49 protein-coding genes and 1 tRNA gene (2 of these 50 only partly in view) are annotated in these 57,671 nt (G+C 34.5%); 10 read left to right on the top strand and 40 right to left on the bottom strand.

Annotated elements, in window-relative coordinates; all coding sequences use genetic code 11:
- The 12 genes from BP17_RS04785 to BP17_RS04730 form a co-directional block, all read right to left on the bottom strand.
- On the bottom strand, positions 1-772 hold the 5' portion of the coding sequence (locus tag BP17_RS04785; RefSeq protein ID WP_035052191.1) for a TolB family protein. The gene continues 476 nt to the left of window position 1, outside the view; the window shows 772 of its 1,248 coding nt (coding positions 1-772); it begins with the start codon at positions 770-772; its stop codon lies beyond the left edge, outside the window.
- A gap of 27 nt (positions 773-799) precedes the next feature.
- A complete protein-coding gene (locus BP17_RS04780) occupies positions 800-1,624 on the bottom strand; it encodes a glycosyltransferase (protein WP_035052189.1) in 825 nt (274 codons plus the stop codon).
- A gap of 35 nt (positions 1,625-1,659) precedes the next feature.
- Positions 1,660-2,775, bottom strand: a complete 1,116-nt coding sequence (locus BP17_RS04775; RefSeq protein ID WP_035052187.1) for a hypothetical protein — start codon at positions 2,773-2,775, stop codon at positions 1,660-1,662.
- A gap of 15 nt (positions 2,776-2,790) precedes the next feature.
- Positions 2,791-3,786: a glycosyltransferase family 2 protein gene (locus BP17_RS04770; protein ID WP_051910452.1), complete on the bottom strand. Its 996-nt coding sequence runs from the start codon at positions 3,784-3,786 to the stop codon at positions 2,791-2,793.
- Between the two features lie 21 nt (positions 3,787-3,807).
- Positions 3,808-4,800: a glycosyltransferase family 2 protein gene (locus tag BP17_RS04765; RefSeq protein ID WP_084676278.1), complete on the bottom strand. Its 993-nt coding sequence runs from the start codon at positions 4,798-4,800 to the stop codon at positions 3,808-3,810.
- A gap of 263 nt (positions 4,801-5,063) precedes the next feature.
- Positions 5,064-6,905 carry an LTA synthase family protein gene (locus BP17_RS04760; RefSeq protein ID WP_051910451.1) on the bottom strand — a complete coding sequence of 614 codons (1,842 nt, stop codon included), beginning with the start codon at positions 6,903-6,905 and terminating at the stop codon, positions 5,064-5,066.
- A 357-nt stretch (positions 6,906-7,262) separates the two neighbouring features.
- On the bottom strand, positions 7,263-8,648 hold the full coding sequence (locus tag BP17_RS04755; protein WP_035052181.1) for a sugar transferase: 1,386 nt from the start codon (positions 8,646-8,648) through the stop codon (positions 7,263-7,265).
- A gap of 132 nt (positions 8,649-8,780) precedes the next feature.
- On the bottom strand, positions 8,781-10,025 hold the full coding sequence (locus BP17_RS04750) for a hypothetical protein (RefSeq protein ID WP_198022509.1): 1,245 nt from the start codon (positions 10,023-10,025) through the stop codon (positions 8,781-8,783).
- Between the two features lie 3 nt (positions 10,026-10,028).
- On the bottom strand, positions 10,029-11,207 hold the full coding sequence (gene wecB, locus BP17_RS04745) for a non-hydrolyzing UDP-N-acetylglucosamine 2-epimerase (RefSeq protein ID WP_035052179.1): 1,179 nt from the start codon (positions 11,205-11,207) through the stop codon (positions 10,029-10,031).
- Positions 11,208-11,240: 33 nt separating this feature from the next.
- A complete protein-coding gene (locus BP17_RS04740) occupies positions 11,241-12,173 on the bottom strand; it encodes a glycosyltransferase (RefSeq protein ID WP_035052177.1) in 933 nt (310 codons plus the stop codon).
- 29 nt (positions 12,174-12,202) lie between these two features.
- Positions 12,203-13,624: a lipopolysaccharide biosynthesis protein gene (locus BP17_RS04735; protein WP_232219599.1), complete on the bottom strand. Its 1,422-nt coding sequence runs from the start codon at positions 13,622-13,624 to the stop codon at positions 12,203-12,205.
- A gap of 35 nt (positions 13,625-13,659) precedes the next feature.
- The gene (locus BP17_RS04730; RefSeq protein WP_035052173.1) at positions 13,660-14,718 is read right to left on the bottom strand and encodes a glycosyltransferase; all 1,059 of its coding nucleotides are present in this window, start codon (positions 14,716-14,718) and stop codon (positions 13,660-13,662) included.
- Positions 14,719-14,938: 220 nt separating this feature from the next.
- Between BP17_RS04730 and galE the strand changes: the two genes are divergently transcribed.
- Positions 14,939-15,949 (top strand): UDP-glucose 4-epimerase GalE, encoded by a 1,011-nt coding sequence (galE, locus tag BP17_RS04725; protein WP_035052171.1) that lies wholly within the window; start codon positions 14,939-14,941, stop codon positions 15,947-15,949.
- 743 nt (positions 15,950-16,692) lie between these two features.
- Here galE and BP17_RS04720 read toward each other — a convergent pair.
- The 4 genes from BP17_RS04720 to map form a co-directional block, all read right to left on the bottom strand.
- On the bottom strand, positions 16,693-17,622 hold the full coding sequence (locus BP17_RS04720) for a YihY/virulence factor BrkB family protein (protein ID WP_035052170.1): 930 nt from the start codon (positions 17,620-17,622) through the stop codon (positions 16,693-16,695).
- 84 nt (positions 17,623-17,706) lie between these two features.
- Positions 17,707-18,750: an acyltransferase gene (locus tag BP17_RS04715; protein WP_035052169.1), complete on the bottom strand. Its 1,044-nt coding sequence runs from the start codon at positions 18,748-18,750 to the stop codon at positions 17,707-17,709.
- Positions 18,751-18,939: 189 nt separating this feature from the next.
- The gene (locus BP17_RS04710; protein WP_035052167.1) at positions 18,940-19,893 is read right to left on the bottom strand and encodes a serine hydrolase; all 954 of its coding nucleotides are present in this window, start codon (positions 19,891-19,893) and stop codon (positions 18,940-18,942) included.
- A gap of 291 nt (positions 19,894-20,184) precedes the next feature.
- On the bottom strand, positions 20,185-20,940 hold the full coding sequence (map, locus tag BP17_RS04705) for a type I methionyl aminopeptidase (RefSeq protein ID WP_035052166.1): 756 nt from the start codon (positions 20,938-20,940) through the stop codon (positions 20,185-20,187).
- Positions 20,941-21,213: 273 nt separating this feature from the next.
- Between map and BP17_RS04700 the strand changes: the two genes are divergently transcribed.
- The 4 genes from BP17_RS04700 to BP17_RS04685 all read left to right on the top strand — a co-directional run bounded on the left by BP17_RS04700 (position 21,214) and on the right by BP17_RS04685 (position 24,726).
- Positions 21,214-22,122 carry an RluA family pseudouridine synthase gene (locus BP17_RS04700; RefSeq protein WP_035052164.1) on the top strand — a complete coding sequence of 303 codons (909 nt, stop codon included), beginning with the start codon at positions 21,214-21,216 and terminating at the stop codon, positions 22,120-22,122.
- A 130-nt stretch (positions 22,123-22,252) separates the two neighbouring features.
- Positions 22,253-22,993, top strand: a complete 741-nt coding sequence (locus BP17_RS04695; protein ID WP_035052162.1) for a WecB/TagA/CpsF family glycosyltransferase — start codon at positions 22,253-22,255, stop codon at positions 22,991-22,993.
- An 84-nt stretch (positions 22,994-23,077) separates the two neighbouring features.
- Positions 23,078-24,166, top strand: coding sequence for a glycosyltransferase family 4 protein (locus BP17_RS04690; protein ID WP_035052159.1), 1,089 nt, complete (start codon positions 23,078-23,080; stop codon positions 24,164-24,166).
- A gap of 104 nt (positions 24,167-24,270) precedes the next feature.
- The gene (locus BP17_RS04685; protein ID WP_035052157.1) at positions 24,271-24,726 is read left to right on the top strand and encodes a flavodoxin; all 456 of its coding nucleotides are present in this window, start codon (positions 24,271-24,273) and stop codon (positions 24,724-24,726) included.
- Between the two features lie 53 nt (positions 24,727-24,779).
- On the opposite strand, the gene BP17_RS04680 is transcribed toward BP17_RS04685, so the two are convergent.
- The gene (locus BP17_RS04680) at positions 24,780-25,337 is read right to left on the bottom strand and encodes a TetR/AcrR family transcriptional regulator (RefSeq protein ID WP_035052154.1); all 558 of its coding nucleotides are present in this window, start codon (positions 25,335-25,337) and stop codon (positions 24,780-24,782) included.
- 534 nt (positions 25,338-25,871) lie between these two features.
- Here BP17_RS04680 and BP17_RS04675 point away from each other — a divergent pair.
- Positions 25,872-27,110 carry an aminopeptidase gene (locus BP17_RS04675; protein WP_035052152.1) on the top strand — a complete coding sequence of 413 codons (1,239 nt, stop codon included), beginning with the start codon at positions 25,872-25,874 and terminating at the stop codon, positions 27,108-27,110.
- Positions 27,111-27,174: 64 nt separating this feature from the next.
- On the opposite strand, the gene BP17_RS04670 is transcribed toward BP17_RS04675, so the two are convergent.
- Positions 27,175-28,062, bottom strand: coding sequence for a hypothetical protein (locus BP17_RS04670; protein WP_051910450.1), 888 nt, complete (start codon positions 28,060-28,062; stop codon positions 27,175-27,177).
- Positions 28,063-28,380: 318 nt separating this feature from the next.
- On the opposite strand from BP17_RS04670, the gene BP17_RS04665 reads away from it, so the two are divergent.
- Together BP17_RS04665 and BP17_RS04660 are read left to right on the top strand one after the other, a co-directional pair.
- The gene (locus BP17_RS04665; RefSeq protein WP_035052150.1) at positions 28,381-29,004 is read left to right on the top strand and encodes a TetR/AcrR family transcriptional regulator; all 624 of its coding nucleotides are present in this window, start codon (positions 28,381-28,383) and stop codon (positions 29,002-29,004) included.
- A gap of 89 nt (positions 29,005-29,093) precedes the next feature.
- Positions 29,094-29,167, top strand: a tRNA-Arg gene (locus BP17_RS04660).
- A gap of 77 nt (positions 29,168-29,244) precedes the next feature.
- On the opposite strand, the gene BP17_RS04655 is transcribed toward BP17_RS04660, so the two are convergent.
- From BP17_RS04655 to BP17_RS13520, 7 genes are all read right to left on the bottom strand, one after another.
- Positions 29,245-30,498 (bottom strand): hypothetical protein, encoded by a 1,254-nt coding sequence (locus tag BP17_RS04655; RefSeq protein WP_035052149.1) that lies wholly within the window; start codon positions 30,496-30,498, stop codon positions 29,245-29,247.
- A 15-nt stretch (positions 30,499-30,513) separates the two neighbouring features.
- Complete coding sequence (locus BP17_RS04650) at positions 30,514-31,347, bottom strand: hypothetical protein (protein WP_035052147.1); 834 nt, start codon at positions 31,345-31,347, stop codon at positions 30,514-30,516.
- Entirely contained in the window at positions 31,344-32,033 is a 690-nt protein-coding gene (locus BP17_RS04645; protein WP_035052145.1) for an ABC transporter ATP-binding protein, read from the bottom strand. Before BP17_RS04645 ends, BP17_RS04650 begins: the two co-directional genes overlap by 4 nt.
- Position 32,034: 1 nt before the next feature.
- Positions 32,035-32,421: a GntR family transcriptional regulator gene (locus tag BP17_RS04640; RefSeq protein WP_035052142.1), complete on the bottom strand. Its 387-nt coding sequence runs from the start codon at positions 32,419-32,421 to the stop codon at positions 32,035-32,037.
- Positions 32,422-32,847: 426 nt separating this feature from the next.
- Positions 32,848-33,351 carry a hypothetical protein gene (locus tag BP17_RS04635; protein ID WP_051910449.1) on the bottom strand — a complete coding sequence of 168 codons (504 nt, stop codon included), beginning with the start codon at positions 33,349-33,351 and terminating at the stop codon, positions 32,848-32,850.
- A 76-nt stretch (positions 33,352-33,427) separates the two neighbouring features.
- Positions 33,428-33,922, bottom strand: coding sequence for a hypothetical protein (locus tag BP17_RS04630; RefSeq protein ID WP_035052139.1), 495 nt, complete (start codon positions 33,920-33,922; stop codon positions 33,428-33,430).
- 1,026 nt (positions 33,923-34,948) lie between these two features.
- The gene (locus tag BP17_RS13520; protein WP_198022508.1) at positions 34,949-35,110 is read right to left on the bottom strand and encodes a hypothetical protein; all 162 of its coding nucleotides are present in this window, start codon (positions 35,108-35,110) and stop codon (positions 34,949-34,951) included.
- A gap of 293 nt (positions 35,111-35,403) precedes the next feature.
- On the opposite strand from BP17_RS13520, the gene BP17_RS04625 reads away from it, so the two are divergent.
- Entirely contained in the window at positions 35,404-35,997 is a 594-nt protein-coding gene (locus BP17_RS04625; protein ID WP_035052137.1) for a hypothetical protein, read from the top strand.
- A gap of 202 nt (positions 35,998-36,199) precedes the next feature.
- Here the strand turns inward: BP17_RS04625 and BP17_RS04620 are convergent, their stop codons facing one another.
- The 14 genes from BP17_RS04620 to BP17_RS04555 all read right to left on the bottom strand — a co-directional run bounded on the left by BP17_RS04620 (position 36,200) and on the right by BP17_RS04555 (position 55,113).
- Positions 36,200-37,510, bottom strand: a complete 1,311-nt coding sequence (locus BP17_RS04620; RefSeq protein WP_035052134.1) for a DEAD/DEAH box helicase — start codon at positions 37,508-37,510, stop codon at positions 36,200-36,202.
- Positions 37,511-37,662: 152 nt separating this feature from the next.
- The gene (locus tag BP17_RS04615) at positions 37,663-38,667 is read right to left on the bottom strand and encodes a Gfo/Idh/MocA family protein (RefSeq protein WP_035052132.1); all 1,005 of its coding nucleotides are present in this window, start codon (positions 38,665-38,667) and stop codon (positions 37,663-37,665) included.
- Between the two features lie 75 nt (positions 38,668-38,742).
- Entirely contained in the window at positions 38,743-40,236 is a 1,494-nt protein-coding gene (locus BP17_RS04610) for a helix-turn-helix domain-containing protein (RefSeq protein ID WP_035052130.1), read from the bottom strand.
- A gap of 695 nt (positions 40,237-40,931) precedes the next feature.
- Positions 40,932-41,822, bottom strand: coding sequence for an aldo/keto reductase (locus BP17_RS04605; RefSeq protein ID WP_035052127.1), 891 nt, complete (start codon positions 41,820-41,822; stop codon positions 40,932-40,934).
- 150 nt (positions 41,823-41,972) lie between these two features.
- A complete protein-coding gene (locus BP17_RS04600) occupies positions 41,973-42,818 on the bottom strand; it encodes a metallophosphoesterase (protein WP_035052125.1) in 846 nt (281 codons plus the stop codon).
- A 175-nt stretch (positions 42,819-42,993) separates the two neighbouring features.
- On the bottom strand, positions 42,994-43,671 hold the full coding sequence (locus tag BP17_RS04595; RefSeq protein WP_035052124.1) for a hypothetical protein: 678 nt from the start codon (positions 43,669-43,671) through the stop codon (positions 42,994-42,996).
- A gap of 261 nt (positions 43,672-43,932) precedes the next feature.
- On the bottom strand, positions 43,933-45,705 hold the full coding sequence (locus BP17_RS04590; RefSeq protein ID WP_035052122.1) for a hypothetical protein: 1,773 nt from the start codon (positions 45,703-45,705) through the stop codon (positions 43,933-43,935).
- Between the two features lie 108 nt (positions 45,706-45,813).
- Entirely contained in the window at positions 45,814-46,452 is a 639-nt protein-coding gene (locus BP17_RS04585; RefSeq protein ID WP_035052120.1) for a hypothetical protein, read from the bottom strand.
- A gap of 595 nt (positions 46,453-47,047) precedes the next feature.
- A complete protein-coding gene (locus BP17_RS04580; protein WP_035052118.1) occupies positions 47,048-47,554 on the bottom strand; it encodes a signal peptidase I in 507 nt (168 codons plus the stop codon).
- Positions 47,555-47,652: 98 nt separating this feature from the next.
- A complete protein-coding gene (locus BP17_RS04575) occupies positions 47,653-48,777 on the bottom strand; it encodes a carbohydrate kinase (protein WP_035052116.1) in 1,125 nt (374 codons plus the stop codon).
- 55 nt (positions 48,778-48,832) lie between these two features.
- Positions 48,833-50,302: a UDP-N-acetylmuramoyl-L-alanyl-D-glutamate--2,6-diaminopimelate ligase gene (locus BP17_RS04570; protein WP_035052114.1), complete on the bottom strand. Its 1,470-nt coding sequence runs from the start codon at positions 50,300-50,302 to the stop codon at positions 48,833-48,835.
- Positions 50,303-50,621: 319 nt separating this feature from the next.
- Entirely contained in the window at positions 50,622-51,290 is a 669-nt protein-coding gene (locus BP17_RS04565) for a P-II family nitrogen regulator (RefSeq protein WP_035052112.1), read from the bottom strand.
- Positions 51,283-52,773, bottom strand: a complete 1,491-nt coding sequence (locus BP17_RS04560; protein WP_035052109.1) for a DUF1538 domain-containing protein — start codon at positions 52,771-52,773, stop codon at positions 51,283-51,285. Before BP17_RS04560 ends, BP17_RS04565 begins: the two co-directional genes overlap by 8 nt.
- 1,074 nt (positions 52,774-53,847) lie before the next feature.
- Complete coding sequence (locus BP17_RS04555; RefSeq protein ID WP_051910448.1) at positions 53,848-55,113, bottom strand: mechanosensitive ion channel; 1,266 nt, start codon at positions 55,111-55,113, stop codon at positions 53,848-53,850.
- A gap of 223 nt (positions 55,114-55,336) precedes the next feature.
- Between BP17_RS04555 and BP17_RS04550 the strand changes: the two genes are divergently transcribed.
- Complete coding sequence (locus BP17_RS04550) at positions 55,337-56,686, top strand: MATE family efflux transporter (protein WP_198022551.1); 1,350 nt, start codon at positions 55,337-55,339, stop codon at positions 56,684-56,686.
- 204 nt (positions 56,687-56,890) lie between these two features.
- Here the strand turns inward: BP17_RS04550 and BP17_RS04545 are convergent, their stop codons facing one another.
- Positions 56,891-57,671: the 3' portion of a DegV family protein gene (locus BP17_RS04545; RefSeq protein ID WP_035052105.1), read on the bottom strand. Its footprint extends 89 nt past the window's final position; the window shows 781 of its 870 coding nt (coding positions 90-870); its start codon lies beyond the right edge, outside the window — the gene reads right to left on this strand; the stop codon is at positions 56,891-56,893.

The raw sequence follows: 57,671 nt of genomic DNA, 5'->3' as shown, positions 1-57,671 counted from the left end.
TTATCCATCTATGCAATACCATAAATCTTGTACCGGAAGGGTTGATCATAATATGATTAACTTTATGCTCTGCATCTTTCATAGAATTAGAAGTCTGAAAATCATAAAAATCAGTGTAAGTTATTAAGGGATAAATATCATTTTTTAATAAGTCAATTTTCCAAATAGCAGCAGAATTAGGAACTTTCTCATTTTTCAATGAGTCTTCTTTATTAGAATAACCATATCCTTCTCTAAGACGATGAAGTCTGGAAAAGTCTAAAGTAAGTGCCCACCTGCCATCACTTGAAACGCTATAAACTGGTTTTTCGATAATTCTCTGTTCATTAGTTTTAATATTTAGTATTACAGAACAATAATCACCATTTTGAAAATCATTATAAATGATTTCTTCATCAAAATTTGGTCCTAACCACTGAACCATAGCACCTTGTTGTACATTCCATGAATTCGTGCTAGCTAATTTTTTTATTTCATTATTATTTTTTGTGTCAATAAGTATAATATCAGCAATTGTCTTTGGAGCTGTACTTTTTGATGTATCTTCAACTTTTAAACATAACATGTATCTATCGCTGCTATCCCATGGAGATTTATCATAATACCCAAAAAAATACTCATATTCATCATTAGGAGAAACTCTTTTTATTTCACCTATTTTTTTTTGCTTTGGTGAAACACTATAAAAGAAAAGTTGGTATGCTCTTTTTACAGTTTTTTTAATAAATGGGAATTGTGAAAGGACATGATTAACTTTTTTTTCTAAAGACATATCTTCACCACTTTCTTTAATTTTAAATTATTTTCTTAAAAAATGCTTATTAATAAGATCAAACATGCTAAGTGGAGTTAAAAAAATAATCAAAAACCCTCCAGTTGTAATTAAAAAGTCGTATACTGAAGAATAACCTTTTCTTAAAAAATTATATCTCATGTATATATCACTTTTAGTTTTAGTCCAACTCTTTCGTCTGCTTAAATTTCCAGTATCCGCTCTAAACAATAATAGTGATTCTTGAATATTATAGCCTTTGTAACCTTTGTTTAACATCCTAACGAACAAATCGTAATCTTGATTTCTTCTGAAATCTTTATACCCTCCACAAAATAATACGTCTGTTTTTTTATACATGACGGTTGGATGATTGAATGGGCTCCTTCTTCTTGAAAATTTCAAAATATCTTTATTTTTTTCTGGGACAACTCTTCTGCTTATAACATTAGCAGGATCTGAAATAAATTCATCAGTATTTGTTCCTACAATACTTAACTGTGGATTATTCTCAAATTCTTGGAGTTGTTTTTCAAAGCGTTGCTTTTTAGCTATATCATCAGTATCCATTCTTGCTACAAGTTCAAAAGAACATGCTTTTAGTCCTTCATTTAATGCTAGGCCTAAACCGATATTCTTTCCCAACTTTACAAGTTTAATTAGTTTGGGATATTGTTTTACAAAAGTATTAATTAAACTATCAAGTTCCTCACCTAGAGGGCCATCCTCTACAATTACTATTTCATTTGGAACAACAGATTGATTCAAAATACTTTTAATACTACTTAACAAATAATCTTTTTTTTCTTTGCGATAAACTGATAATAAAACAGAAAACTTTGAATTGCTCATTATTTATTCCTCCGAATAACCATTTCTATTAGGGATTAATCTATTTCAACAATTGTTGATTTATCACTATAATTTCTAGCAAGTTTTAATTGTTGCTTGTACCAATTTTTATTGGTTTTATTTAAAGCCGTAATAATATATATTTTTTGAATATCGTTATCAGATGGGATATTTAAAATATTAGAGCTAACAGTAACTTTTTCATCAGCATTATTCAAATTATTCATATACTCAGCCGGAATTTCTTCACTTGCAACAATCAATGTACCTTTTGAAGACCCTCTTACTACATGGTTAATTATACTTGTTTTTGTATCTTTATTATCAGCTATCAATTGATTTATTTTTACTAATTCTTCTTCATTTATTAATTGGTAGTTATATAAATAAGATATTTCTTTTTTTAAATAATTTTGGAAAAAACTAATAATAATGCCTATTATAACTGCCATTACAATTGCCAAAACAAATAATACTACATTCATTCCTTGGTTTTGTTGCTCTACGGTTATTTCTGGAACAATAGTTTCTTCAGCTTCTTGATCTTCAAATTTAATTGGTGCTGCATCTATTAAATGAACTCTTTTATTCTCAAAGAAGGGCAAACTTTCTTCTTCAAACATATTGTAATATTCTTGTGCTAATGTTTGATTACCAGTTTCATCTCCTATACCTACTAAAAATGTATGAATATAATTATCAGCGTCATAGTCTAAACGAATTGCTCTTTTTGAATCAGGTAAAAATTCTACTGACGTTTGGTCTTCAATTTGTTGAACAATGTTATCTGTTGTGAGAATTTCTTTTATAGTTCTAAAAGAAGTATACGGTACCGCTTCTTCATTCTCTATATAATATCTAAATAAATAAGCATCTTGATTTAAATACTGTATAAGTTCAGCCTGTTGGTTTTCATTTAAAGATTCATAATCTGAATTCAAATATTTTATCCCTTGTTCTTCATCTATAAGGGGTTCTTCATTCTCTTGTTCTTGCACAGTCTGGTCTACTTGAGTTTCATCAGTGAAAAAAATTCTAAAGGTTATAAAACCTATAAATAGTACTGCAGTAATTAAGATAGTTGAAATTATTGTTTTCTTATAACTTTTAATAAACGCCCAGTATTCTTTTAGTGTAAAAGGTTGGTCCATTTGAAAAGCCTCCAATTATTTCTTTATTTTTTTATACATTTTTAATGGCTCGGATAGAAGTTTAACATCTATTATTAACAAACCTGCCATTAGCTTTCTGCTCAAAGGAATTGGCGATTTAAGAAGGAAAGTATATTTCTTTCTTAAATTTTTCTTGAGCGATTTGATTACTTCCTTTTGGTCTAATGTATCATCTTCAAAACCGTACATTGCAATTTTAGCCAACAACGAAAAGTAGGACCTTGCTTCTTTAACACGAGCTAAATAATAGATTTCCTTATTTTTTTCGTTTTTTGCTAGTTCTATTAATTGGTCACTAGCATCTAATAAATCAAAATCTCTTTTCCTTAATCCATTTCTGGTTGTACTTTTATTTCCCTGATAGTAGTAATACCCAATTTTAGAAGTATGAACTAAAGAATTAGCCTTTGATAATACTTTAAAGTTAAAAACTATATCTTCATTAATTTTACCTTCATCAAACTTTATTTTTTTTATTATTTCTTTTTTATAGATCTTACGCCACACTGTAAATGGGGCGCGGTCTGTTTGGCCTCTATAAAGATAATCTCTTAATAAATCATCATTAGATACAGACTCCAATTGGAAATTTGAATCAGTATCAATTTCTATATTTCCATTAGTTTCGATACAATTAAAACTAACAATATCTGGTTTGCTTTTTTTTATGATATCTACACAATGTGTATAAATGTCATTTACTAGCCAATCATCACTATCCACAAATGTAATATAATCACCGATACATAAACTTAATCCTACGTTTCTTGCACTTCCCTGCCCACCGTTTTTCTTTGAGATGAACGTTACTCTCTTATCTTTTTGAACATATGATTTACAAATTTCTGGACTTTTATCTGTTGATCCATCATCAATTAGAATAATTTCTAGCTGTTTATAGGTTTGATTAATTACCGAATCAATACATCTTGGTAAATATTCCGCTATGTTAAAAACTGGAATAATTACACTAATAAGTGGAGTTTCCATTTATTTATTCTCCTTACGTATTCACTTTTTTTTATTTTGATAGTTTTGATAAAATTTACTTAAAAAGATAAATTCCATATTTATTTTTAATGTGGTATTCCAATACTTTTTTCTATATATATTTGGGTATAAAGAATTCCTATTTATTTTTTTTAAATCCTTTTTTAAACTTTTAAAAACAAAACTTCGTTCTTTTCCACTTTTTATTTGTGGTATTTTTGATAGTTGGTATGAATAATACAAAAATTTTATATTTGCAAATAATGATTGATCAAATTGATTTTTATCTTTATAAAAGGATTCGACATCGCGTATACTTTCTTTTATTTCTAATATTGATTTAGTATAGGTATTACTGATACTACCTAATCTAAACCTATAATAATAAACTACTTCATCAATAATTGAAACTTTATTAGCACACAATAATGCTTTTAAATAGAAATTCAAATCTTGTGCTATCTTAACACTAGCAAACTTAATTTGATTATCCTTTATTATAGACATTTTATACATTTTATTTCCAGGAAAAGGAGGCAAAAACACTAACTCTTTAAGATTTTTTTTCGTTGTAAGTATATTTGGCTTACTATAACCAAAATCTTGTATATGGTTTAAATTACCATTTTCATCCATATTTTGGTATTGTCCAATTACAATATCAGCACCTGTTATTGAAAGCGAAATTAACATTAAAGAAACTGCTCGATGACTTAATCTATCATCTGAATCAATAAAATATAAGAAATCGCCTTGTGAATGTTTCAGTCCATTATTTCTAGCTGCTGGTGCTCCTTGATTATCTTGTCGAATATACTTAACTCTATTATCATTTCCTGCTATTTCTTTGATAATATTCATGGAGTTATCCGTAGACCCATCATCTACCATTATGGCTTCTAAATTTTTGTGATCTTGATTTAAGATTGATAAAAGGTTCTCAGCTATAAATTCTTCTGAATTATAAACTGGAACTATTATTGAAACCAAACTATTCGTATAGATATTCTTCACATCCTTATTTTTTTAAATAATACATTACTTTATATTTCATTTAAAATTCCAATTATTTTTTCAAATAAACAACGAAAATTCAAACTAGATTCCTTGCAAATGGAACTATTGATTAGACTGGTACTAAAGAGCTTAACCTTGTTTAAGTGTTTACTATATTTCATAATCAGACAGTTAAATTGTACCACAGTTCAAACTATAATAGATTTTCTTGTAGACTCAATCTACTTTTTATTTAAACATTCAGATGCAAAGAATCTTTGTCAATAAAACTTTAAGTCTTTACTATAATTTTTCCCAGTTGTAATATCATATAGAATCAAATCATATTCTTTCAATAATAATTGAGTAGAAGGTTTTAGTTTTTCGCGAGAGTTTTTTACTCCAGTTTCTCTTTCTAAATAGAAATTTTTTTCAAAGGCGGGTAGAGCTTGCTTCATCTTTTCTAACAATGCTACAAATGGGCTAACCTTTGCATTTGCAATTTCTAATATATAGTTTGTAAAGTAAATTGGACTAATAGTCCCAATATCTTTTTTCTCGTCTATAAAATTCGTATAAAACATTAAGGGAGTCTCATGCATTTTTTGATAACCATTCAATTCTACAAGTTCTTTTCCATAAAAAGATGGCAAATGATCTCCCCAAAAAACAACCATTACCTTTTCATCATAAGAATCTAACTCTTTTAAATATTCTTTTAATGCGATATCACTATATTGGATTCCTTTTAAATAATTTTCAGCTTCTGCGGTTTCTGGAACCCCTTTTACTTTAAATTCTATATCATCATATTTCCCACTATACCGCATATGATTCTGCATGGTGACTAGATGAATGAAATCTTTCTCATCAGTATTATCCATAACATCCATTACTTCTTTATAAGAAGCTTCGTCTGATATATACGGACTTTGATCAATTACATCTGTATATTTCATATCATCTTTAAATCGCATTTGATCAAAACCAAACGTTTTATAATTATCAATTCGTTTGTACATAGTTGAATTATGTGGATGAATTGCTGTTAAATTATGATTTGATGCCTTTACATAATCAGTGATTGTCGGTAGCAAATTCAATTTGTCACTAAGATGAATGTATGGTATTGAAATATTCCCTGAAAGAGGTTCTAATGAAATTCCTGTTAAAGCTTCAAACTCTATATTTGCTGTTCCTCCTCCGTATGCTTGAGACAAAACTTGACCGTACATCTGTTCCTGTGAAAATTCTCTGTAATTTTCAAGAGAGTCTCCTCCGTTTATTGTAAAGCCATCTAATCGATGCGCATCTGAAAAAGTTTCATTCATAATGTAAATGATGTTGATATCATCAATTTCACCATTTCTATTATTATTGATACCTTCGGCTTCTTTTGAATACTTTTTAACTATCTCTTCTATTCTTTCTTGACTATAATCTTTTGGACGGTCTATTGCTGGGGACTTCAAATTGTACAACAAACCTGATACAACGCCATTTCTTGTATAATTTTTCTCTTGACTGTAAGAAATCCAATTAACATATTCATTAAAAGCAGCTTTCACTTTATTACCTGGAGAATTAAATTGATATATATATATTAGCATTAAACTTACTATAATCAGACCAATCACTCTAAATCCTATTGTGAATTTTGAAATATTTTTTTTTGTTCTAAATTTAAAAAATAATATAAAAATGGTAAGGACGAGAACAATTCCAAAAATTATTAATAATATGGCTTTAAAATTTACTATCTCTATAAAAAAAGATATATCTTTTAAAAATGCCACATCCGAAGGATAAACTGGTTCTCCGCGAAATTCAATTTTAAAGTGAGACACTATTCCTATAATAATTGCAAACACTGAAAGAATTAAAAAAGAAAGGAACTTCGAATATAGAATAAAATTAGCAAATAGAAAAAACAAAAAAATAACTATTATCTGCAGAATACTTAGCTTTGTGTAAACAGTAAAAAAGTTTATTACCGCTTCAAAATTCATCGAAAGATGAAAGTATTCTAATATCAAAAATGCGAAAAATGAACTTGATAATCCTATAAAGGTAGTTATGAAGAGTTTTAGAAAAGCTATTCTAAATACTTTCTTATTTTCCATTTAATATTTACTTCCTTCCAGTAAAAAAAACATTAAATATAAAAATCGAATCAAAATAAATTTATATTTTTTGAAGTTAATCGATTACGTTCATACTTTTGTTAGCTACTGTCAAAAAAATGCATCAGATTAATGTCAAAATCTTCATTTCATATCGAACTAAGATTGTTATTAGATACTTCTAAATCAATTTTTTTGATGAAGTAAACAAAAAACATCCAAACAGTAGCTGTTAATAGGTAATAACTATAAAGTTGGTTATTATAAATTAAAAAAAATTCTTCCATAAAAAATTGCATTAAAAAATCAATACAATTTAATACAATATAGAAGAACCCTTATTTTTTAATGGATCCATCAATCTAAATAAGTTATGTTATTAGGAATACTTTTATTTTTTTCTTGTTCTTCCTCATCCAAACCTTTTGACGAAACTTTATCAAAAAGAATTTTTATTGTTTGTAACATAATTTTTATATCAAGTAGCAGAGAGTACTTTTTTATATATAATAAATCAAAATTTAATTTACTATTAAAATCCGATGCATATTTCCCGTAAACTTGTGCATATCCGGTTATACCTGCTCTAACATTATGCCGTAAATAATAATGTGGATTTTCTTTTTTAAATTGATCCACAAAAAATGGTCTTTCAGGTCTTGGGCCTACTACAGACATATCTCCTACTAACACATTAAACAATTGTGGAAGCTCATCCACTCTTAAGGAACGGATATATTTACCAACAAATGTAACCCTAGCATCATTAGATGATGCTAGTACTGGACCAGAATCTTTTTCAGCAGTAGCACTCATGCTTCTAAATTTTAAAACATTAAAATCTTTGCCATCTTTAGTAATTCTAACTTGTTTATACAAAACAGGCCCTTCTGACGTCAATTTAATAAGCAATGCTGTTATTAACATTATTGGTGAAGCTACAACTATAAGAACCAGCGAAAATATAATATCGATTAATCTTTTAACTAGATTATCTTCCGATGAAATTTCAAAATTTGAAACTTCAATAATACTTTCATCCTCAATATTCATAATATTAGGTTTAACAAGTAATAAATTTTCAAAACTAGTTGTTAAAAACAATTTTTTTCTTTTAGATACTAATAAATTATAAATTTTCAATTTTTCCTCTTCACAAATATCACTTGCTATATATACAATATCAATTTTGTTTAGATTTTTTTCTACATTATAATAGTAATTTGATACAATAGCGTATTTCACTATGTGTCGCTTACTTTTTGCATTTCCAATATTAAAAATTGCATTCTTTATGTCTAATTCATTTCCCACAATCATCACTTTTTTACTTCCACTAAATCGTTCATAAATTTTATATACGACAACACGCCAAACAAATAAAATAATGGTACTAACAATTAAACTAATAAATAGCACTGATCTTGGAAAGGTAAACCATCTACCAAAAAAAGTTAGGGCCATTATAGACACTGTCATGATTATTTGTATTATTAAGGTAAGATAAAAGAAATCTGTTATAGACTTGTTATACAGTATATAAACTCCAAAAAGTAGATTTAATAATATAAATAGTATGAAAATGTAAATACTAGAGTTTACATAAGCTTTATAATTATACATGGGTATATTACCCTCATATCTAATATAAAAAGAAAGGAGAAGAGAAAAATGGTACAATACTACTTCTATGAATACAATCCCAATCTTCTTTGTTTTTGTGAATTTTTCTTCTTGAGACATAATAACTTTCCTCCGTTCAATCCCTGTTTTTAAAACACTCGTAGTCTATAATACCATATCAATATTACAAAGCCTATTCCTAAATTATACATTATTTTCAATATTTTTTTACTATGTGAATCTCACGAACAATCAATTTTGACTTTGAATATCCCTATTTGAATTAATTGCTTTTGAATTCAAACTATAACCTAATTGATTTTTTTCTTTCATATAAATAAAAATCAATAACAATAAAATTGAAAAAGCGGGACTTAAGTATCCACCTTTTTGAAAATTTAATACAACAAAAATCATTCCTAGTCTAAAATTCACTAAAAGAAGATATAAGCTAAATAAACAACTTAAAATGAAAGCTATCAAACCTAAATCAGATAAGATATAAGCATATATATTCCAAACGTTAGGTGTATGTTCTATTCCATTTCCAAGAAAAATATGTTCTGAATTTATATGGCTCCAGCTGCTTATAATCCTGTTATAAGCTGAGATATCTTCTCCACTCAAAATAGATGTTGTCCTTTTTATGAGTGTTTCGTCAATAAAATTCCACGAAAAAATTATGATACCTACTATCAAAAGGATGTATATTGTTATTTTTTTAGTCCATATGAACTTTTTTAATCTAATTTTATAAACTAAGTTGGAAAATTGAATGATTAACATGATTCCAATTGCACTATAAGAAAAAGTTAAAAGTAATGTTAATGAAATAATTACAGAGAAACCTTTATTAATTTTTACATCAACTTTATTAAAGTAATTCATTGTCAAAATAATATTTAAAAAATAACCAAGATAGGCTGGTTCAGAAAATATGCTTCTGGTTCTAATAAGGGCAATATTTTCTTTGAAGACATAACTTGCTAAGTCAGTTCTAGTAAATCTCCAAAAAAATTCATATGGAAGTTGGCCCTCTGAATACAATGCAATAGTGATATAAATTCCGACAAAACAAATTATTACAGCTACTATGTTAATCATTTTCAAAAACTGAGCTTCTAATTTCTGATCCTTGACATAATTATATACCCCAATAACTAAAGCTACATAATAAGAGACTCTAATGAATGCCGCCATTCCAGTTTTTAGAACAAATGCTTCATTACTGTAAACATTCATTACTATATTAGCTGCAATAACACCCAACAACAAAAGTATCCATAATATTTGTTTTCTTTTTATCATATAATTCCCACTAATAAACAAACTTATTCCTACTAAAGCGAAAATATAGTCACTTAACGTAAAAATACCAATCATCCAATCAGTTACAACAAATGATACACTCATCAGAAACAAAATAACATTGGACCAAACTTGACTATTCTTTTTATTAAACTCTAGCCACTTGGTTAATACAGAGACCTCTTTCAATTTTCAAACCCTACTTTCTTCTGCTTTAATTACAGTTTCATTAACAAAATCTTGTGGTTTCTCATTTTCAAGATTCAACACATATGCGATAGAGTTTAAAATTCTTTTGCTAGCTGCTCCATCACCGTAAGGATTAGCAGCTTTAGCCATTTTTTCATGTGCTTCTTTATTTACTAATAAAGTAGTCATTTCTTTAATAATTATTTCCGTTTCGGTACCAACTAACTTAAGGGTGCCAGCCGCTACTCCTTCTGGTCTTTCAGTTGTATCCCGAAGTACTAACACAGGTACTCCTAAGGAAGGAGCTTCTTCTTGAACACCACCAGAATCGGTCATGATCATATAGCTTTTAGCCGCTAAATTATGGAAATCCATTACTTCAAGCGGGGCAATCAAGTGGATTCTCGGGTGTTTGCCTAAAACTTTTTCAGCCATCTGTTGAACAACTGGATTTAAGTGAACCGGATAAATGATTTCAACATCAAGTTGTTGATCAACGACTTGGCGTATTGCTTTAAATACTCGTTCCATTGGCTCGCCTTGATTTTCGCGGCGATGCATCGTGACTAAGACAAGTTTACTATCAGGATTAACATTTTCAAGAACAGTATGATGATAATCTTTTTTGATTGTTTCTTTAAGAGCATCAATGGCTGTATTTCCGGTAATGAAAATCTTTTCTTCAGGGTGATTTTCTTTCAATAAATTCAATTTACTTTCACTTGTCGGTGCAAAATATATATCTGCAATGACATCAGTTAATTGGCGATTCACTTCTTCAGGGAAAGGAGAATATTTATCCCACGTGCGAAGCCCTGCTTCCACATGACCTACTTTAATTTGATTATAATAAGCAGAAATACTTGCCGCAAAAGTAGTCGTCGTATCGCCATGAACCAATACTATATCTGGTTTAGCTTCTTTCATAATTTTATCCAATCCTGTTAAAACATTTGAAGTGATTTCAGATAATGTTTGATTTTTTTTCATAATATCTAAATCATAGTTAGGAATAATATTAAATGTCTGTAAAACTTGATCTAACATTTCACGATGTTGAGCGGTCACCGCTACTATAGATTCAAAGCGCTCAGATTGTTTATTGAGTTCTTTTACTAGGGGTGCCATTTTTATAGCTTCTGGCCGCGTACCAAAAATAGTCAGTACTTTTATTTTTTTCATAATCTTAACCTCCAAAACAACTAATCATATTTTTTAAACAAATGATTTACTAATGATTCTTTTTATAGAAAGATAAGCTTTATCTATTATAGTAATGCCTTTTAATTCTTTTATCCTGTTTTCTTTTTCGATTTTATTGAAGTTACTATTGTTCAATCCTGAATAAATCGATAGCATTTGCCTTTTGATTAATTTTTTTTGTTCTTTAGAATACGATTTATTCAAATACATTTTCTCTAGTTCTTTAAAAATAACAAGATAAGAATCAACTGTTCGTCTGATTCTTTCTTGACTTTGATCCGTCATAATCGAATTTTCACGGTATCTTCTATTGTAGTAAAAAGAATTTACATAAATCATTGACTGACTAGTTAAAAAAACCTGAGTTGTGAACAGCTCATCCTCGTGCAGGATGCCTTCATAAAAAGACAACTGATTTTGTTCAATGACCTCTCGTTTTACCATGTACAAGTATACCGGTGAAGCGAATGTCCGTCGATTCATTTCAAAACGGTCAGCTGTATAGATTATTCCTTCTTGCAGCCGATGACTAAAATCATAATTATTTTGGTTGATTGGCTCATTTAATCCATCTAAAAAGGCTTTGCCATTAAAGCGAATAAGGTCTGCTTGATTCTTTTCTAGTCCATCAACTAGCTCTTCAATAGCCTCTAAGACTAAATAATCGTCAGAGTCTACAAATAGTACATACTTCCCATTTGCGGCTTCCAGCCCAGTGTTTCGCGCTCCTGAGAGACCAATATTGGCTTGTTTAATCAGTTGAACCCTTAAATCAGATAAATAAGGTCTTACTTTTTTATTGCTTTCATCAGTACTTCCATCATCAACTACAATAATCTGAAGGTTTTGGTAGGTCTGATTTACAATCGAATCTAGACACTCTTCGATATACATCTCCACATTGTAAACCGGTACGATTACTGAAACTAAAGAGTCTTGCTGCATCTTGTTCTTCCTCCCCAAACGAGTACTCGCTATTTTTTCTTAATAACTTCAGTTAACAGTTTCATTTGTCCTGTAAGAATCAGCCCTATTACAAATAAAATGACAAAGATAATTCCATTGATCATCAGGTTCACAAAACTTGAAAAAGGAAAACGGGGGATAAGCAAAAAAAATACTATTTGAATCAAGGCCATAATAACGGGTTTGCTTAAGGCTTTGCCAATCTCACTAAAGTTTGATTTAAATAACTTGTACATCAATAAGTAATTTGTCTGTATAAAGTTTATCGTAAAAGCTATGATAACCATCCAGGCTACAGATTCAATCCTGCCCGCTATGATCCCAATCACAATAGCCGTAACGGTAACCACTGCGGATAACACGCCCGAAAGTAATAATAAATCTGTCCGATTAGCAGATTGAAAGATAGCTCCCGTACTGCTTAATATCATTTGGATCCAAACCGATAAAGCTAAAATTTGGAACGTTACGACACTTCCGCCCCATTGATCCCCAAACAAAAATAAAATGATATCATTGGAATGAAAGACTAAAAAGACCGATAATGGCAAGCCAATCGTGGCCAATATGGTTGTGATTTTTAAATAAACCGATTTTATTTTTGCAAGATTTGTTTCATAGTTGGACATGATCGGTTGGATCACAGGTGAAATGACATTTGTTAGAATTTGATTGGGATATAACGATACTTGATAAGCTTTATCATAAAAAGCTAAAGAACTCGTTGAAAGATACCTTCCAATCAATATGCTATCTAAGTTCCTCGAGAAATAATTGATAAAGTTGAATAAAAATTGGTTTTTTGAGAAACTAAAAATTTTTTTCAATGGTTCACGGTCTATTTTTAAATCAGGTGTTAAATTTGTCTTAATATAGAAAATAACAAATAATAAAGCTGCTTTGACTGTGTTACTGATGATTAATGCATAATAACTAAAGCCGTTTAGGGCCAGTACAATCGCCACGATTCCTGCTGCAACATTTGCCAGTACCGTTATCATATTCACTATACTGAATTTTTTATCTCTTAATAACATCGATTGAGGCACTACTAAAATACCATAGAAAAACACACAAAAAGCTAAAACGATACTGATTGGTTTATAAACTTCGTTATTATAAAATGCACTGATTGGGTACCCTAGAAACACAAACACGATTGCTAAAAATAAAGCTAAGTAAAGCGAGAACCCAAAAATAGTGTTGATTTCCTTTTTTGACAAAGTTTTGTTTTGAATGATTGCCGGGCCAATCCCAAAATCAGCTAACATTTGGAAAAAAATCAAAAAAACATTTACTACTGCAACTATTCCATACTCTTCTGGAGTTAATATTCTGGAAAGCACTGCAGTGACCATTAACTGGATCACAACATTGGAATATTTTCCTAGGGCACTGTAAAAAATGCCCTTTTTAAATTCCTCAGCCATCCCCATGCTCCATCAACTCCTTCGTCATTAATTGATTATCCAAATTTCTTTTTAATTGCTTTGAAACTCTTTTGGAATTTCTTTCCGACCGTCACTCTCAGCTGCATCACTTTTATGGCGGCTGAATACTTTCCATATCTTAAGAGTAGGATCAAAATTTTTACAAATGTATTCTTTTCTTTTTCAGTCTCTATTTCAGAAATAGCTTGTTTGATTTTAGGATTTTCCATCAACTCTTCAATGTGTTCCTCTTTTTCAGAATTCGCTAGCGGACAATCTTCCCAAGACAAGTTACTCAATTCTAAGTACAATGCACCCCAATAGTGCTGATTCACTAAATCGTGGTATGCTTCGTCTTTCTTCCAGTAAACCATCCACTCTTCAAACTGACTGGCAATGTTGTATTCATAAAAAAAGCGTTCTTTACGGTAGCGATTAACCGCCGACCCTTCACGAAAGACATAATGGTAATAAGCTTGTTGATCAAAATAAACCGTTGCTACATCAAATCCTGTTCGTTGATTGAATAAAGCATCCTGCCCCACTTTTTGATTGGTAAATCGACAGTTGTGTTTTTTCAAAAAAGCATGGTTGAATAGTTTGTTCCATAAAGCATATGGAGATAAGGCGTAATAATCCCTAAAATTGTCTCTGAACGCTTCTTGATCAAAGCGTCCATTTAACTTAGGCAGTTTTTCAGTTGTTGTGACTTTTCCTTCTTTATCTACGACCTCATCGAAGTACCCGAACACCACTATATCAGCAGTTGCTTCTGTTGCTTTCGCAACTGATGCTGCAATTAGAGTTGATTCAAAGTAATCATCTGGATCAGCAAAATAGATATACTCGCCAGTTGCTTGATCTAATCCTGCATTTCTGGCAAAACCTGAACCGGCATTTTCTTGGTGGATGACAATAATACGCGTATCTTTTAAACGATATTGGTCACATATGGCTCCTGATCCATCCGTTGAACCATCATCCACTAAAATAATTTCGATATTTTTATAGGTTTGTTTTATCGCACACTGAATCGCTTTCTCTAGCTGCTCAGCAACATTATAAATAGGCATAATAATTGATACCTTACTCATCGTTATACCCCTTTCACTTTTAGTAATGCAAGACTTGCTTATTATAGCATAATCAGTTGACTGAAACATTACAGTTTCCTAAAGACTATTCGCTGTTTCAAGCCTAAACCTTTATCCATTTCAAATGGGTTTGCGTTGACTTCTTTTCATTCAATGAGTAGACTTAACCATGTTAGATATATCAATTGAAATTAAAAATTCGAAAAAATGAGGGATAGAAATGGCTATTTTAGTAACAGGTGGTGCCGGATACATTGGCAGCCATACAACCGTAGAATTGTTGAACGCCGGTCATGATGTTGTCATCGTAGATAATTTTTCTAACAGCAAACCGGAAGTATTGAATCGAATCAAAGAACTTTCCGGAAAAACGTTCTCTTTTTATGAAGTAGACGTCCTAAATAAAACAGATTTAGAAGCCGTCTTTAAAATCCATGATATAGAAGCCGTTATTCATTTCGCCGGTTACAAGGCGGTTGGTGAATCAGTCAGCGAACCACTGAAATATTACCATAACAACTTAACGAGTACTTTTGTCCTTGCCGAATTAATGAAAGCATATGATGTTAAAAAATTAGTTTTCAGTTCTTCTGCTACCGTTTATGGAATGGACAATGTTTCGCCATTGACTGAAGACCTGCCGTTAAGCACAACGAATCCTTATGGCACAACAAAAATGATGATTGAACAAATCTTGCAAGACGTATATGCTGCAGATCCTTCTTGGAGCATTGCGTTATTGCGTTATTTTAACCCCATTGGTGCGCACGAAAGCGGACGAATTGGAGAAGATCCAAACGGTATCCCAAACAACTTGATGCCATATATCACACAAGTAGCTGTAGGAAAACGTGATCACTTGAGCGTCTTTGGTGGCGACTATGATACTCCAGATGGTACCGGTGTGCGTGACTACATTCATGTAGTTGATTTAGCTAAAGGACATTTAAAAGCGGTTGAAAAGATTCTTGCTTCAGAAGGCATTGAAGCTTACAACCTTGGAACTGGAAAAGGCTATAGTGTACTAGACGTTGTAACAAATTTCGAAAAAGCGACTGGCAAAAAAGTTCCTTATACAATTTCAGAGCGACGTCCTGGCGACATTGCCACTTGTTATTCAGATGCATCAAAAGCTGACCAAGTATTAGGCTGGCATGCTGAACACACCTTAGAAGACATGTGCCGTGATTCATGGAAATGGCAAGAAAACAATCCAAACGGATACGAATAAAGCAACGTTGAACAATAATCTTATCTATAAAAAATTCATGCTCACTATTGATGGACTAATTTCATCAGAAGTAAGCATGAATTTTTTTATTGGATTTTTTAGCTATTTTGATTGTCAAGCTAGGGCCACTCTTTCATACATTGGCCTTCAACTGAACAGTAGCACTAAAAAAGAGCAGCACTCATCCATCTAAGGACGCTTCACGAATGTGTGAGACAAAAAAAGGTGGTCACTTATTCGTTAGCATTGGTTTCATGTAGGAGTATCACAAAAAAAGATCATTTTCCGTTTAAGTAGTTGCAACGGGCGTTAGTTCGAGTAACTCAAAGTCGATTTTCCGTTTGAGTAGTCACAACGAGCTTTAGTTCGTGTAACTCAAAGTCGATTTTCCGTTTGAGTAGCTGCAACGGGCTTTAGTTTGTGTAACTCAAAGTCGATTTTCCATTTGAGTAGCTGCAACGAGTTTTAGTTCGTGTAACTCAAAGTCGATTTTCCGTTTGAGTAGCTATAACGAGCATTATGCGTCAGAACTTACGCCCTGTTTGAGTCTTAAAGCCTTGAAGACTTCCTTTCAGGCTTCGGGCGGTCCAATGGCTCTCCACAAGTAAACCCGTTATTTCGGAAGAAATTTCTATTAGACTATTGATAGCTTCCACTCATTAATGTAATCCAAAAAATTTCACTCTCCTATTTGGAAAGTGAATTTTGATGTGCAGCTTATTCTTATCCTAGACTTTTTTTCTTTATTTCCCAAAAATAATTTTCACTTTAGCACGGATATAATTTTCAATCCGTGATGGATCAGCCTCATTGAGTGTACCTGTTTGATACACTTCTATTGCAGCATTGATCACTGCACCCGCAGTCATTAACGCCCCAATGACTTGTAACCAAATCAACATAATCATGAACGTTCCAATCGTTCCATAACTTTGGGCACCAACAGCGAAATATTCAACGTATACAGCAAAACCTTGAGAAACCAACATCCAGCCAATCGTTGAAAACGCCGCTCCAGGCAGAACGCTTTTAAACGCGATTTTTGCATGCGGGACAAAAAAGTACAACACACAAAAAATGATGAACAGTACAATCATAGTTACTGGCCATCTCAAGCTTTGAAAGGTCTCACTGATTGTTACAGGTAAGTCAATGATTGGGCTAATGTATTCTAATATCAATTGTCCAAATCCAAAAACAATGACGAGTGCCATGATACTAAAGATCATCAAGGTCGTTAAGATCAGCGAAAATAATCTAATGATTACGACATTTCTTCTAGGTTCTGCACCATAGGCTTTATTCATGCTCACTTGCATTGCGGTCATTCCTCGACTAGCTGACCATAAAGCTCCAATCGCCGCAATAGACAAAATCCCTCCACTACTACGTGTAAACCAACTCTTTAACAACTCTTCTACTTGAGCAAAAAAATAGTTTGGTACAGCATTTTCAATGTACGGCAATAATTCTGTAGCATCTAAGCGCAAGTACGGCAATACGTTTCCAATCACAACAATAACCGGGAAAACGGATAATAAGAAATAATAACTAATAATCGCTCCTGAATTCCAAACTTCAGCTTCGCGGTATTTTTGAATCAAAATAGTGCCGAATTTTTTTATTTCTTTTTTCTTTAACTCTGTCTTACCCAATTGACTATTTTCTGACATACTCAAACTCCTTTTTCAAAACCAATCACCATTATACCGATTTAGATTAAAAAAATAAAACACTTATTTTATGAAATAAGTGTTTTATAGAATAAACCGTTTGAAAAAGGGTAACAAAGCGATTGCTTTAACACAGATGTAGCTGATACCAAAAACGACTATCGTTAAAATTGGTATGGAGAGAATGGGACTACTAAACAAGCTAGTTATCCCTGTCTCCCATAAAAGGAAGATAATCAACACATGGACTAAATAAATTCCAAATGAATAAGCAGAGAGTTCTAACAGTATCTGTTTAAATTTAGCCGAAACAGTCTTTGGATGCAATTTTTCTTTTGCCAATAAAAAAGCGGCTATACTCATTAAGAACACATTTGGTGTCAAGTATTGATAAGGAAGATCATAGTGCTCTCCCTGCTTTAGCGATTCTAAACTTGTTATTACAATAGTACTGGTCAACCCAGCTAATCCTAATAGATAAATCGCTCGTTTCACCCATTTGCTTAAATCATAATGTGCCAGGTAATAACCCGCAAAGAAATAGCCGACATAACCAAAGGTGATATCCAAGTTAATGCCTCTTTCAGCAAAGGTCACCGTCGAGCTGACGGGGAATTCATGGTAAGACGGTAGAATAAAGCCAATATAAAAGCAAAAAGCAATCAGATAAAGAATCATTTTTTTGTCTTCAGCGATTTTTCGTAAAAAAGGGATCATGACATAAATTTCAATCATTCGAAAAAGAAACCACAAATGAAAATGTCCCTCTTTGAAGGCTTCAACCATTACTCCCCAGACTTCTGAGTCGAAGGTGCGGTATTCATTCCAAGTGAAAATGACAGCGTATAAAGCTGACCAAAAAATAAACGACGTTATTAGTCGAAAAACATTCTTCTTGTAGAATTTTCTAATGGAGAAAGCTTTTTTCGGATCTAAAAAAAAGATTCCGCTCATCATAAAAAACAGCGGTACGCTCATACGAGCAAAACTATCGAAGACATTCAATGTCTGCCATTGGTAGGAATCGATTGCATACAAGTCAAAATCACGTGAGATAATATGAATGGCGATCACCAAAAAAGTGGCTCCTACCCGTAGAATATCAGCGTAAATAACTCTCTCTTTCATAAATACAACTCCTTTACTCAACTTAGTATACCAAACAATACAAAAAAATTCGGAAACAACTGAACTTTCACAGTTATTTTCGAACTTATTTAACCATTTGAATCACAATAACTATTTATCATTCAATACTCTACGTTTCATTTTATTTACCTGACAACATGAAACGATAAAAGCTCCATTAGCCGTTTGTTATTGTGCAGACAAGTAATCCATGATCGATTGACCTGTTTCAATAAAAATGGGTTTGGCTTCTTCCGTTGCATTGGTCCAGCCATCGCTCATGACAACAGCTATATACTCTTCTCCATCTGAGTCGGTAATGATACCTGCATCATGCGATACGCTGTCTAAAATGCCTGTTTTGTGCGCGAAACTGACATCATCGGATAATCCGGTACTGAGAGCATAATCTAACTGTTGATCAGCCAGGAGACCCATAAAATAGTCCGTAGATGATTTTGACAACAAGGTACCGTCCATTAGACGATTCAGCAAATCAGCCACATTCCCAGGTGTCGTTTGAAGCGGTCCTCTTACAGCAATCCCGTTTTCATTAGACGTATTAAAAGTTGTTTCAGAAAAGCCATTCTCTTGGACAAACTTTTCTATTACATCCCAGCCGAGTAAATTTGCAAGTGCAATGGCCGTTTTATTTTTAGACAATGTTATAGTCTTTCTTAAATAATGATCAATAGTAGCCGCTGTTTGTTCATTGATGAGTGTGTCCAGTGATAGGTTCCCTTTATCTACTTCTGTTAATATTGCGTATGTAACATACAACTTATATAAACTGGCACTCGTAAAAGTAGTCCCCGCATTTACTTCAATCTGTTCATCCGTTGATTGATTAAGCAAAACCAATCCAACATTACCTGAACGATCGGTATTCAGAGCCTCAGTTTCATCAATTAAGGTTTGTCTTGCTTTAGTGATTGCATTCCTTTCTTCTACCTCTTCTTTTTCTATTCTTTCTTCTTCCACAACTTTTCTAGCATCCATTTCAAGTTTTTCACTCACTGCATTTGCTTCTGCTATTTCCTGTTCTTTTTTAACGGTGGTGGTCCACAATATAATAGCTACGACTAAAAAACTGATAAGTACGAGTACAATTTTAATGTTCTTTTTTAATTTTCTTCTTTTCATATGCTTAACAATACCCACTCCAGTCAGTCTTTTTTTGCTTTTTAGTCCATTTAGTAAAGTCTTTCGCTTAAATAAGTATAAGTAAAAAGCGTATTCATTGATAGGGTATTAAAATAATCCTTATTTTTAAAATAGTTTCTGTTCATTTCTTTGACAAATCTCCGCTTTTTTTAAATTTAGCTAACTAAAGAGCCCTAGCCAAACTTCACCTGAAGTTTAGCTAGGACTCTTTACCTTTTTTGTAATTACTGACTAACTTATCATTTCTAATTAACTGCTGTTATTTTAAAATTAGTTTTTTTGTTCTGTCAAGATTCTTGGACCGTCTTTAGTGATGGCTAGTGTGTGTTCAAATTGGCAGCTGATGCCGCCATCTTTTGTGCGGGCTGTCCAACCGTTGCCATCCATTTTAGATTTCCATGTTCCGGTATTGACCATTGGTTCAATCGTGATCACCATGCCTTCTTTCAAGCGAAGACCTTTACCGGCTTCACCATAATGAGGAACGGATGGAGCTTCATGCATCGTGGGTCCAATGCCGTGTCCAATAAATTCGCGAACAACTGAAAAGCCTTCTTTTTCGACAAATGTTTGGATAGCATGACCGATATCGCCAATACGGTTGCCAACTTGCGCTTGTTCGATCCCTAGGTAAAGAGCTTTCTTAGTGACATCCATCAATTTTTCTGTTTCAGGAGTACCTTCACCAACAATGTAGCTCCAACAAGAGTCAGACATAGCGCCTTTCAAGTTAACGACCATATCGACTTTTATCAAGTCGCCATTTTTCAAAACTTTTTTCTTACTTGGGAAGCCATGACAAATTTCATCGTTGATACTGACGCAAGTAGCGTATTCGTATCCTTCAAAACCGATTTGTTCTGCGATAGCTCCATGGTCTTCAATGTATTTGTGTGCAAATTCATTGATTTCCCAGCTCGTGATACCTGGTTTAATAATATCTCTTAAAGCAACATGGACATTTGCTAATAAAGCACCTGATTCATCCATTGCCTCAATTTCACGTTGTGATTTTAGTGTAATCAATTTCCGTTCCTCTTTTCTATTTAATCGTGCAAGTCATATTTTTATTCTTCTATCCTATTATAAGCTTTTTTTTTGAAATTGCGAATCCTTCTTATGAACGTTTCATTTGTATCCCCTTTTTTACTCACAATGATCGCACGAAATTAGTCTTCTTTTGCCTCATTCTTCCTTTAAAGGGCTTTCTATTTGAATTTTTCTTACTTTAGGGTTATTTTTGTTTCTTTTTCCGTTATACTCTATTAACAGAACAATTAATGAGAGCGAGTGGTTTTAATGGCTAAAAAAGTAACCTATACACCTAAAAAAAATACCAACAATCAACTCTATACAGTGACTGAACCAATGGAATTATTGCCTTTTTTATTAAGCATCCTGCCACATACCAGTCGTAATTCAGTGAAATCGATTTTAACAAGAGGTCAAGTGACCGTTGATGGAAAATTGATCAAAAAACACAATCAACCTTTACTGCCAGGTCAAATAATCGCGATTCAATCCAATAAAGCAGCAATCAAAGAAACAGCCTTAGTCGGGATGACCATCATGTATGAAGATGATGCCATTATTGTGATCGATAAAGAAGCTGGATTATTGTCGATTGCGGCTAAATTTGCCCAAGAATTAACGGCACACCGTCAATTGATCAATTATGTCAAACAAGAAGATCACAACAATCGAATCTATGTGGTCCATCGTTTGGACCGAGATACTTCTGGTGTAATGGTTTTCGCAAAAACGGAACAGATCAAACAAGAAATGCAAGAAAATTGGCGCGAAATTGTTAAAGAACGGATCTATACCGTGCTAGTTGAAGGTGTAGTTACTGAAGAAGAAGGCACGATCAAAAACTGGTTAACTGAAAGCAAAGCGATGAAAGTTCATTCTGCTACGTATGATAACGGCGGAAAATTGGCTATTACACATTATAAAAAAATACGTAACAACGAGGACTTTACTTTGTTGGAAGCGCACTTAGAAACCGGTCGTAAAAACCAAATTCGAGTGCATATGGAGACCCTTGGTCATCCCGTTGCAGGCGATAAAAAATATGGTGCAACATCTAATCCCTTAAAACGTTTAGGTTTGCACGCGACTACTTTAGCTTTGATACACCCGACTAGCAAAGAATTGGTCCGGTTCCATTCTAAAGTACCAAAAGTATTCTTGCTGCATTCAAAATAAGCTTGTTTATCAATTTTCTTTCTATTTTAATAAAAAAATAAGAAAGCTTTGCTTTATCTCTTCTCTCATTCAATGGTATGATAGATAAAATGATTAGATTAGTAAAAGGGTTTAAGGATGGTTAGCAATTATGGAGCAAAAAAAAGTATCGGTATTAGGAGTGCCTTTTGACAATAAAACAAAAGAGACATTCCTTGAAGAATTAATGGAGCGAGTCGAACACAATCAAAAATCCTTTGTGGTTACAGCCAATCCAGAAATCGTCATGTATGCAAAAAGGAATCCTGCTTATATGTCACTTATAACTAAAGCAGACTATATAATTGCTGACGGGATCGGCATTATAAAAGGATCGAAAATATTAGGAACGCCAATTATCGAACGGGTCGCAGGTTATGACCTCATGTTGGCTTTGCTTGAAGAAGCTAATCGTAAAGGCAGCCGGATTTATTTATTGGGTGCAAAAGAAGATGTGTTGCAACGAACGGTGGCTAAAGTTCAAACGTTTTATCCTTCAATCAATCTTGTTGGCTCAAGGAACGGCTATTTTGATTTGTCTGACGCTTCAATCATTGAATCGGTTCAAGCAACACAACCCGACATGGTCTTTGTTGCTATCGGTTATCCGAGACAGGAACAATGGATCCAGAGCTATTTAGCTACTGCTTCAAAAGGCTTGTTAATGGGTGTAGGCGGAAGTTTTGATGTGCTTTCCGGAAAAGCAAAGCGGGCCCCAAAAATCTTCATACAATTAAATAGTGAATGGTTGTATCGTTTGATCAAACAGCCGCTTAGATTAAAACGGATGATGGCCCTGCCACAATTTTTAAGAGAAGTAAAAAATGAAAAAAAACAAGTCTACAAAAAATAGATTAGAAAAAGCTGAACAAAAGCTGTTCAGCTTTTTTTAACACTAATTTGATGAAAAATAATAAGCAAATGAGGTTAGCAGATCATGAAAATTTTACACATCAATGCCGGTTTAGAAGATGGCGGCGGAAAAAATCATATTCTTTCGCTGCTTTCACAATTTGATCCAACAACAGCTGAGCTTCTGGTAATGGAAGACGGCATTATTGCGGACGAAGCTAAAAAATTAGGAATCCATGTACATACGCTTGAGCAACGTTCGCGCTATGATCTCACAATATTGAAGCGTTTGGCTCAGTTCATCACTGACCAATCGTTCGATATCGTGCATACACATGGAGCACGTGCAAATTTTCTCTTCTCGCTGATTCGTAAAAAAGTCGCTGTCCAGTGGCTGATTACCGTTCATAGCGACCCCACACTTGATTTTATGGACAGAGGCATCAAAGGCCGTTTGTTCACGACTTTCAATTTAGCCAGTTTAAAAAAAGCGGATCATTTAATCGTGGTAACCGATAGTTTGGTGCAGCCCCTACTTGAATTAGGCATCAGCCAGAAAAAAATAACGATTATTTATAATGGCATCCAGTTTGAACCAAATCTGCTCAACATAAAGCCTAAAAATGACTCATTCACCTTGACGTGCGTTGCTCGGTTGCATCCAATCAAAGGACATGCTCTTTTGCTAGATAGTCTGCACGCTGCTAACTTTACCGACTTCACTTTAAACTTGGTCGGAGATGGCGACTTAAAGCCTGCGCTTGAAAAAAAAGTGCAAACTTTAAAGATGCAAGAACACGTTCATTTTTTAGGTTATTTGAACAAACCACAAGTGGAAGAAACGATTGCCCATTCAGATATCACTATTTTAGCATCGTATAACGAAGGTTTTCCGATGGTATTACTAGAATCAGCCAATCAAAAAGTTCCTTTTATCGCTACAGCTGTTGGCGATATTGCCCTCTTAGTACCCGATGAGAGCTACGGTTGGTGTGTTCCTGCTAAATCTGTTGAATCGCTAACAGACGCGCTTAATGAAGCCTATACAGCATGGCAAGATAACACTTTAGCACTTAAAGGTGAACAGCTTTATCAATTGGCTTCAGAACAGTTTTCGCTTGAGCAATTTTATCAACGAACGCTGACTCTTTATAAAACATTAGCCCATTCTTAGACTGCCTTAAGCTGTTAAGCTGATTTCTTCATTGCAGAAACCGCTTTTCCTTTGGTATACTTTGTTAGGGAAACACACGAGCGTAGAAAAGGATGCGATAAAAAATGGTAAAAGCTTTGATTGTCTTTGCAAGTTTAACCGGTAACACAGAAGAATGCGCTGAAATTGTAGCCGAAGCGTTAAAAAAATTAGACGTCGATGTTGAAGTGGTTGAAAGCATGCAAGCTGAACCTGAAGACTTTTTAGCGGTCGATATTTGCCTCATCGGTACGTATACGTATGGAAACGATGCTAATTTACCAGATGAATTTGTCGATTTCTATGAAGAACTAAGTGAGATCGATTTAACTGGAAAAGTTTATGGTGCCTTCGGTTCGGGAGATCATTTCTATGATAAGTTTTGCCAATCCGTAGATGATTTTGCGGATCAATTAGCTTCGATTGGTGCTATAAAAGGTGCCGAAAGCGTCAAAGTCGATTTAGATGCCAATGAAGAAGATACGAAAGATTTAGAAGCCTTCGCAAAAGCTTTAGTAGACAAAGTAGCGACTTTATCTTAAAAAACGAATCAAAAAAAGCCATTCTTACCGTTGGGTAAGGATGGTTTTTTTGGTTAATTTTTGTACTCCGGTACTGATTGCTCTAAGGCTTGTTTAATATAATCCGTAACATCTTTTTCATGAAACTTCAAAAACCCTTGGGCTACTAATACTGCAGTACCATGGACCGTGATCCAGATATTTTTAAAAATTTTGATTTTTCCAGCTTTTGTTAACTCTTTCGTTCCATCATATTGCTCGAATAGCTTCATCATTTGATCATATGAAATGATATGCATTTGTTCTGTATCCAGTTGTGACTCGAAGAAAAGTGCTTTAAAAAAGACGGGTTCCTCTTTGGCAAAATAGACATAATTCAAACACATGTTGAGCATCGGTTCTTCTGTCCGTTCTTTTTTATAAATGGTTTCATCAATATAGGCTCTTATCTTCACCATCAGTTCATGCTTTAAATCATCCATGCTTTTGAATTCTAAATAAATGGGCTGGGTTGAGCAATCCATTGTTTTAGCAATGTTACGTGCTGTAAAACCTTCAAATCCTTCTTTTTTAACAACTTGGTATGCCGTTTCCAGAATTTGTGATTTTAAAATTGTCTTTTTTCTAGCCATCTCATTTCACCTCTTTACTATCATTTACCATCAATTAGGGAAACTAGCTAATTATCCCCGAATGTCCGAATTCCCAATTGTCTTCAACCAACAATTTTTGATTTTTTTTACAGGTAGCTGACTAGTGTCATCTAGAAATTGCCTATAGTAAAAAACAGTATCCGCTTTTATATTTATTATTTAAAAACATCACTGTGCCTGTTTAATCCGGGTCCTCTCCAATAACCCTTAATATATTCTATCACTATTGTCATTAAAAGAGAACTATTTTGTTCTTTAAAAATAATGCCGGTGTGTTAGGCATTTAGTGATTTTTAATTGGTACAGCTATTCTCTAAGGTTTGAGCCAAATAATAAAAAACACGAACATTATTTATTGTCAATTTTTTTTTTTTTTGGCTATAAAAAGATTCCGTGAAATTGTTTCTCATTCTTTCATGTGCTATTATTGTTTAGTAAGAGTTTGAGCCAAAACGAATTAGAAGAGCTCGTTCTTGGTTCATCCTCATTTTGAATCCTTAGGAGGAAAAGAATATGGTATTACCAAACTTTGAAGAAAATTTACAAAAATACGCTCATTTATTAGTTAAATCAGGTGTAAATGTTACAAAAGGACACACAGTCGTCTTACAAATCGATGTCGATCAAGCACCTTTGGCTCGTTTGATCACAAAAGAAGCTTATGCCTTAGGCGCAACAGAAGTCATTGTGAAATGGGCCGACGATATCGTGAACCGTGAACAATTTATCGGCACACCTCAAGAACGTTTAACCGCTATTCCTCAATACAAGATTGATGAATCCTTAGACCAACTAGCTAAAGGTGCAAGCCGCATCAGCGTTCGTTCTTCTGATCCTGATGCATTATCTGGCGTAGATAGCGATAAGATTGCTGCTTATCAATCGGCTGCTGGTAAAGCACTAAGCGAACAACGTAAAGCTACTCAAGCGAACAAAGTCAGTTGGACGGTTGCCGCAGCAGCTGGTGCTAAATGGGCTGCAAAAGTATTCCCAACTTTAGCTACTGAAGAAGAACAAATTGATGCGTTATGGGATGCGATCTTTAAAGCAGTCAGCCTTTACGATGCTGATCCTGTTGCATCTTGGGCTAAAAAAGATATTACTTTAAACGAAAAAGCTGAAGAATTAAATAAAGAACAATTTACAGCCTTGCACTATACAGCTCCTGGTACAGATTTAATCGTTGGTTTACCTGAAGGTCACCTATGGGAAGGTGCTGGTAGCGACAACGTACGTGGCGAACGTTTCATGGCAAATATGCCAACTGAAGAAGTATTCACTGCTCCTGACGCAAATCGCGTTGACGGGGTAGTTCGCAGTACTAAACCGTTAAGCTACGCAGGAAATACCATTTTAGATATGGCATTTACCTTTAAAGACGGAAAAGTCGTGAATGTCACAGCTGAACAAGGCGAAGCTGTCTTGAAGAACTTAATTGCTACCGATGAAGGAGCTGCACATTTAGGTGAAGTAGCATTGGTTCCAGACCCTTCTCCTATCTCTCAATCCGGCATTGTGTTCTACAATACGTTATTTGACGAGAATGCTTCAAACCACTTGGCTCTAGGTTCTGCTTATGCTTTCAGCTTGATTGGTGGAACAGAAATGTCTGAAGAAGAATTACAAGCAGCTGGTTTAAACCGCTCAACGGTCCATGTCGACTTCATGATTGGTTCTGACAAAATGGATGTCGATGGTATCCGCAAAGACGGCAGCACTGTTCCCGTATTCCGTAATGGTGATTGGGCTTAAACCTTTAATATTAAAACAAAAGAAAGAACAATTCGGCTATCATACCGAGTCGTTCTTTCTTTTTTTATTCATTATCTATCAAACGAATGATTTTCCCACGTACACGTTTCTGTTCTTTTAAAACTTGCGTAATCTTAAAAGAAACTTGATTGCCCTCTCGTACTTCTAGGTGAGTAGGAATAGAACATAATGCATCTAAATTCGGAGCGATCCTAACAAAAACTCCCCATTTTTTGATACTCCTAACCGTTCCCAAAACGACTTGATCAGGCTCAATATTCGCTAAAGAAACTGATATCTCATTTTTGTATTTTTTAAGCGGTTCTACTCGCAAATTTTTATTTTCAGTAATGCGATTAAACTTGACCTCTATCGTATCGCCCATATTTATAACGTCACTTATTGTAGTATGATCCTCAGCAAAATCTTTATTAAGCATTTGGACAGAAGTATTTCCAATAACAAAATAAGCACCATAACGCAATCTTTTGGTTAACTTCGCTTGAAAAGTTTTTCCTTCTTCTAGTTGCTTATGTAACCAATCAAATTCTTTTTCTTTTATCCTTTTGGCCGAACCGAGTAGCAAACCTTTTTCTTCATTTACTTCAATCAACTGAAATTGGATTGTTTCACCCACGTAATGCATTATAGGCAGTTGATTCTCTTTAAATTCTAGCTCATCCTGTACAATAAAAACTGGCAGCCCTTTTACTTCTAGTTTTACAACATCACTGGCTAACTCTTCATCATATTGCGACAATAGAACGGTGGCAGTTAATTCAATTTCTTGGTTGATCATGTCATAAAACATAGCATAGGTCATGGGTTGATCTATTTCTTGGGCAAGATTAGAAAAACCGTTTTCACTTTCTTCTAATACCTTAATATCTGTCAAGACTGTTTTTTTGTTTTGGACTTTGATCCATTTTTTAACTAGTTTTTTTATACCCATATTTTATTATCGCTCCTTAAAAAATACTGAGCAATTTGCTCATCTATTTTAATTATAGCACATGTTTTTTTATTTTTACGTACTTTTTTTATCCTCTTTTCATTTACACTCTTTTATTAAAAAAAGTATGAACAACTGGTGACATATAAGCAAATTATCATACAATATCTACCTATTATTTTTATAGAATTCAACTTTCTCGCTTCTTTTAATGTATAATACTAGTAATAAAACTGTATTTTTTGTTTTTTTTGCCTTTCATTCAACATATATAGCTGTTATTTATTAAGCTTATTCTAATACGAGGAGGAAAATTTCATGTTGCAAGAAGAAGTAGTCGATATCCGAATTATGCGTAGTAAGAAAGCTATATCAGAAGCTCTTATTGCATTAATTAAAGAAAAGGATTTTAAAACCATCACGATCACAGATATCGTCAATAAAGCTGGAGTTAACCGTGGAACTTTCTACAAACATTATGCGTATAAAGACGACATTATCACAGAAATACAAGATGACTGTTTAGAGAAGTTTGCTGATGTGCTGAAAAACAGCTACAGTGAAATTTGCTATTCTACTTTGAGCACAGTTCCCTTATCGGATGCTCTTTTTACATTTGCTTATGATTATCGTAATTTTTTTCATTTCGCCATCCATTCTGCTGGTTTCTTAAACTTTCAATTACAATTTTCTGCTATATTAAAAAAATTCTTAATAGTTAACTTATTTCCAACTGCCCTTTACTCGCTAGAATCACAAGATTTTCTTGGTGCTTATATTGCGAATGGGATATATGGTTACCTAGTGGAATGGGATGAAAAAGAGTATGATTCTTCCCCTGCTGAGATGGCTCAAAAGTTGACCAACATTTTCATTTTGGATCGCAACATTTTTAGTTTGCCAGTTGCTGAACTCTTAACAGATGAGGAAAACGTTGAGTAGGTTTATTAATTTAGAGGATTTTTCTGATCTTAACTTTTATAGGTAGACATTTATTTTAAACTATGAGAAAATAGAGCCTGTGTTGAAAAGGTCCTATAGCTCAGGTGGATAGAGCAAACGTTTCCTAAACGTTAGGTCGGGAGTTCAAATCTCTCTAGGATCATCCTATTAAAGAACAATCAAATTAAAAAGAACAGCATTCCTTTCCATAGTCAATTATGGAAGAAATGCTGTTCTTTTTTATTGAAACAAAATGCCGGATAAACCAAATTCATCTCTTTTAACCGGTTCACTGATTTTTTCATCTATTGAACCTTCTAGAACAAGTTCTCCAGAATTGATATCAAAAGCCATGATCTGCAGCTCTTTATCAGCTGCGTTAGAATTGCTGACAAAATAGGCGATGCCCTCATTTACTTGTAGGGTCATGCTCTCTTTCAAAGCTGCTTTCTGGGATGCGGTCAACTCAACAGATTCAACCTCGACTAGTTCTTTTTGATCCAATTGATACGCATAAATGGATAAACGAGTCTGATTCACTTTATACGTATACAAAGTAGTATTTTCAATAGGTAGCGTTATTCCTAAATCTTGACGGCTTGCTTCTTTTGAAATATCGATCAAAAACTGTTCTCCTGTCGCTATATTGACCCCTATCAGCCCATACTCAGGTAACGATGGCTCTTGATTTGCTTCATTCATTTCCATTTCAGCCTGTGTATCCGCTAGTTCTACCCGGTAAACCAAAAATTCTGACGAAGTAATATTCATCGCATCATTCATTAAGGATACATATTGAATCTGCTTACCTTTTAGATCTACAAGATCCAACTGAATTATTTCATCTTTTTCAATTTTTTCATTTGGTAAATCAATGGAGTATAAATGCTGCTCATCTTCCATATCTTCATTATTTGATGAGTAGCCATTTGTCACGACAATCAATTTATTGTTCGCTACTTGAATATCTTCGACATAGATAGACACGTATTCAGTTGTTTTTGGAAAATCAACTGAGTATGTAAGAACTTCTTTGGTCTTTTTATTTAATACTTCGATCCTGAACTTAGAGTCTTCAGTGACAGATGAAAAGCGATTTGTTGTTATTTCCGCATAAGCTAAAATCGATTCATCTTCAAAGAAATTAGTTAAGAAGTGGTCCTTCCCTCGCATGAAACTGCGGTAATCTTCTTGCAGTTGAGCCATTTTTTTATTGGCACTTACACTTCCTTGTAGTTGTTTCTGATAAGACTGATTTGCGTAATAGGTTGTGCCATTTGGGGTAATTTCAAGTTCTGATCCTATCCCAAATAAATTATTTTCAAAGTAATACCCTTCTATTGTCATGTTCTTAATCAGTTCTTGATTGCCACTTTTTTTTGTAATTTTAAATTCAGGCTTTGTTTCTGCTACAAAGATAGGTTGAATATAATAAATGCCGATTGTAAGAACCACGATGACTGCCATAATACCTAATTTGCTATACCGTTTCATCCTCTTTGCCCCCTTTTAAACCGTTACTTTTTGATTCAATAAGTAGTGACTCATCCAACTGCTGAGAGCAATGACCAGTGTTCCTAGAACCATCTCTACGATAAGCAGCTCACCTGGATAAAGCCAATTGAAGCCAAAAAATTCTTTAGCAATAACGGGTGCTCCAAACATGAGACATAAGGTTCCCCCAAAAATCATTCCCATTACCAATCCTTTAAAACGAAAACTTCTTTCAAATAATACGGCTGTAAAACTTAAGAAAAGCAATATCAATCCAACACCATAATAGTTCAGAAACACTAGAAATGATTTTGGTAAAAGTACTGAAAGATAAAAAGATACTTCAACGATTTGCTTTACCGATAAATCCAGCCTAAATTCGCTCGCAACTAATCTTTCTAACAACTGACTTTCAACCAGTAATAAAATAAGTTGAATTGAGATCAGTCCAAAGATCATCAAAGCAATCGTCGTTAATTTGGACCAAAAGATGGTCATTCGAGAGGTTGGCAACATCAATAAGCGATAGATAAACGTATTCTTTCCTATCCATTCAATGTACCAGATAAAGAAACTATAAATTATTATTGCCGTTATACAAATGACAATAGGCAAGTAAAACCAGACACTATTTACGACTTCAAACATACTCATTTCACCCGTTTCACTTAAAAACTGTGCTTTAGGGATCTTATTTTGGTAAAGTGCTTCATTTAATAGATTTATGTACCTTCTAGATTCTACAAAAACAGCGATCAGTTGCGACACAATCGTCAACCCGATCAAAACTGCATACAATTTTACACAACGGTTAAATTCAAAATCCACTAGTTTCAAATACTTTTTCATGGCTGGAACACCTCTCTCATAACGTCGACGACCGATTTTCCTTCCTCTTCGCGGACTTGCTCTGCATTAAATTCCCGCAATACAACTCCCTCATCGATCAGTACGACTTTATCAATCAAATGCTCAATATCATTGATTTCATGGGTCGTAATAATGACACCACGCTCTTCCATCAAATGACTGGTAAATACTTTTGTGATTTGTTCTCGACTGAAAATATCAATACCCGAAAAAGGTTCATCCATTAAAAGGTAGTCGACATCTAGTGCTAGCCCCAACAATAAATTCACCTTAGCTGTATTTCCCTTAGAAAGCGAAGAAATTTTATCTTCTTTAGCTAATTTAAAAAATCCCATTAATTCATCTGCTCGCTTCTGATTCCATGATTCATAAAAATCTTTCATAAATGCCATCGCCTGTTCAATTCTGAATTCTGGCAGCATTGTCATCGTATCTGGAATAAAGGTGATTTTATCATAACTGTCTTTACTGATTTTTTCTCCATCAATCAGAATTTCCCCACTATCTATTGGGGTCAAGTTCATGATTGCATTCAATATCGTCGTTTTTCCTACACCATTGATCCCAATAATACAGGTGATTTCGCCCTTATTAGCGGTAAATGAGATGCCCTTTAAAACCTTTTTCCGGCCAAAATTTTTGGTTAATTCTTTTACTTGAATCATGTCACTCCCCCTTTTCGCTCACTTCTCCACTAGCGTATGTCTTTTTGATCAATCCAATCACTTTATCAAGCGGTACCCGAATCGGACGGATAGCAGAGATAAAGGAGAAAATCGCTTCTTCTAATAGTTCAGTTTGAATAGCACCCAAAACAGTTTGATCTTCTGTTATTTTACTGGGTGAATTACTTTTAGTAGAAATCAAGCCTTGTTCTTCCATTTTCTTATATGCTCGTTGAGCAGTGTTCGGGTTGATTTTTAATTGATTAGCCAGTTCTCGTCTAGATGGAACTTCTTGACCAGGAGCTAATGTTCCCGCTGCAATTTCTTCTTTAAAGTGACGTACGACTTGTTCATAAAGGGGATCTCGTTTATTGAAGTTTACATTCATCCAGCTGCCTCCCATTCCATGTATTTTTAAATAGGCCCTAAATAAAGAAAGCAATTACGTATGAATCACCTAATACACTTCTTTATCTGTATTATATGATTCATACACTTTACTGTCAATCCTATTTCGCTGTTTAGTACACCCACAAAAAAAAGTCAGAGAAATGATGAAACTTTCTCTGACTTTTTTTGTGTGGGTAAATTAAGGAATATCTAAAAATCAAGTTAATAGGCAGTTTAATGGCTTTCCTAGCAATAAGACAGTTCTACTTTTTTAAATTAATGCACAAATTTGCCTAAAATGGGTGTATTGGAAAATAATTTGTAAATAAACGTTTAACTTTTTTAAAATTAAACCGATTAATACAATAAGACGATATATGTAATCAAAATAAAACAGATTAATCATTTTACTGATTAACCTGCCTTATTCAAAAATTATGGGAACATTAACTGTAGCACCATTTTTTTTCTCATTGGAATTGCTCATACTTCTTGTTTCATAACTCAATTTGCCAGTATGGTCTCCAACTTCGTAGCTAGTGGGTAGCTCGATAGAATAAATTCCTTTACCTGGTTCAATTAATTGAGATTCATATACAGACTCACCATCTATGGATAATGAAATAATAAAATAAACATCATTTTGTTCAGGATTTTCAAAAGAAACATCTTGCGTTAGACTATTGGATTGAAAAACCAATTTTTCAAATCCAGGAATAGCAATATTAGGAGAACTTTCAACGCTCTCTTCTTTTTGTTCGGTCGTCGCATTAGGATCAAGTCCTAAAAGGTCATCTACCGTATTTTTCGTATCTTCATTAGTAAAATAGTTTATTACAAGTATGGTTCCAGCCACAATGGTAATAAATAGGATTATTTTTAATAGTAACGTAGAAATAGATTTTTTTGTAACAGCATGTTTTTTCATTGGAACTCCTTTAATTAAAAATTAGAGTGTGGGGACTCTAACTAATTAAATTATTTTAGATGTAACTAATTTTTCGTTACTCTGTAGCAGCTTGTAAGTAATCAAATGTAAAATTAATTGAACCAGTATAAGCACCTGGAAGGTTATTTTCACTTAATTCTTCTGTATTAACGGTAATATCGTTTGTTGATGATGCATTGGTAAGAGAGAACTCACTTGTATTAGCTGGTGTATCAGCACCAGCAGCAATAGTGGTAGTTAATGTTTCGTTAGTTGCACCTGTTAAAGTTAGATTATCGACAGTTGCTCCAACAGTAACAGATCCTGCGGCTGTTAGTTCGTCTAATGATACTACACCTGTAGCGTTAGCAGTATCAGGTGTTTCGCTCATAAGATCAATTGATAAGGATGCTGGGATGGTCACTATATAAGAAGCTGAGATTGCACTATCAACAGGAATAGTTCCATTAGATTGAGTTCCGGATACTCCATTTATTGTTTCTGCAAATACTGGAGATGTTGTACCTAGTAATAATCCTGCTAATAATGCAGATGCTAATATTTTTTTCATATTTTCCGACTACTTTCTTTGGCATATGTAAAGAAGAACTCCCCACTCGTCACTTCTCTCATACATGAAGCGTAATCCTAATGTATCCAGAATGCTAGGGAAATCGTCATAAAAGCAACAACTGTGTTATAATAGACACATGTTCATTTTAACAATAATTAATGAATTGCCTAAAAATATTAATTGAAAAATTTTTCACTTCGTTCAGATTGAAATAGACTTTGTGTTAAAAAGTATTTTATGAATCACCTAATAAAAACTGACCCCTGTAATGAACAGGGGTCAGTTTTTTAGATTCTATTGACTGCACTCATTATTGTAATAGTTAACATAATCATTCACAATCACTCATAATTCTTACGAATTCCGACAATTTTTATATTCTTTTTATCCTTCAAATATCCAAAGAACGACTTTTATGCATCATCCCAACGGTTCCCTCTTCTAGACGACATGCAATGCCTTAAATAATTATTAGGTGATTTCTTTTGGAGTTTAGGGCTTTTTAATGGACGCCTTGCTTTGAATAAATAAAAACTTTTTCATGTAGCGTTGAGCAACGAGTACTCATTGATGAAATAACGGTCGTTAATCAAAAATCAAATTTTAAACTGTCAGTCACCTGGTGAGTTAGAATTTCTTTCGTTGTGCTGTCTTTACGGTTGACAAATAACCCATAAACCCTTTGACTCCAGATTAACAAGTGATATCTGTTAATAGAGTTTTTGGGCTATTCCTTGATCAAACTGAATTCATCTTGTTTTCAACAGTGCTGTGTTCCTTTGTGGATTTTGCCTTTCTGTTGCAGGGATCTGCTTTTAAAATTTGAATTTATCCTGGTGTAAAATGTTAATTTTGACAATTAGCCGTTTTTTTCTGCACGAACTGCAAGTGGAATAGATTGTGGACTTGAAGGAATCTAATTTCCTTCAAGTCCACAATCTATTCTTCTATATAACCACTATGCAAAATAAAACCTATAGAGAGCACTTTTTTATGTACATTCCATAGGTTCTATTTAGATCATCAGTCAGATTTTTTTTCTCCCTTATTATATAAAACAAAGCCTGAAATAATCAACAAAATACTGATAATTAAAATGAGTATACGGTATTCTTCAGATTCTGCAAGGCCTAATATGACACCAACAAATCCAATAGTCATCATAAATAATCCGTTCTTTATCATGCTCCCTCATCCTCACTTTTTATTAATCAAACATTAGATAAAGACTCTTTTTTCTTCCTTCTCATACCTATTCTCATCAAAATAGAAACATGTGTCAACTTTTTGGACTTAGTTTAAAATTAATTATAAGATAACTCTTTTTCTTTATTTTGGATTATGCTATTATATAAAAAATTTGACACAATTGTTGGTCAACATGGTCTTTTTTGTACGCTAGCGTATCGCTTTATTTCTTTCTTGAATCTTGTTACACTTGTGTCAGAGAATTCAACTAAATGAAATGAGGTATTTTGATGAATGCGTTCAAAGGTAGCGGCTATTCTATTTCAATACGTCCGATCGTTATCCTTAGTTTTCTGCTAACTCTTTTTATTCTAACTGGTTGTGACCAATTTGACACCGCAGCGAATCCAACTAGCCCAATTTCTGTTCAAAGGGACTCAACCTCTTCTAGTTCAACTGCTATGATGACTATGCCAATTGAAACTAACACTAAAATAAAAGACGATGGAATCATCACATTTGATGATTTCAAAGGATACTGGGCTACCTTTGACTCAAAAGAAGCAGAACCTCTCCAATCTGATATTGGCAAATATACCGTTGCGATAACCAACGACGACTTCATTCCTGGAGAATGGGGAACAACGACGGAGGGCAGCGACATCCTTGATTATACTATTGAAGGTTCTACACTAACGTTAAAACTATACTCCCCCGATTCCAACCTTGAAAGCACCGATGAAACTTATTTATTACCACTAGAGCTTATAAAAAAAGGCGACTTATTTGTTTTAAAATCCACAAGCGGATCCGTTGTTTTTTACCCTGTTACCTCACAAGAATTTTTTGATGCCGGCTGGAAAATACCAAGTGATAGTCTCTGATGCAGCGTATGCAAGAACGCCCTGACTCTTTCTTGAATCAAAGAAAGAGTCAGAGCGTTTTTTTGCATTACTCTCTTTCACGTAGAGAAGTCTCATGAATGAGTGAGGCTAGTTTGAAGTAAACCCTTGAAGTTGGACAAAAATTTAAACGTAAAAAAGACTAGAAAGAACACGCGTGTGTATTCTCCCTAGTTTTTTTGCTTTAATTTAGTTTTTTATTTGTCGGCTTTCTACGGGCACCCTTATTTTTATCAACTTTTTTGCGGTGCTTTTTCTTTTTAACAACTGGTTCAACGATTTCTTTTTTCGGTTTTTCTGATACTGGTTTAATGGTTTTTTTCACTTTGACAGGTGCTTTTACTGCTTCAGTTCTCTCCGGTTGTTCTTCTGCTATAGGAAGTTCTGTCACAATTTCGCCACCGTGCAAGTAAACGCGATTTAATTTGATTTCTAGCGATGAGATCAACTTCTTGAACTCTCTTAATTCCCGTTCATTAACTAAAGTCAAAACGGTTCCGGTCTTACCCATTCGAGCAGTACGGCCTGAGCGGTGAATGTAGCTTTCTTTGGTTAGCGGGACATCGTATTGGATCACATACGGCAATCCTTGGATGTCTAATCCCCTAGAACCGACATCTGTTGTTAATAATAATTTGATTTTGCCATCACGAAACTGTTGCAACGCTTGTTTGCGTTCAGTTTTGTATTTTTCACCATGCAAAACGGCTACGGAAATGCCTTCATAATTCAACTTTTCAAAAGCTAATGTCAAATTAGCCACGTTGTTTACAAAGACTAAGCCTCTAAAATCTTTCATGTGTGTCAAGCGTCTTAGTGTCTCTACCCGTTTACGCGTAGGTGTTTCAATAAAAGCATGCAACACTTCCCCTTTAGAGCGATCATCTTCGGTAGCATCGATCCATTGCGGTTCAACATTGAACCATTTAGCTAAATCTTCCATCAATTCATTGCTGGTAGCTGAAAAGAAGCCCATTTGGCGTTGACCAGGCATTTTATTGACTAATTTTCTGACTGTTGCTAATTGTTCTTGTTGCAACAATTGATCGGCTTCATCCAAAATCACCGTTTTTACAGCATGTAATTTTAATTTCTTGGTTTCAGAAATTTCAAAGATGCGTCCTGGAGTTCCAACAATGATCTCGGGTTTTTCTTTCAATTTATCCAGTTGACGTTTCAAATTTGCGCCACCGATGATGGTTTGTGAGTTTAACCCTATTTGGCTTGCCCATTCTTGGACCACTTCGCCCACTTGAATCGATAATTCTTGTGAAGGAGTTAAAATAACTACTTGTAGGCCGGCTTTTGGTTCAACTTGTTCTAACGTTGGTAGTGCATAGGCTACTGTTTTACCAGTTCCAGTTGGTGAAATACCCACCACGTCTTTTCCTGTTTTTAAAGGTTCATACACTTTTTCTTGAATAGCAGAAGGTTCTTTATACGCTAAGGTTTCCCAATATTCTTTAAATGCGGGTAAACTATTTTCTATCATCATTTAATCCTCGTTTCTTTTGTGTTGCTGTCAACCTCTATCATATCAAAATTATTCGCTTTCGGCTAATCTTTCCGTTACCCAACGGTCATATTTGACTGAAAAATTAAAAAAAGCCCGAATACGTTATTCGAGCTTTCTAATATGTCGCTAGTTTATAGTTTATCTGCCGCAAAAACGATATCAGCATCTTTACGTAAATTAGTCATTATTTGGTTTACCTGTTGGCTTAAAATCAGCCACTCTTTGTATTCTTTTTGCTTATTGATATCTTCTGGGAAGTTGATCACATCTGCAAAATCTTTCGCTTCATCCATCATTGGATTTTCGGACGTTTTTTTCGCAATGCTTTCTTTCAATTTTGTTTTGCAATCAACGACTTCAATGGTGGTGATTGATTCAATGCTATCTAGCGACAAAGTTTTATTCAGGCCGTAAATTTCAGCTGGCAAGAAAGAATTAACGATTTTACCGGTTAATATGGTGACGTCAAAATCTTTGTAGCGTAAGATGATCGTCCCTTTGCCATCGACGCCAGTTGCGATTTTGGTACAGTAGTAATGGCTGGTTTCAGGTATGCCAAACCACCCAATTGCTGCATACAATGGGTAGACACCTAGATCTGCTAAAGCTCCTCCAGAAAAGTCTAATGAAAAAATATTAGGCTCTTCTCCTTTTAAAACGGCGTCGTAACGAGAAGAATATTTCATGTAAGAAAAAGCTGCCCCTTGCAGATTCTCGATTGACTTCACTTCTTCTTTTACGATTTTAAAATTTTCTTCATGGACATGACGAGCGGCTTCAAATAAAAACACCTTATTCTCTTCAGCAACTTGTGCTGCAGCAATCCATTCACGTGGATTAGAAAAAATCGGTTTTTCTACTATCACGTGTTTGCCTGCTTTCATCAAGGTAACGGCTTGTTCGTAATGCATGCTATTTGGTGAAGCGATATAAACGACATCAATATCTGAATTTGTTGCATAGGCTTCTAAACTTGTTTCAAATACCTTTGCATGATAAGGTTCGCCAAAGGCTTTTGCTTTTTCGATTGATCTTGAATATACTCCAACTAATTGATATTCTTGCGTAGCGATCGCTGCATCCACAAATTGATTGGTAATCCAATTTGTTCCAATAATGCCTAAATTTAATACCATATTCAAACACTCCTAGCCAAACGTTCACACTTTTAGTGCAAGCGTTTTTTCTTTTATCATACCATATTTTTGGACTTAATTAAAAGGAGAAGACGCATTTACCCAATTGTTGCTTGCCTCTTTACTGTGTTTGATATCAATTAAAATACTTTGGATGGTTTTCCAATTTCGCTCATTTGGTGCATACTCGATGCCAATTACCGGAACCTTTCTAAGGGTTTCTTTCCGAGGGTCTTCTATTTGAGTATCCGTTATCACCAGTCCTATTTCCGAAGCTTGGAATTTTTCATCCGTCAGGCTAAAACAGTCTAATTCATTTGGAAAATAACTCCTTAAAATGTCGGATAGAAAAAGTTCATGTGCCTTTCCAAATTGAGAAATGAGCAACACCTTGATTTTTTCTTGCAACTGTAAGATTTGAGCCGTCAAACCCTCCCAATAAACGATTAGGAGATACAAAATCTCAATGACCTCATCCTCTGTTTTGGTTATTTCCCCAGTATTAGTCCAATTTTCTACTTCTGCAAAAACGAGTTTTATAAATGAGTGATAAATTTTGTCGATATTTACCAATGTATTCTTAGTCCGGTTGACTAGAAAAAAATCATTTCCTTGAAATTCTCTTTTATAGACGATGTACTGAAAAATACTCCGTTTCACAACTTCTTTATTTGGCAATACAAAAGAATTTTTTTTAGAAAAGCCTGTTAAAAATTGATCAATATGCTGAAAAATAGTTAGCTGTTCTCTCGTCACTTCGTTTAGTTGAAAATCAGGATTTAGATAGCGATTGGTTAAATAAAAGCCCATAAATTCAATTTCTTGTTTTGGGATAGCCATTTGGATGTTTGCCACGAAACTTTCAATAATTGCTAAAGCTGCTTTGTTTAATTTAATAGGAGCGGTATATTCCTGCATTATGTACCCTTTGCTGATCCTTTCAAGACAAATGAGTAAACATATAGCCAATTTATTTTCTATGATCGGCGATAAAGCTATGTCAGTACTCTTTTCAAGTCTTTGAATGATCCTCCTTGCTTCATCAAATTCAAGGTACTGCGTTCCGCCTATTTTAGTTCCATATTTTTCCCAGAAAAAAATGCTATAAAAATACCGAATTTGTTGTTCCTGTCCTACTATCCTCATAGGATTTCGTTGAACAGTCAAATTATATTCTTCAAGAAATAAATTAATATGTTTAACGTTGCGGATAATAGAAGAGGTACTGGTAAATAAATAATCAGCGTAATCTTCTATCGAGTTTAACTTTTCTTGGTACAAACATTCCAATATTTGGCAGTTCACATTATCTGCTAACATTTCTTGATAAATACTTTCCATCTGAAAAGAAGCTGGCAAAATCAGTTTTACTCCATAGTGATTTGAGGTAATCAGTTTAATGGAATTACTAGAGAAATTATTGTAATAGTAAATATCTGCTTTAACACTGCGAACAGAGCAATTTAGCCGCAGAGCAATTTCTTCAACTGTCCACCAGTTGCCACTGCTGTTCAACAATTCCATCAGTTCTAATCGCCTTAATGAACTTGAATCCATTAAAAATCTCATGGTTATGCTCCCTCCTAGATTTTTATTTTCACTGATTCGACCGAAACAAAGAATCGTCTATTATCGCTAGACGATTCTTTCGAGGATTGAAAATCACGATTTTCTTGCGGGGTTCACACTCTACCACAACTTGGCAGGGGGTATTGTGAGTAGATAGGAGATAGGTAAAACTATATTCTATGAATCACTACCTTAAAAAAAACAATCCGTAAAGATTAGCTTGCCAGACAAATCGTGGGTATACGAGATTGTTTCAGGAGGAATAAAATAAAAGATAAGGGTACTAGGTAGTAAATTGGGGTATAGGTATTTTTTTAATTTAAGAGATTCGTGTAAGGGCTTGGAGAGGGACAGGCGTAGGTAGATAAGAGACAGATATATGACAAACATTTGTTCCTATTTTTCACGGCTTCACTCCTTCTTTGTTTCGTAAATTTACTATATCATTTTCTAACCAAATTTTCATTTCAATATCTGCACTACAATAGGCAAATTATGATTAAATATTATGTCTATTTATTAAACAGAAGTTAAACATTTGTCCCTTCTTATTTCTTCAAAAAAAACCAATGAATAATTTGCGTTTAAGAAAAACACTTTATCCATTGGCCATTGAGCGAGCTGTTTGTGTTGAAAATCAGCTTACTCCTAATCTGATTTACTTCTTTACAGGATCCGTACACTTATACTAAAGATTACTTACGTCCTTGCTTCTTTTCCCGATGGTTACGCGCTCTCATAACTTCAGAACGAATCAAACTATTAGGATTTCGGTCTCTATTTTGTTTATCTAAGTTATTGATCGTGTTCATGTCTTCATCTGACAATTTAAAATCAAAGACCTCAGCATTTTCTTGAATGCGGTCTTTATTGCTGGATTTTGGAATCGGAATGACATCTCGTTGGATATCCCAACGTAAAGCTACCTGTGAAGGTGTCTTGCCGTATTTTTCACCAATCGTTGTCAAGTGGCGCTCTTTACTGATATTTCCTCTTTTCAATGGACTATAAGCCATACTAACAATATTCTCAGAATCACAAAAGTCGTTTAAGTCTTCATTTGGATTTCCTGGATAAATTTCAAATTGATTGATTGCTGGCCGTACTTTTGCTTCCTTCAATAATTCAGCTAAGTCACCTTTGCTAAAATTAGCTACTCCAATCGATCTAGCTCTGCCAGATTCGTAAATATCTTCTAATGCTCTCCACGTGTCTAAGTTCACTGCGCCATCTTTATCAGGCCAATGGATCAGCAACAAATCTACATAGGGTTGATTCAATCGATTTAAACTGGCTTCAAAAGCTTGGATCGCATTATCAAACCCAGCCTCTGTTTTCCAGACTTTAGTGACCAGAAAAATTTCATCACGAGAAACACCTGAACTGACCGCACGATTGATCCCGTGCCCAATATCTGCTTCATTGCCATACTGTGAAGCTGTATCAATTAATCGGTAACCTTTCATAATTGCTGAAAAAACAGCATCTTCAGCTTCTTTACCGGTCATTCCACTTGTTCCTAAACCAATCCCTGGAATCGTGTACCCGTTGTTCAATGCCATTCTGTCTAATAAGCTTTCTACCATCGATATCCCCTCCTAAACTTTGTTACCTTTAGTTTAAACAAGAGTGTCTCAAACTTCAAAAGAAAACACTTGCAAAACAAAAAAAAGTGACCGCCTCCAAAATGCTCATTTTGGCTGCAATCACTTTTTTTGTTTTCTAATTTTAATTTCTTAATGCAGGATAATAACTATCATTTCTGGTCGGTTATTGACACGAAACGGGAAAGTTGAATTTCCTATTCCTCGACTGACCATCATCCGGTAAGCCGGCATTTCAGGGTCGTAATAAATTCCACTAGTGAACGACGGGAACTTTCCTTGACCTGGTGAAAACAAGCCGCCTAAGAACGGCAATCTCACTTGTCCGCCGTGAGCATGCCCACTAAGCGTCAACGCAGGTACGTGCGTTAAATCCATCAGGTATTCTTCAAATAACTCTGGACGGTGTGCCAATAAAATACGCGGTTTTGTGCGCAACGATTCTTCTATCATTACGCCTCTTAAAATAGGCTTTGGTGTTAAACTAAAATCTTCTTTTTCTGACAACCCCATTACAACGATCCCATCTTCACCAATAGGCAACCACTCTGCTTCATCGTTCAACACTCTTACACCGGCAGAAGTTAATGTTGCTTCCCATTTTTTTAAATGGCCCGAATTCAAATCATGATTTCCTGTCACTGCAAATGTTGGAGCAATCTCAACTAGCGAACGGCACAAGTCTGCTAATGCCTCTTGTGGAAAATCATCTCGTACATCGATCAAATCACCAGTCAATGCAATCATATCCGGTTTTTCTTGCGCTACTTTTTCAATCAATTTTTTTACCGACACACCTTGTCGCGGCAAATGAAAATCACTTAAATGAACGATTTTTGTTCCACTTAACGTTTTCCCTGTAAATGGGATTTTTAGTTCAATTTGTGTTCGTTCTAGTTGGGTGTTTTGTAAATATAAATAAAGAATAATGACACATACAATTGCTACGACTACACCAACTATTGCCCATCCTGACATGCGTATTCCTCCTTGACCAAGCCAAACCTATTTGCCTTAGCTGATTTGTTCATTACAACAAGCTTTTCTTATTGTATCATATTTTTTTAAGTAAAACGGTTACTAACGAACGGTTTTAGCAAAAAAAATAAAAGAATTCCAATTCTTTTTTACTAAAAGAACTGGAATCTTTATTTTAGTTAGTGTAAATCATTTCTGTGCTCTTTAACGTATCTTCATTTACTGATTCAAATGAGTAATTTTGTTTGCCACTTTTAATTGTAAGATTAATAGCTTGGATTTCTTTTTCTGCATTATGGACCATTAACAATTCTACCAACCCTTTTGACTGCGTCAAGATAGCGCTAGCCGTTAAGCCATCTTCAATCGTTAAATTGATTGTAAGCAGACCACTTACTAAGTCAAAATTATTTTTACTGACATCCCATTTTCTAGATAAGGTTGTATCCGGACTGACATTTTCATGATGATAAAAATTCGTCATCCTTATTCCTTCACTTGTTGTCTCAGCTTTATATTTCAAGTTATCTTCAGTATGTAGAGCGGAACCCTCATAAGCTAAAACAGTCACTTCTTGATTCTTTTCTTGTTTCAAATTTTGTGCTTCTTCTACTAAGTAATTTTCAGTACTGCCAGAATCAGCAATCGTTATGAATGATTCTTTATTCACCATTTGTTCTGATAGGAAATAATTATGATAAACACTAGTGAATCCATCGATCGTTTTAACAAAAACAGGCTGAAGTAGATATCCAGATAAAAATGCGGTCCATCCTAAAAGTACAATTAAACTTAAACGCACGTAAAGAGTATTTTTTCCTTTTGTGTGAGATTGAATTGTTGGATTTCGCATAAAACCGCCGCTCCCTATTATTCATTTTTATCAATTATTATACATATAGTATACCACTTATTCTTGATAATACAAGTTATTTAATTAATCGCATTGTATAAAAATCCTTAAAACTAATATATAGCCCTTACATTAACAATTACGAAATAAAATTTTATTTCATTGTATTCTATTACTTATATACATAATCGGCATAAATTTTTATTAGTTAAGGGTTATTTCAAAAAAAAAAACAAAAAAAAGGAATTAGATTAAATTAATCTAATTCTCTTTTTGTTCTGTTTGTTCAACACTACTATCAGCTGATGATGAATCTACAACTTCTTCTGTTACTTCAGTTTCATCAATCAATTCTTCTTCACCAGATTCTTCAATAGGAGTTTCACCGGCTGATTCATCCACCACCGAGCTGTCCATTGTTGAATTTGTTTCTTCTACACTTTCCTTTGAATCTGTCACTTGTTCAGTTGGTTCCTCAGTTTCTTCAACTACTAAAGGCACGCTCATTGATCTCTTACTTGAAGATTGAGTTGTAGATCCGGCTGTGGATTTATTAGATGAAGGTGGAGTTCCATTTATTAATGTTCTAGAAATAACTAACGTATTTCCCGCATCACCTAGAATTTTCACGTTTAAGACCGCATTATTTAATGTTTCATTAGAATTTAACCATAGAGAGAATGTCTTATCTGGGTTTAATAAAGAGTATATTTGACCTGATTTCCCTCCCTTTACTTCAATGGCAACAGTTTCGTTAGTCAACTGAACATCATCAAATTCTGCTGGGTTCGCAGATGTAAGATTCCATGAATCAAACTTTTTAAAAGATAATAAAACCTTATCTGCTGTCAGTTTGATTGGTAATTGAGAATAATTCGTATAAGAATTATTCTCACTAGGTACCACTAAATCTGAACTTAAAATTAATCGTGTAGCAAAGTACGGCTCATACTCGCTTAAATTATCGTAATAGGAATAGTTATTTTGCCCATGCATACCATACTTTTGAATCTCAATACCTAAAGTTAATTCATATTTACCTTTATTAGCATAACTAAGTGAATCACTTGGCTTAGCTGGATTATAAGTGTAATCCTCATCTAATTTGAAAGTAAGAATCATGCCATTATGTTCCTCATTCAGCTCTATAGATTCATATTTGATTGCTTCATTACCTGTTAATATTTGTGTAACTTTAAACATTTGATTACCATTAATTTGTTTTGTTACACTTTCTTTATCTGGAAATTTAATATATAGAATAGCCTTGTTCAAATTCTTGATGTATCTTTTGTTCGAATCAGATACATCAAGAACCTCACTAAAAACTACTTTCATCTTTTCCATGCTATAAGTAACATTTCCTTTTTTAGATTTAATAAATGTATCTTCTTTTGGCCAGTAACTTTCTTCTTCTACAACTTCCGGAACAAGAGTAACTGTGTTCATCAGTGATTCTTCATCTGAAAACATTTTAGCATTTGCATCGGTTGCATTAGACTGAATCAATCTGAATGTAACAGTAATTTTTAATTTCTCATCATCTGTCGGAACATTACTTTTATACTTAACTGTAACGGGTACCTCACCGAGCGGTTCAATAATAACATCATTGCCGCTACTGTCTTTAGCAAAAGTGTAATTGTCTGTTTTTAAAGAGTCTACACTTGCCATTACTTCATTTGCTACATCACGAAAATTTATGACAACTGACATATTTTCTGTAGTCGGATTTGTGCCATCTTCTTTTGTTACATTGATTTTATAGGCCAATTTACCCGTTAGACTACCATCATTTATAAGCTTACTATCAGAGATTAAAACAGAATCACCATCCGTAAAATTTACAGGATCAATGAGTTTAGTGTCAGCAGTTAGTCTAACTGTTCCAAGCTCTAGTTTGATTCCCATATTGATATTGGTTGTATCACTAAACATGGCATGGGCCTTTAAAGAAGGAGAAAACAAAAAAAAAGCCAAACAAATTAAACTGATTTTAACTAATGCAATTAAATAAGTTTTTAGTTTCTTCATATCTACTCTCCTTCAATATATGGATTATGTAATAAAAAAATTTTGAAACAAAACGATTAGCTAATTTTACTAACCGCTTGTTACAAAATTTGAAAATCTGCTTAATTATTATTTAACATTTGTTTGAACAGCATTAATTGTAAAAGCTTTTTCCAAGTAATCTACAGTTATTTTATTATTAGGAACAAACGAAGAATTACCTTTATTAAATTCGTTAGTTACTAAATCTGGATCTACTGTTATTATCACTGTAAAATTTTTACTTTCATTTCGCTTAAGTGTATAAGTATCTTTTAAATCATTAACTTTAATACTAAATGGTCCATCACTGTAACTCTTATTATCTAAGATTGAAAAATCAAAATCTGATTCTATGTTTACTGTAGCTTCAAGGGACCCGGAATTCTCAAGTGTATATGTTTTTGTGAACGAATCTCCTGGACGAACGTTAGTATAAGATATGGCATCATTTCCACTAGTATTACTTGCTATAATTGTCTCACCTAAATCACCATTATTTTCTTTAATAACTTGATTTTCAACATTCGTGCCTGCTATTGAACTGTATGCCCATTCTGTATCGCTAGTTTTTATATCTACATTTCCTAAAGACAACTGAATATCGCCTTGTACGGTAGAACTATCTGAAAAGTAAGCCCGTGTTCCGTATGCTGCCACACTGATGATTAATAATGCCCCTAATAGTAATGGTAATTTTTTTCTTCTGTTAACGGATGTTTTTTTCATTTTATATTCTCCTCCATTATGTTTGATTTCGTTTTCTTATTTCGACTCTCGCTACTATAATATTACAAGAAAAATAAGTCAACCAATCTAGTTTTTATACAAAATAATAAATATGCATCACGTAAGATATAACATTTGTTTACTATTTTTCAATTTATTTTTTTGTTTGATAATCAAACTAATGCTATTTTAATAGTCTTTTCACATTTTTTGTTATAGAATTGTGCGAAAATTCAAGTGATCACAAACAATTTAATGACATTAGTTTACTATCACAATTGCTTAAAATGAATATTAAATGAATAAAAAAGACTGATATATCCATTTTATTAATAAAAACAAGCGTTTTTATTAATAAGTTGTTGTTTCCATCAATAATTATGAAATTCACTTAACTTTTCTAAGTCTTTTAATCGTTTTATTACTTATTTTGCCCCATTTAGAGTTAAAAAAATTGGTTTAAAAAAGCAAAAAAAATAGAAGGTGGATGATTTTATCCACTTTCTATTTAAAAACATGGTTTTTGATGTATAAATATTCTTTTAACTTTATTTTATAAATCTATTGAAAATGCTGTTAATAAACAGTTGTTCATTTAAATAGTGCCGTTTTCTTCTTCTTTTGGTATAGGATTAATATACAGATGGATAAGATAGACACCCAACAAAGCAACGACTATAGAAAAAGCAATGGGTTTTTGTAAAAAAGTAACAAGATGACCAAAGTAAGGAATCAGTATTTTTTGGACTCCGACATAGTTTTCTTCTGCTACGACACCTTGATCTTGGATGTTGTTTGCATCTCCTTTTGTCACTAACCCTTCAGCCGTTTTATCGACTACTCTATGGGTGACGAGTTCTTGATTGTATTGAAACGTAACAACATCTTCTTTTTCAACTTCAGCATAAGGCTCCATTTCAACAATGATAAAATCACCAACTGCTATTTCAGGTTCCATGCTTCCGCTCACAACCGTGTACCCTTTGTATCCGAATAGTCCACTGCTCTCAGGCGCTGAAAAGAAACTAATACCGGCAATCCCTACAAAAATTAAGACTAAGACTACGATTATTGCTGTTCCAATGTATTTCACTATTTTCATTTTTTATTTCCTCGCTATCTCTTCATTTGCCTTAAAGATAGCATATCTCCTAACTGAAATCTATCTTATTTCGGTTTCAGTTAAGCTAAAATCATGCTTTATTTATAAAAGCCTTCTTTTGATAAATAGCTATTGTATTCATTTTGCAATTGGTTCTTAGCTAGATTAGGGCGAACGACATATAGCGATTGAGAAGTGAGATAAGCATTCGTTAACCCTATACTAGCACTTTCCTTAATCGACTTGCCTTGTAGGCGGCTATGAATCAAGCCAGCACAAAGAGCCTCATTCATCCCCCAATTGTAACGATCATCTTGTTCGCCTGTATAATTGAAGATATAGGTCCCACTTTCTTGGTTCCCAAATGCAATTTTAGTACTGCCTTTCGATATAATAACATTTTCTATTCCCTTATCTAACCATCTGTTAATGGCTTCTTTTAGATCATCATCCGTAGTAATAGTCATATTAAAATAGGCTTCCGTTTCACTGTGTTTCGTGATCAGCATTTTTATTCCATTTAAAAAAATAGGGAGATTAGCTAGTCGTTGAACTGAAACAGTCAGTAAAGCAATCGGTATCTTGTATTTGATTGCAAAACCATTTAAAAATTCGATGGTTTCTTTAGGACAATTCGAGTCGATAATAAGATATTTTGCCCGCTTTAAGACTGAGAGATGTTTACTAATCCATTCTGGCGTCATTTTATCAAAAATATCGACTTCAGCCAAACCTAGAACCATTTCGCCATTCGCATCGATTACTTCCATAAACGTCCCGGTAGGAGACCCCTCTATTTTATCGACAGCTTTGACATTCATGAAATGTTCTGAGTGCTTTTCAATCATTGTCCATTCGGCATCGTTCCCAGCAACAGAAAACAACATTACTTCTTCTTCGAGTCGTCCTAAATTTTCAGCTACATTACGTGCTACGCCTCCAACATTTGTACGAGACTGCACCTTATTTGACGTTCCTTGAATCAAGGTATCTTTGATTAGGTAACGACGATCAATGTTCGCCCCCCCAATGCAAATGATGGGTTCTTCTTCATTTAATACATACGCTTTGCCAAGTAAATAATCCTTTTTCACCAGCCCTGAAATTAGATTTGCTGTAGCTGAACGAGATAATCCAATATCGTCTGCTAATTCTTGTTGTGCTATAAAAGGATTCTCACGAATGATTTCTAAGATTCTCTTTTCTTTTTCATTTAGGCTCATCTTACGTTTCACCTTCCCTTTTGTGACTCATTAATCAACTCAATTTCATTTCTAATTAATGCTCTAGAGTTGAAAGTTGATTTCCTTTTTCTTGCAGGTAATGCACTGTTTCTTGATCTGATTTGGTATGCAAAGCATAGTTTTCTTTGTATTGCTCATGCCCTTTACCTAATAATAACACCCAATCACCTGGTTGCGCTTCGTCAACTGCTTGTTGAATAGCCAGTGTCCTATCCATAATAATACTGGTAGTTTCTTCTACTTGACAGTCTTTTCGAATGGCTACGTAATCAGCATACAAACTGTCGATTGTCAAACCAAAGAGCTCCGTTACCGTTAAAAAGGCATACGTACTTAAGCGACAGACATTTTCCAACATCGCTTTCCGCTTGGATTTATCGCGGTTGCCTGCAAAACCAAAGACGGTTATGATGCGCTTTGCACCATTGCTGATGGCTGTATTGATCGAAGTCTCTAAAGCATCTGGCGTATGCGCGTAATCAACGACAACCGTCACCTCGTTGGCTAACCTAAAGATTTCAAATCGTCCTGTAATACCTGAAAAATCTGACATATACGGAGTGACTTGTTCATAAGGCACGCCTAGTTCATGAGCCACACCAATAGACATTGTTAGATTGTGCAAGTTATGTACCCCAGGTAAAGGAGTACGCAACTTATACTCATTGTTTTTATAGTTCACTAACACATGATTGAGTTCTTTAGTTAAAATTTGAACCTCATTATTGGGTTCTTCCCCAACGGTCACAACTTTTTTTTCTTCCGCTGTCAAACGCTCGATTAATTTTTTGCCCCAGCTATCATCATTATTAATAATTGCCGTACCAGCTGGTTTAAGTTTTTGAAACAATAAAGCTTTGCATTCAAAGTATTCTTCCATTGTATGGTGGTAATCCAAGTGATCGTGCTGCAAATTATTAAATAACGCATAATCAAACTGGATTCCTTCCAAACGATCTTGTTCCAGACCTTGAGAAGATACCTCCATGACTACAACTTGGTCCGTTGAAGTTGTTAACAATCGATTGATCGTGATGGCATTAGGAGTTGTGTTGATTGTTTTAATTTTTTCGCCATTGATTTCATTGTAGATAGTCCCAATCGAGGAAACACTGTATCCTTGGTGTTCTAATAAGTGCTTAATAAAGAAACTGATCGTTGTTTTGCCATTCGTCCCAGTAACACCAATCATTATTTTATCTTTTGATGGATCTTTATAAAATTTCTTAGCAACTTGCCCTATTGTCTTTCGAGCATTTTTCACTTTCAAATAAGGAACCGTTAAATTCGTCAGTTCATTTTCGCCAATAATCAGAATGGCTCCATTACTAATAGCTTGTTGGATATAGATGCTTCCATCTTCCTTGTACCCTTTTATTGCGATAAAAATAGAGCCCGGTTTGACTTCATTTGAATTATCAGTGATTCCTTTCACGGTTTGCGACTGATCTAAGGTTTCGCTGTAGTTTAAATGACCCATTGGTAGTACATCTGTTAATTTCATTTTAATCAGCTTCTCCCTTTATCCTATGATCCATCCAAAGTGAACGATTGTATCTATTCGTCTTGATTCTTGATCCGTAATCTCTACCTCAAAGTAAAACGCTCTTATTCGCTAAATCTTTCACTAGATACTCATTATTTTAACCTAGATATCACATAAATTCAATTTACATCCCTTTATTTAACCGGAAAATTGTAAATCTACTCATATTTGTCTGCTGCACGATTACAAATAAGCAAAAAAATAAAATCCCCATAAGACAATCGTCTTTTTAGGAATTTCATTTTTTAATTAGCTTAGTTAAAAAATCCAAGCTCTTTTAGAACAAACCTCTTGTGTTAGTTACATCCATCGTAAACAGTACACCGTTTCCAGGTTGTTCGATTTTCAGCGCATTGCTGATAGACGCTACTACAGCATCTGTAGTATGTTGTTCAGTCAGGATCATCACGACTTCTTTTTCAGGTTCAATATTCATTGAGAAAAGGCGACTCGTTTCATGACTACCTGAACCACGAGCATTGATTACTGTTCCACCTTGCGATCCTGCCGCAACGGCAGCGTCAATCACTTCTTCTGCTTGGCCACGATCAACGATTGTAAATATAGCTTGATGCATCCTATCCTCAACCTTTCTGCCGTGCGCATCTGTATTGTAGACGCAACTACGGTTTCCTAATAAATTTGCAATGGGAATCGTAAAGGCGATTCCACGATTTCTTTTTTTCAATTGTAATTTCTCTGTTAAGTCATCCAACGCTGCTTCAGCTACTTCCTTACGGGCAGCCATAAACAAAATTTCTTTTCTGACATCTTCTAATCCAAAAAACTTCAAGGCTGAATTGGAAGCTGTTCCTGAACCGCGAAAAACGGTCCCGCCTGAAACACCATTCTTTTTAGCAATTTGTAATGCTTTACTACCTATACCACTGTTAACAACTAAGAACAACACGTCATAGTCGATTCCTTCAATAATTGCCTTATTCATTTGCGTGGATTCCTCCCTTGCGAGATTTAATTTTAAATAGTATGCCCAGTATTTCTAATGTGATAATAGGCATCATGGCGACCATAGCAATCATCCCAAATCCATCTAGCAAGACATTTGCCCCTTCAATCGATTCAGCAGCCCCTTGTACAAAGGCTAAAATAAAGGTCGCCGTCATTGGTCCCGAAGCGACACCACCAGCATCAAATGCCATTCCGACAAACATTTTAGGTGTGACATACATTAATCCGATAGCCAACATGTACCCTGGTAAAATGAAATGCCATAATTGTAGGCCTGGGATCAAAATGCGAATCATGGATAAAAGAACAGCTAATCCAACACCAATTGATAGTGCTGTCAGAACAACTTTTCTTGTAACATATCCATTTGTAACATCTTCAATTTGATTGGTTAAAACATAAACAGCCGGTTCGGCTAAAATGGTTACGATCCCTAGCACGAAAGCAACAATTAGTACATAAATGTTATTGTCTAAAGCTGCTACAGTATATCCTACCACACTTCCAACATCCATGAAACCAGCATTTACTCCAACTAAGAAAATGACTAAGCCAAAGAAAACGTAAAGGATTCCTTTCATGATTTTAATCAATTTTTTTTTCGATAATTTCAAGAAAAAGAATTGGTACAATAAGAAAATAGCGACGATTGGAACTAAAGCAGTCATTATTTCTTTCATAATAATCGGGAAATGATGAATAAATGGCGCTAAGATAGAAGGCGAACCACCCAAATCTACGGCTAAACTACCTGAAAGTTCTTCTTGTCCGCCAAAGATATTCATCATCATAACGGCAATAATCGCTCCTGAAGAAGAAATAGCAACTAAACCAAAACTATCTTTTTCAGATGCTTTGCCATCTTTTTTCAAGGTAGATACACCTAATGCGAGAGCCAGCATAAAGGGTACCGTCAACGCACCCGTAGTCGCTCCAGAAGCATCAAACGCAATAGCTAAAAATTCATTTGAGGTGAATAACGATAAGATAAAGATGACCAAATAAATGCCGGTCAATAGTTTGTACAATTCAATATTAAATACGATCCGCAACAAACCAATCGTCATCATCACCGCTATCCCAATCGAAACATAAATCAATATGCTCATATTGCTGACAGCTCCCCCAGTTACATCTGCAATCTGGTTGGCTAAGATATGCAGATCCGGTTCTGCTATCGAGATAAAGAACCCTAGTATGATTCCGGCAACAGCAACGATCCAAACTTTATTACTCTTGGCCATCCCTTTTCCTAAGTTGGTCCCAATCGGGCTGACCCCAATATCGGTCCCCAATAAAAAGATTGCTAATCCAACAACAATAAACAACGCACCTAATAAAAAGCGCAACAACAAATTGGTTTCAAGTGGCGCTATGGTAAAATGTAAAATCAATACGATCAAAACGATTGGTAAAACGGAGAGTGAAACTTCTTTTAATTTTTCGGTAAGTATATTCAAATATACGACACATCCTTTATGTTTTCAGTAATTTTGTCTTTGCTTCATGAGGATTGCTGAAGAAAACAAAAAGATAATTGATTGCGTACAAACCACTCTCTTGTTTGAACGTTCAATGACCTAATCGTCTGATTGAAACTGTTTTTTGCTTTCATCAGCCATCCGTGCAAGCACCCACTTTACTACCTATACCTAGTGTACCATAAAATCGTCCAAAACTAAAATCTGCCTGCCTACACGTATAAACTACTCGAACTAACGCTCGTTCACACTACTCAAATGCAAATTACGGTCTCAGTTAATCGAACTAACTTTCGTTACGTCTACTCAAACGCAAATCAGGATCTCAGTTACTCGAACTAACGCTCGTTTACACTACTCAAACGCAAATCGGGATCTCAGTTACTCGAACTAACGCTCGTTACGTCTACTCAAACGCAAATCGGGGTCTCAGTTACTCGAACTAGTGCTCGTTACGTCTACTCAAGTGCAAATTGCGGTCTCAGTTAATCGAACTAACGCTCGTTCCCATTACTCAAGTGCAAATCGGAGTCTCAGTTAATCGAACTAACGCTCGTTCCCATTACTCAAATGCAAATCGGAGTCTCACTTACTCGAACTGACGCTCGTTACGTCTACTCAAACGCAAACCAGGGTCTCAGTTACTCGGACTAGAGCTCATTAAAGCTTACTTGCTCTTAACAAGATAGTTTTAAAACACTCCCTACTCATTTATTACTTGTTTAACTTACCAATGAGGAGAAACCAGCACTAACTCTGATGTTAATAGATTAGTTTAACTACTTACTGGAAAATTCTGGCGGAATAGGGTTGCTTGTAGCCATTGTATTGGATTCAATGAGAATTACACAGCGATTACGCTGCGTTTGAAGCTTGAAAGGCTGTAAGACTATAGGCTTACAGTTGTTCCCATGGCCCTACACAAGCAAACCCGTTATTCCAAAAGAAATTACTCTTGGAAGCCTCCACATTATTTGATATAAAAGATTTTTTTGTAAAAAAATAAAGCCAAACTCCCTTATTAGAAGTTTGACTTTATTGAAGATATGTCAGTTATAAAGTTGGCCCTTGATCGTCCGATGAGTTACTTTCTTTTTCCATCTTCTTATCTAATGTAGCTAATTGACTTTTAGCGAAATCACGCCCACCAATACCAAACGCAACAGCAAAGGCAACAGATAAAGCACCTAAAATCAAGATAAAGGCCGTGTTAACGATGCTTGTAGCGAATCTCAATTGGTCTAAAGCCATGAAGACAGATAAAACGATCAAGATATATTTCAAACTTTCACCAGCGAATTTGTTCCCAGTCGATTTTGTAACAAAACCACCTAAGACTGTTCCACCTACGACACCAATTCCTAAGATGACCATAGCACTAATAACCAGTGGCAAGTACGCAATCACTGCTGAACCAATTGAGTTTAAAACTTCTAAGTTTAAGACATTTAAAGCTTCAACTGAGAAGAAAACTCCGATAACAACAGCTACAACTTGTCCAATGATTTTAGCAATATCAAGATCCATATTTCCTGAATTCTTAACGAATCTAGTTAAATTATTGATCCCTGTGCTAGAAAGTAAATCGGTTAAGAGTTCACCTACAAATCTAGCAATAGCGATACCAACAGCTAATAAAATGACAGCTACGATGATATTTGGAATCGCAGCTAAAACTTGGTTCAATACGCCAACGATTGGACGAGAGATTGTTTGAATATTCAATGTTTCTAACGCAATAGTAACGATTGGAATCAGGATAACGATATAGATAATATTACCTAATACGTTAGCCATTGTGCTCTTTTGACCAGCAGAAGGTGCTGCCTCTCTTGCTGATTTGGAAGTTGTAAGTTTAGAGACCCACTTATCAACATCTAGTGTCAGTGCTAAGTTGTACACAAGATTTTTAACAAAACGAGCGACAATTATCCCAATAGCCATAATAATCGCAGCAGCGAACAAGTTAGGGAAGAAGTTCAAAGCAGTATCAAACATATTCGAAATTGGTTGAGCAACTGCATCTAATCCCAACATACCCAGGATACCTGGTAAGAATAATAACCAAACTAAGAAATATAGGACTTGGGATAGGGAATCGATGGTTGTTTCGGCTTGCTCTTGTGAATTCGTTACACCCCATTTTGTTAAAACTTTGCCAAAACCGGCTGCTTTCAGCCCTTTTTGAACAGCCTTTTTAACAAGTGTAGCGACGATCCACGCCAGTACCAATAGCAAAATAGCTCCTAATAATGTCGGCAGAAAATCAACGAATGTATTTAGACCCGAACCAATTGAATTTGTTACTGTGTTATTCATGATTAACATCTCCTTTTCTTTATAATATAGGTCTTTACAATTATTAGTATAGCTGATGTGATTTTTTTAATGAAATAATATGCATCAGCTATTGCTTGATTTTTGTAGCTTTCCTCAATACTCCTATTTTATCAGTATTTAAAGGACTTTTATCATTGACTTAAAATACGATAATTGTTATATTCTAACGAGGTTCTAAACCAATTATTGAAAAAGAAGGTGCATCATTATCAAGAAAAATCGACTCGAGACCGACTCTATCCCAAAGCTGTTAGTTGAATTCTCGATACCGGCAATCATCGGGATGCTGGTTAATGCAATCTACAATATTATTGACCGGATATTTATTGGGAATGATCCGGTATTAGGTTCTCTCGGCTTAGCCGCCGTATCTATTACTTTTCCTGTAACCTTAGTTTTACTAGCGTTTGGCTTAATGGTAGGTGTTGGAGGATCCACCCGTTTCTCTATTAGTTTGGGTAAAAAGGAAACTGAAAAAGCTAAATTCTTTTTAGGAAACGGTGTAACTTTAGCTATTATTGCTGGACTAGTTTTTATGATTTTAGGAAATGTTTTTATCGAACCGATTTTACGTATTCTTGGTGCCAGTAACGCTGTTCTCCCTTTCGCTACTGATTACTTGAGCATCATTCTTTACGGAGCCGTCTTTCAAAGTCTCGCTATGACATTGAATAACTTTTCAAGAGCCGATGGAAATCCACGTAATTCCATGGTCAGTATGATGATTGGTGCTGGATTCAATATCATTTTCGACTACATTTTTATTGTTCAAATGGGCATGGGTATGAAAGGAGCTGCTTATGCTACGATTGGTGGTCAATTTCTTTCTATGGTCTGGCAATTAGCTTACTTCTTAGGACCTAAAGCCAACGTTTCGTTAGCTTTTCAAAATATGAAACTAAAATTTGTCTACGTGAAAGACATTTTAACCACTGGAATACCTGCCTTCTTTCTACAGATGGCGAATAGTGTTTTGAATATCGTGATCAACGCTAGTTTAGTCATTTATGGTGGAGACATTGCAATTTCTGTTGCAGGTATCATAACCAGTGCAACAACACTTATCATTATGATGGTTGCTGGATTGATCCAAGGTCTCCAACCGATCATCAGTTACAATACCGGAGCAGAGCGAACTGACCGTGTAAAACAAGCATTAAAAATAGCCAGTGTTGTTGGCGGAATCATTAGTACTAGTGGTTTCTTGATCTTTCAGTTCTTCCCAGAATTTGTTATAACTTTATTTAACCAGGAACCAGCTGTTGTTTCTTTAGGAGTTGAAGCCATTCGCATATGGACCGCAGCCTTTCCACTGGTCGGCATCCAAATCGTTTGGGCCAGCTACTTTCAAGCCGTTGGAAAAGTCCGATTGGCTAGCTTCTTAAACTTAGCTCGCCAAATCATCTTTTTGATTCCTTTAATTTTGATTCTATCGCCAATTTTTGAACTCACTGGTATTTATGTGGCTGTTCCACTTGCTGAAATGTTAGCCTTTATCGTGACGTTTATCTTTTTAAAAAGTCAGTTTAAAGCTTCACAACATCGTCTTTAACTACTGACACCTATCACCAAAAAGGAAGAGATCAAAGACTTATTGTCTTCGATCTCTTCCTTTTTTTATAAGTAGGTTCGAGTTTTTGAGGGTCACTCTTTCGTCAAAGGTGAGTTCACAAACAAGTTGAGCCCCTTTCTGGAGCCACTTCTTCGTTAAACGGCTCGCCTGCGAAAAGTGACGCCCTAAATAAGTAGCTTGCTGTTAATTTTGGTACCATTTTGGGCGTTCATCAAAGTAAAAGACACCGATCCCGCCATTTCCAATGTGTGTGCCTAATACTGCCCCGATTCTAAATAATTGTGTTTGACAGTCGGGTAAGGCTTCTTTTATCATGGTTTCAATTTTTTTAGCAGTCTCTTCATCGTCGCCATGACTGATGCCAATGGTTTGATCCGTAAAAGTCTTTGCGCCATCCTTTACATCGTCGATCAATTTTTTATAAAGTTTTCGCTCTCCGCGAACTAATTTGCTCAACTGGATAAAGCCGTCATTTACCGTTAAATACGGTTTAATATTCAAAGCTGATCCTACGTACCCAGTAGTTTTAGCTACACGCCCGCCTTTAACCAGCCATTTCAGATCCCTTAAGGTAAATTTATAATAAACATGCGCAATATTCCACTCCATTTGGTGAACGATCTCATCAAATGATTGACCTGCCTCGATCATTTTCAATGCTTGTAAAGCGATCAAAGCTGCACCGCCAGATCCACCTCTTGAATCGATTAAGGCAATCTTGCGTTCAGGATACTTTTCCTTGTATTCTTCAATAACTTGGTGTGCAAATTGATACGTTCCAGACATCTCCGCTGAAAAAGTTAGATAAATGCAGTCTTCCTTTGCTTGGATAGCTTTATCCAAGACTTTTGTCAGCGATTCATAAGAAATTTGAGCAGTCTTTGGCATTATTCCAGAGCGCATTGCTTCATAAACAGCGTCTACTGAGATTTCTTCGCCATCCAAATAAGTTTGATTTTCCAAG

Source organism: Carnobacterium pleistocenium FTR1 (assembly GCF_000744285.1).
Classification (GTDB): domain Bacteria; phylum Bacillota; class Bacilli; order Lactobacillales; family Carnobacteriaceae; genus Carnobacterium_B; species Carnobacterium_B pleistocenium.
This window is presented reverse-complemented; position numbering and strand designations above follow the sequence as displayed.

Bases quoted from the DNA above. Each gene is read 5' to 3' on its own strand.
- BP17_RS04690 (WP_035052159.1), top strand. From the start codon at position 23,078: ATGAAAATTTTACACATCAATGCCGGTTTAGAAGATGGCGGCGGAAAA.
- BP17_RS13520 (WP_198022508.1), bottom strand. From the start codon at position 35,110: ATGATAAAGAACGGATTATTTATGATGACTATTGGATTTGTTGGTGTC.
- BP17_RS04625 (WP_035052137.1), top strand. From the start codon at position 35,404: ATGAATGCGTTCAAAGGTAGCGGCTATTCTATTTCAATACGTCCGATC.
- BP17_RS04610 (WP_035052130.1), bottom strand. From the start codon at position 40,236: ATGAGATTTTTAATGGATTCAAGTTCATTAAGGCGATTAGAACTGATG.
- BP17_RS04680 (WP_035052154.1), bottom strand. From the start codon at position 25,337: ATGGCTAGAAAAAAGACAATTTTAAAATCACAAATTCTGGAAACGGCA.
- BP17_RS04575 (WP_035052116.1), bottom strand. From the start codon at position 48,777: ATGAGCCTAAATGAAAAAGAAAAGAGAATCTTAGAAATCATTCGTGAG.
- BP17_RS04710 (WP_035052167.1), bottom strand. From the start codon at position 19,893: ATGAAAAGAAGAAAATTAAAAAAGAACATTAAAATTGTACTCGTACTT.
- BP17_RS04670 (WP_051910450.1), bottom strand. From the start codon at position 28,062: ATGGGTATAAAAAAACTAGTTAAAAAATGGATCAAAGTCCAAAACAAA.
- galE (WP_035052171.1), top strand. From the start codon at position 14,939: ATGGCTATTTTAGTAACAGGTGGTGCCGGATACATTGGCAGCCATACA.
- BP17_RS04555 (WP_051910448.1), bottom strand. From the start codon at position 55,113: ATGAATAACACAGTAACAAATTCAATTGGTTCGGGTCTAAATACATTC.
- BP17_RS04740 (WP_035052177.1), bottom strand. From the start codon at position 12,173: ATGCAGCAAGACTCTTTAGTTTCAGTAATCGTACCGGTTTACAATGTG.
- BP17_RS04665 (WP_035052150.1), top strand. From the start codon at position 28,381: ATGTTGCAAGAAGAAGTAGTCGATATCCGAATTATGCGTAGTAAGAAA.
- BP17_RS04565 (WP_035052112.1), bottom strand. From the start codon at position 51,290: ATGAATAAGGCAATTATTGAAGGAATCGACTATGACGTGTTGTTCTTA.
- BP17_RS04735 (WP_232219599.1), bottom strand. From the start codon at position 13,624: ATGGCTGAGGAATTTAAAAAGGGCATTTTTTACAGTGCCCTAGGAAAA.
- BP17_RS04620 (WP_035052134.1), bottom strand. From the start codon at position 37,510: ATGATGATAGAAAATAGTTTACCCGCATTTAAAGAATATTGGGAAACC.
- BP17_RS04685 (WP_035052157.1), top strand. From the start codon at position 24,271: ATGGTAAAAGCTTTGATTGTCTTTGCAAGTTTAACCGGTAACACAGAA.
- BP17_RS04755 (WP_035052181.1), bottom strand. From the start codon at position 8,648: ATGTCTCAAGAAGAAAAATTCACAAAAACAAAGAAGATTGGGATTGTA.
- BP17_RS04595 (WP_035052124.1), bottom strand. From the start codon at position 43,671: ATGCGAAATCCAACAATTCAATCTCACACAAAAGGAAAAAATACTCTT.
- BP17_RS04760 (WP_051910451.1), bottom strand. From the start codon at position 6,905: ATGGAAAATAAGAAAGTATTTAGAATAGCTTTTCTAAAACTCTTCATA.
- BP17_RS04715 (WP_035052169.1), bottom strand. From the start codon at position 18,750: ATGAAAGAGAGAGTTATTTACGCTGATATTCTACGGGTAGGAGCCACT.
- BP17_RS04655 (WP_035052149.1), bottom strand. From the start codon at position 30,498: ATGAAACGGTATAGCAAATTAGGTATTATGGCAGTCATCGTGGTTCTT.
- BP17_RS04645 (WP_035052145.1), bottom strand. From the start codon at position 32,033: ATGATTCAAGTAAAAGAATTAACCAAAAATTTTGGCCGGAAAAAGGTT.
- BP17_RS04780 (WP_035052189.1), bottom strand. From the start codon at position 1,624: ATGAGCAATTCAAAGTTTTCTGTTTTATTATCAGTTTATCGCAAAGAA.
- BP17_RS04775 (WP_035052187.1), bottom strand. From the start codon at position 2,775: ATGGACCAACCTTTTACACTAAAAGAATACTGGGCGTTTATTAAAAGT.
- BP17_RS04605 (WP_035052127.1), bottom strand. From the start codon at position 41,822: ATGGTAGAAAGCTTATTAGACAGAATGGCATTGAACAACGGGTACACG.
- BP17_RS04635 (WP_051910449.1), bottom strand. From the start codon at position 33,351: ATGAAAAAACATGCTGTTACAAAAAAATCTATTTCTACGTTACTATTA.
- BP17_RS04615 (WP_035052132.1), bottom strand. From the start codon at position 38,667: ATGGTATTAAATTTAGGCATTATTGGAACAAATTGGATTACCAATCAA.
- BP17_RS04590 (WP_035052122.1), bottom strand. From the start codon at position 45,705: ATGAAGAAACTAAAAACTTATTTAATTGCATTAGTTAAAATCAGTTTA.
- BP17_RS04640 (WP_035052142.1), bottom strand. From the start codon at position 32,421: ATGAATGTAAACTTCAATAAACGAGATCCCCTTTATGAACAAGTCGTA.
- BP17_RS04720 (WP_035052170.1), bottom strand. From the start codon at position 17,622: ATGTCAGAAAATAGTCAATTGGGTAAGACAGAGTTAAAGAAAAAAGAA.
- BP17_RS04600 (WP_035052125.1), bottom strand. From the start codon at position 42,818: ATGTCAGGATGGGCAATAGTTGGTGTAGTCGTAGCAATTGTATGTGTC.
- BP17_RS04770 (WP_051910452.1), bottom strand. From the start codon at position 3,786: ATGGAAACTCCACTTATTAGTGTAATTATTCCAGTTTTTAACATAGCG.
- BP17_RS04570 (WP_035052114.1), bottom strand. From the start codon at position 50,302: ATGAAATTAACAGATGTACTACCAATGGGTCATTTAAACTACAGCGAA.
- BP17_RS04675 (WP_035052152.1), top strand. From the start codon at position 25,872: ATGGTATTACCAAACTTTGAAGAAAATTTACAAAAATACGCTCATTTA.
- BP17_RS04650 (WP_035052147.1), bottom strand. From the start codon at position 31,347: ATGAAAAAGTATTTGAAACTAGTGGATTTTGAATTTAACCGTTGTGTA.
- BP17_RS04700 (WP_035052164.1), top strand. From the start codon at position 21,214: ATGGCTAAAAAAGTAACCTATACACCTAAAAAAAATACCAACAATCAA.
- BP17_RS04585 (WP_035052120.1), bottom strand. From the start codon at position 46,452: ATGAAAAAAACATCCGTTAACAGAAGAAAAAAATTACCATTACTATTA.
- wecB (WP_035052179.1), bottom strand. From the start codon at position 11,207: ATGAAAAAAATAAAAGTACTGACTATTTTTGGTACGCGGCCAGAAGCT.
- BP17_RS04730 (WP_035052173.1), bottom strand. From the start codon at position 14,718: ATGAGTAAGGTATCAATTATTATGCCTATTTATAATGTTGCTGAGCAG.
- BP17_RS04580 (WP_035052118.1), bottom strand. From the start codon at position 47,554: ATGAAAATAGTGAAATACATTGGAACAGCAATAATCGTAGTCTTAGTC.
- BP17_RS04630 (WP_035052139.1), bottom strand. From the start codon at position 33,922: ATGAAAAAAATATTAGCATCTGCATTATTAGCAGGATTATTACTAGGT.
- BP17_RS04695 (WP_035052162.1), top strand. From the start codon at position 22,253: ATGGAGCAAAAAAAAGTATCGGTATTAGGAGTGCCTTTTGACAATAAA.